Genomic DNA, 57,671 nt, shown 5'->3' on the forward strand with positions numbered 1-57,671 from the left:
GACCGAGTCATTTTGCACGAATAAAAAATAACGAACCTTGTTGGACTTCGATAGTCGGAGCCTCGGGCAAATTTGGCGGAAGTTTGGATCAGGCCCGAATGAAGACAACCCAATCCCTATCCGTTAGAATCCCTGATCCTTCCCCGAACCTCGCGTGAAGCTGGCTTCATGCCGCCTGCAATTTTGTGCTGCGCCCGGCAACCTTTACGTATGCTCGGTCAAGACAATGTTGGTGCTGCAATCGACTTCCATATATACAAGTTTGTCGAAATCATGTACACTAAAGACAAGCAATGGTTAAAACATGGAAAACGGGAGGCAATCATAATGGGATTGAATGTTGCCAATTGCCCGCGTTGCGGCAGAATTTTTGCCAGGGGTCTGCATGACGTGTGCCCGGCTTGCGTCAAGGAGATCGAGAACGAATACGAAGTGTGCGCCGAATATCTGCGAGAGAATAAGGGTGCGAACATGCACGAGTTGAGCGAGGCAACCCAAGTGTCGATTCGTCAGATTACGAAGTTTATTCGGGAAGGACGCATCTCGCTGATGGGCTTGCCGAATATGGGTTTCCCTTGCGAGTCTTGCGGCATTATGATTCGCAGCGGCACGCTGTGCGACGGCTGCCGCAGCAACCTGCAGAAGGGCATCAGCGCCATCAAGGCGGATCAAGAGGTTCGTGAACGTCCGAAGATGCCGACGAACAAGTGGAACTTCGAGATCAAAAAGCGAGACTAAAAAAACCTTCCTCATGTATAAACTAATAACAAACGCGAACCGATAATAGGATTATACGATTATCGGTTTTTTTATTATTGCCTGATAAAGAGGTGTACACGATGAAGATCAACGATGCCGGAAGGATCGGAGCCATCCAGCAATACCGCAAGTCGCAAGGCAGTGGATTGGATAAGGCCGGCAAGCCCCAAGCGAAGGACGAAGTGCAGATATCCCCGCAGGCGAAAGAACTGCACGGCACACAATATGCGGAGCGAAGCGACAGAATCGAGAGCTTGAAGAAAGCGGTCAGCACGGGAACCTACCATGTGGAGGCCAACAAGATCGCCGAGAAGCTCTTGCCATACATTTATTAAGAAGCAGGTGATAGCGTGTCCGTAACCCCACTCATCAACAGTCTGGAGAGCATCATCGCCTGTTATTTGCGTCTGATCGAGCTTGGCGAATCGAAGAAACAAGTCTTGATTCAGAACAAGGTTGATCAACTGAATGCGATTGTCAATCAAGAGAACAAAGTCATCAAGGAATTGGAAGCGGCTGAGAAGGAGCGCGAGGTGACAGTGCGGCGCTACTTCCGGGAGAAGGGGCTGCGAATCCGGATTCCGACGACGATAGACGATTTGGTCAAGGCTACGGTATCCATGCAGGACAAGCAACGCCTGTCAAGCTGCGGCGAAAGATTGCGCGAAGCGGCGGCGAAGCTGCAAGAGACGAATCATGCCAACCAGGAATTGCTGCAGCAGATGATGGACTACGTGCAATATTCACTGGATCTCCTGGTGCCGGATGACGACGTGACGTACCAGAATCCGGTGCGATCTTCCGGCGGCACCAAGAATGCTCGGATGTTTGATACAAAAGCCTGAATAGGCTGAGGAGGAATGGCAGTGTTTTCTACATTTCATGGACTAGAAACGAGTAAACGCGCCCTGTTTACGCAGCGTGTAGCGCTGAATACGATGGGTCACAATATTGCGAATGCGGCAACTGAAGGGTATTCGCGGCAGCGGGTGAATATGACGGCTACCCGCCCGATGGACGCTCCTGCCTTTGCCAGAAGCAATGCCCCGGGACAAATTGGAACAGGCGTAGAGTACAGCAGTGTTGTCAGGCTGCGCGACAATTACCTGGACATGCAGTTCCGGCGGGAGAATCAATCTATGGGCGAGTGGGGTGTGCGTGATGCCACAATGCGCTCCCTGGAGAAGATTATCAACGAGCCATCCGAAAGCGGGCTGCGCGCAGTGATGGACGAGTTCTGGAATTCTTGGGAAGTGCTTAATCGCGATCCTCAGCTGTTGAGCGCTCGCGTGGATGTTGTCGGGACAGCGGTCAACCTGGTGGATACGTTGAAGCATATCGATACGTCTCTTAACACATTGGCGGCCGACTTGGACAACAACATCGGAAGAAAAGTAACCGAAGCGAACAACATCATTGAAAATATCGCGATCTTGAACGGGCTTATCCGCAAGACGGAAGGATTGGGCAACAACGCGAACGATTACCGGGACAAGCGCGATTTGCTCATCGATCAGCTTTCCACCTTGGTGGATGTGGAAGTGACGGAGACGCCTGACGGCATCCTGTCCATTACATCGGCGGGTGTGCAGGTGGTTAACCATGAAGCGGTAGTGCCGCTTGCCGCAGCGAATGCTGCAGGCGCGACTGCAGGGGAATTAGCAGGCTATGAAGCGTCCAAAGCGGAAGTGGAGACACTGCGGCAGCAGCTTAACGCTATGGTCAATACGCTGATGACCGGAACGGTCGAGGTTCAAGTGCAAAACGGCTACGTCGCATCCAAGGACATGGTTGCCCTTGTGGATGTAAGGCTGGAGAATGGCACTGTCATACCGGCTGGCGAAACGATTCCAGAGGGATCGCGCATAGAAGCGGCCGACCCGGCACAGTCTTTCATTCGGTTGGAAGTAAACGGATTTAACGGCTTGCATCAACTGGGCTACGGCTTGTCCAACCCGCCTTCGGGGAACCGATCATTTTTCACCACTACGGATGGTTCCGCAACCTTTACAATAGCGAATATCCAAGTAAACCCCGACATACAAAAAAATACGGATTTGATCGCGGCTTCGGGCAAGTACGATATTGTGGGGACCGATGCTCAGGTCATTCGCGGCAACAGTGACATAGCCCATGCCATTGCGGGGCTGCGGGATAAGGTCTTTACATATCCGCAGAATGTGACATCCTTGTCCCAAGGAACGACGGACGACTACTTCCGTGCATTGACGGGGGATCTGGGAATTAGGGCAGCTAATACAACGCGTAATTACAACAATCAGAGGGATCTGGTAGATGCGATTAATATGAGGCGGCAGGAAGTGAGCGGCGTGTCTCTGGATGAAGAGATGTCGGATATGATCAGGTTTCAGCATGCATACAATGCGGCGGCTCGCAATATGACGGCCGTGGACGAGATGCTGGATCGGATCATCAACGGAATGGGAATTGTGGGCAGATAGGAGGCGGACTAAATGCGGGTAACGAATAGCATGCAGAGTATTCAATTGCTGTCTAACGTGCGCAATACGCATGCCAACATCCTGAAATGGCAGGACAAGCTGTCTACAGGACAGCGCATCCAACGCCCTGGAGACGATCCGGTCGGAATAGGGTATATGATGCGGTATAACACCGAACTGAATCGGTACGATGAGTTTTTGGAGAATGCCCGTACAGGAAACGGTTGGTTGCGAACGATGGACGACCTGATGCAGCAATCCAACGATGTATTAAAGAGAGCGAAGGATCTGGTGCAGCGAGCGGCTACAGGTACAACTCCGGATGATGCACGAGCGCAGATAGCCGCCGAGATCAAACAGTTGAAGGAACAACTGGTTGCGATCGGCAACAGCACGTATGCGGGTCGATATATGTTCAATGGACAAAAGACTGATCTGCCACCGTACACGATTAACAATGCTGCGAATGATGTAACCGACAAGGGAGTTTACTACTTGAATGTAAGTCCGTCTGTCACCGTACCAGTTAGCATAACTGGCGAGATGATCTACGGTGAAGCAGGCGCACCAGACAATGTGTTCAAAGTGCTTGATGATATCATAACGCACTTGGAAACCCCTGGTAGTCAGTCGGATCTGTTGAATGACATGAATCTGATCGATCAGGCTTCGGACCGCATATCTGTCAGCTGGGCGGAAATTGGAGCAAGAATGAACCGCTTCGAATTGGTGGAAAACCGCATCCTTGATGAAGTAGCCAGTCTGAAGCAGCTTCGCTCGGAAATGGGCGATGTCGATATGGCTGAAGCGATTATGGAGATCAAGCTGCAGGAGAATGTGCTGCAGGCAGCCTTGGCGACAGGGGCACGCATTATGCAGGTATCCTTGGTCGACTTTATCCGATAATGGCGGTGCATGAATGAATACACAGCTGCAAATCCGATCCAGTCTGGCGCAGTTGGGCCTACGGATTACTCCATTGGAGATGAATATCAAGCAAGAATTGCCAAAGGTTGAAATCGAGTCGAAACCGGCCGATATGAAGATTCAGCGGCATGAGCCTGTCTTGCAAGCCGATTGGACACAGGTGTGGGAAGATCTGGGTTTGAAGCGTCCTTCGACGCTTGCGGCTGAACGCAAGACTGAAAGTGAGCAGCAAGCCCTTGAGTTCATTCAACGCACTGCGCAAAATGGGGATCGAGTGGCCAATCTGAAGGCACGGGAAGAAAACGTGTTTGGCAATATTGCGCGAGACGAATTTTTCCGAAGAAGGGGCGAGGTTCAGGTTGTGCTGGATGCGCTCCCCAATCAGGGACCCAAATGGCAGGTTGATGTCCGCCCGCCGGAGATTGAAATCACACCGAATCAGCCTGTGGTTCGTGTCCATGACACAAGGCCGCAAATTGATGTTCGTCTGGGCGATGTTGAAGTCTACTTGGAAAAAGAGCCGATCGTGGATATATACGTATAACCGGAGGCGAAAGCATGGCCATCAAAAGCAATGAGGAAGTTATCGTAATTGAAAGCAGGCTTTATGGACGAATGGAAGTGCCCAAGCGGCAAATATATCGATTTGACCGCGGCATTGTGGGTATTGCAGAGCATCGGCAGTATGCCATCATTGGGGTGGAGGATTCAGCCTTTTTTACGATGCATGCCATCGATGGCAGCCTGTGCTTTCACCTGATCTCAGCCTCCGTTGTGGCGCAAGATTATCAATTTGTCATAGACGAAGAAACGGTGAAGCTGCTGCAGGCGGAGTCAGCCGAGAGCATCGCTGTTTTCCTCATTGTAAATGCGATCGATGATCGGCTATACGTCAATCTGAAGGCTCCTATTCTTATTGCGCCAGAGAATTTGACAGGCTGTCAATATATTATATCGGATAAGGATTACCCGATCCGCTTTCCGTTGGAAAGCGAGGAGACTTGAACCATGCTTGTGCTGAAGCGAAAAGTCGGAGAAACGATTGTGATTGGCGAGGGTATTGAAGTGCAGGTGCTTGGCATTGAAGGGGAAAGCGTCAAGATCGGAATCGACGCTCCGAAAGATGTGCAGATTCTGCGGAAGGAACTGTACGACAGCATTCGGGAAGAAAATGTTCGGGCAGCCGTTCAGCATCTGCCCCAGGAACAGCTTCAAAAATTATTGCGTCAGCAATTCAATCATACAAAAACAGAATAATATGTCGAGGAGGATGGCCAGGATGAGCGTGATTCAAAATCTGGACTCGCATTCCCAATGGTCACAAGCGCGTATCTCCCCTACATCTCAGAACACAACCGCAAAATTGTCAGGAGAGGCGAAAGAAGAAGGATTAGGGAAGCCAAAGTTTGACCTGAGCAAACTCAACGAGGAGCAGAAGGAAAGCTTCAAGCAAGAGCTGGATAAGCTGAATGAGTCCATTCATTCATCGGGCAAGGTATTGCGCTTCAAGTATAATGACGAAATCAACCAGTACTACGTGGAAGTGCTAAATGCCAAAACACAGGAAGTCGTGGCGAGTTTGCCTCCTGAATTTCTGATTGACTTGTCCATTAAAATGAAGGAACTTATTGGATTGTTTATCGACGAGCGAAGATAATATGGAAATCTTGAATTTTGGGAGGGATCGACATGAGCTTTAGTTTAAGCGGACTTGCCTCCGGCCTTGATACAGCTACACTGATTAAACAGTTGGTCGAGCTGGAGAAACAACCGATTTATCGCGAAGAAGCGAGGGTAAAGACCTTTACCAGTCAACAGAGTGTATTCCGCAACATCAACACAAAGCTGATGACCTTGCGTACCGCGGCGGCCGATTTGAAGCTGGGCGCCAACTTCAAGCTTACTTCTGCGACGAATTCGAATGACAATGTTGCGAAAGTGACAGCTTCCGAATCTGCCTTAAAGGGCGATTACGCGATTGAAGTGGATTCACTTGCGAAAGCACATGTGATGCGATTGGAAGGGAGTTCCGGAACGATTGGTACTGCTCTTCAAGGTACAATAACCATTTATAACGAGAATTTGAAGACAGAAGACAAATCGTTAAGCATTAACATTGATACGTCTGATAATCCAGAAGCTACATATGAAGATGTGATGAAGCAAATCGCCAATGCCATCAATAGTAAAGATGCAGGGGTTACAGCTTCAGTCATTGAAACAGAGGCCGGAAAGACCAGCCTTGTGCTGACATCTGCAGAAACTGGCGAAGCCCACAGTATCCAGTTTGACAATAGTGTAACCGGACCAGATGGCTCAAAGGTGACCATTAAAGATGAGAGCGGTATTTTCAATGCTATTAGTGCGAAAAATGCAGATAACCAGCCAATCGGTTTCGTCCAAGCGCAACAAGCTGAGAATGCTGTATTCACAGTGAACGGCGTTTCGGTTACAAGAAGCACGAACACGGTATCCGACGTTATTCAAGGCGTCACGATTAGCTTGGTAGCCAGGGGAGAAACCACTGTTAATGTAGCAAGGGATGCGGATAAAGTTGCGGATAAAGTGAAAGCTTTTGTCGACGCCTACAACGACGTCATGAAGACGATTCGTGACAATACGAGGAAGCTGGACAGCAACGCCACAACGAAGAACTTGCAAGGCGATTCGACACTCCGTTCTCTGCAATCTGCACTATCGGATTGGAGTGTTCGTAGAGTGGATGGAACAATAGATGGATACCACCTATTGTCGGATATAGGCATTGAAGCGGATAAGGGCGTAACAGTTGGCAGCAGCATGACGGGCCAATTAAGCTTCAACCGGGAACTTTTTATCGAGAAGTTCAATGAAAACCCCGAAGCAGTCTTTCATATGTTCGGTCATGATGACACTTCGGATGCCAACAGAGACGGTTTTGCCAGAATCTTTGACGAAGCCTTGCCTAGTTGGACAAGCTCAGTCGATGGAATTATTCAAGGCCGGATCAAGGGCTACGATTCGCAAATTAGTGATACCAAGGAAAGAATAGAGAGGCTGGAAAATTCGTTGCTTCGCAAGGAAGAACAGTTGAAGCGGCAATTTACAGCGATGGAGGTCGCGCTTTCACAACTACAAAGCCAACAAGCTTGGATGACCAGCCAGTTGGCATCACTTTCGACTTCATATTATTAGAACTAGGAAGGGATGAAGACCGTGATGAATCCGCAGCATGCCGGATATCAGGCATATAAGAAAAATAAATACGAAACGGCATCCCCGCACAAATTGATTTCATTGCTGTATACCGCATGTTTGCAGAACGGAAATCGAGCCAAACAAGCGCTGGTCGAAGGGAAAAAAGAGGAAGCGCACACGGCCATTTTGAAAATGCAGGACATTGTCTACGAACTGATTGCTTGTCTGAATGAGGAACAAGGTGGAGAGCTTTCTCAAAATTTAAAGCGAATTTATCTGTATGTCATTGATCGTCTTGTCGAGGCAAACCTGCAAAAAACGGTTGAACCTATTGAAGAGGTCATAGAGTTGATTGAATCGATTCGCAGTGCTTGGGAGCAAATCGGCAAAGACATTCATATGGGGCTGGCATCCAATGGCACAAGCGTCTGAGCATTTGGATCTCTACGAGAGGCTGCTGCTGGTCAGCGGTCAGTTGCTGGAGTGGGCAGAAGCCACGGAATGGGATGACCAGGTCTTGGCTAAGGGAAGCGCATTGCAGAGGGAATGGAACGAACTTCAGGAGATGATTCGCGCCAAAGAAGAGAAGCTGGGGATACAATTATCTCAGCTGCCTTATGCTGACGAGCTCCGCCCTATCGCCGAACGAATTGCTAAGATGCAAGAGGTGACGGCCTCTGTCCTCCAGGAACGCATGAGCATGCTGGGCAAATCGATGAAGGGCCTGCAGCAAACCAAGACAGTCCTGAATGCATACGCTGAACCGGAGGAAGCGGTTCATACGGCTTACTTTTTCGATGAAAAAAAATAATTTTTTTTACTAGAAATTTATCGGAAAAAGCTAAAACTTCACAAGGCTGCTTCCGATAAATATATTAGAACCGCAAGGACGCGGTTACTACTCAAATCCATCAAGGAGGATGAAACACTATGTCGATGTACATCAACACAAACGTAAGCGCGATCAACTCGCATCGCAACCTGTCGTTCAACAACACACAAATGGGTAAAACCATGGAAAAACTTTCTTCCGGTTACCGGATCAACCGTGCTGCTGATGACGCAGCTGGCTTGGCTATCTCCGAGAAGATGCGTTTCCAAATCAACGGCTACAACCAAGCAATGCGGAATGCGCAAGACGGTATTTCCTTGCTGCAGACAGCTGAAGGTGCGCTGACTGAAGTTCATTCCATGCTGCAGCGTATGAACACGCTGGCAAACCAAGCGTCTACAGGTACTTATCAGGATGAAGATCGTTCGAATCTTCAACTTGAAGTTACGCAGCTTCTTGCTGAGATTAATAACATTGCCGGATCCACTACATTCAATGGTGTTCAGCTTCTGAACACAGCAAGCGGAACTGTAACATTCCAAATTGGCGCGTTGGATTCCAACACTCTTCAAGCTAACCTAGCCGATATGAGAACGGATGCATTGGGACTGAGTGGCATTAACATTTCTACTCAATCCGGTGCTAGCGCTGCACTGTCTATCATTCAAAGTGCCATTAATACCGTGTCGACGACTCGTGCTGAGTTTGGTGCGGTGCAGAACCGACTGGAACACACAATCAACAACCTGGGTGTAACAGCTGAGAACCTGGCTGCATCCGAATCCCGTATCCGTAATGCCGACATGGCGAAGGAAATGACGGAATTCACTCGCAACCAAATCTTGGTTCAAGCGGGAACAGCTATGCTGGCTCAAGCAAATGCTGTACCACAAGGTGTGCTGAGACTTCTCGGCTAATTTCAATCACTGAAACATAGTAACAACCTCCTGTCTGTGCTGTGTCACAACGGGAGGTTGTTTTCCCTATGCAACAAAAACATTTACTTGATCGATCTGCAGTCATGGCAGGTCGATTCTTTTTTTGCATAAAAAACCAAGGTTATTATTGCATTTTAAAATGCTTTTGCAATAGCCGATAAATAAAGAAAGAGTAGAAAAGGTGTTGAAAGATATGGAGATTGCAGTAGATTCGAAGGTAGTATCGCAACAAAAAATGAGTTTAGGGCAATTTAATGACTGGTGGAAACAGGCGACTGGAGACATATTACGCAACGGCAAGTTTCTCTACATGGTCATTGTGGACGATATGGAATTTTATGCGGATTACGAATCGTATATCGTACAGCATTTTGACAAGATCCATAAGGTGAACTTGATTACAAAGGGCGAGTTGGAATCCGCAGAAGAAACAATTGCTGAAATATGTAATTACAATTTGAAATTACTGCAGTCGTGCTCCTTGGTTTCGAGCGGCTTTTATGGTGAACCAGACACAGATCATTGGAATTTGTTTTCAAAGTTTATTGAAGGTGTTCAGTGGTTATCGCAATCGATATTGTTCGTGGAGACAATATTAGAAAAGCATAATCACAGCTTAACGAATGCCCAATCGATGAAACCTGTGATTCAAATGATGCAAGAGAAAATTGCGATGTTAGATGAGGCTGTAACTACATCCGATTACACACTAATGGGTGATATTGTTCAGTATGAGTTCACTGAGCTGTTTCAGCAGATTGATCAGCTGTTTAGGGAAGAAGGCTAGGAATGTGATCTTGTGTCCCGGCAAACCTTATCATGGTGCTAACTTCCAGTGATTTTATGATTGCATGCCATTATATTTAGGGATAAGATTATCTATATTATGGAATTTGGGTGAATCATTCATGAAAGACTACACCGTTACCAATCTAATAATATTCCGGGAGTACTATCCCAATTTATATCGTATATTAAGGAACAAAACCAGAGACAGCTTGAAGTATGAATTGATGGATAGTAGATCAGGGCTAAGAACATTGCAGTACACTAACAAGGACAAGCAAATCTTGACACCCATTCACAGCAAATATGATCCAATGAATGAAGCTGAGAAGTGGATAGGTCAGCAATACGACAAGTTGGCCCGATCCAGACATATTATCATTTACGGATTTGGATTAGGCTACCATATTGAGAAACTGATATATGAATTTCCTGATGTTAACCTTTATATATATGAGCCCGACATCGAGATCATGCTGGCGAGTATGGAAGCAAGAGATTTGTCATCAATCTTGAAACACAGTCGAATTATTTCATTTGCTGTCGGTAATGAAGAGCAAGTGCGCAGAAGCTTTTTGCAAGGCGTGCTGAACCACATCAAGGATTCAGTTGAAGTGTTGCAACTACCTTCATACTCGAAGCTGTTTGCTGAACAAATCAACCAAATGAATGAAGATATGCAGAAGTCTATTATGGATGTAAGAGGATCCATGCATACTGCGATGAAGTATCAGAACGAATGGACCGAAAATATCTTGAAGAACATGCCCAAGGTGCTGACAAGCAATTCAATGGGAAGCCTTAAAAATGTGTTTAAGGACACACCCGCAATTATAGTAGGGTCAGGGCCTTCTTTAGCGGCTGACATAGAGTATATAAGAAAATTAAAAGAAAAGTGCGTTGTCATTGCGGCTGGATCAAGTATTCAAGCATTTCTTCACCATGAGCTGAGTCCGCATTTTGTCGTTTCAATGGATGGTTCTGAAATGAATTATAAAGTGTTTAAGGATTTGGACATGGGGAGCATTTCCCTCGTCTTTAGTCCAATGATCAAGTACAAGATACTTGAAAACATGGAATCCGAAAACCTATACCATTTATTTTTTAATAACGATAATCCTTCAACATATTTATATAATCTCAATGAACAAGATCTCACCGTGTTCACAACTGCTTCTGTTACCGGAACAGCTATCCAAATGGCTGTTCACTTGGGCTGTACGGATATCATATTGATGGGGCAGGACTTTTCATTCCCAGAGGATCAGTTTTATGCGGAAGGAGTAAAAGCAGATAAAGCTCGCGTAGAGAGAGTGTTAGCCAAAGCAACATTGCAGGTTCCTAACGTGAATGGCGGCTACAACAAAACTACACCTGTTCTATTAAACACACTCCATGATACCGAATTGCTGATTAGCAAGTACGACAAACAAGTGGGATTCGTGAATACCTCGAAAGTAGGGGCACGCATCAGGGGAACGGAATCGAAACCGATAGAGAAAGTCTATCACGAAATCATGGACAGATACGCAGATAATATTTCTGTAGAAGAGATCACGCGCTTTAATCGTGCAAAGCTTCCTGCCAGTAAAGTGAAGAGGACGAGATATCGCGTTCAGAAGTCTTTGGATGAATTGAGTGAATTGGGGGATCACTTACTTGTGCTGAATACAATGCTGCACAAGATACCAAGTTTGATTGGGAAGATGGACCTAGGCAAACTAACAAGCTTATTGGACCAAATTGATTCCGAATGGCAGTTGATCAACAAATATGCGGTAACCAAACATATGCTATCCTTTACCCTGCAAGTACAAATTTCAATTTTCCTAAGGTTTGTACCTGATATTAATGAAGCTGGTTCAGTTATGGAGAAAGCCGAATTATTACATAAACACTTGAGGAAGTTGATTCAAAATATAATGGACGTTACTCCATTTCTGGAGCAGGAATTATCAAAAGCAATTGAACGGATCGATAAGAGCTTGACCCAAGGAGTTGAAGTAGAGTGAATACAGGTACAAAAACTGTTTTAGTGACAGGTGCTGATGGTTTTATCGGATCGCATCTTGTGGAAGCTTTAATTCGTCATAATTATAATGTCAAGGCATTCGTCTACTATAATTCTTTTAGCTCATGGGGGTGGCTAGACCACATTCCAGAACACTTGAAGAAAGAGTTGGAGGTATTTGCTGGAGATATACGTGATCCATATGGAGTTAAGGAAGCGATGAAAGGTTGCGATATTGTACTCCATCTTGCTGCATTAATCGCGATCCCGTATTCCTATCATTCACCAGAGACTTATATTGATACCAATATAAAAGGCACATTAAATATAGTACAAGCTGCAAGAGAACTGGAAGTTGAGAAAGTCATTCACACTTCAACGAGCGAGGTTTACGGCACGGCATTAACGGTACCTATTTCGGAAGAACATCCATTGCAGGGTCAGTCCCCATATTCTGCTTCTAAAATTGGGGCTGATCAAATCGCAATGTCATTCTATCGATCTTTTGGAACACCCGTTTCAATTGTACGTCCATTTAATACCTATGGACCACGACAATCGGCTCGGGCGATTATCCCCACTGTCATTACTCAGATAGCCAATGGAGTGAGGGAGTTGAAACTGGGTTCATTGCATCCAACTAGAGACTTTAGTTATATCGATGATACGGTGGAAGGGTTTATTCACGCAATGCTTGAAGAGAAATCTGTAGGTGAAGTAGTGAACTTAGGGACAGGCTATGAAATTTCGATTAAAGAGACTGTAGAATTAATAGCGCGGATTATGGACAAGCAGGTTGCTATTACTACGGATACTCAGCGATTAAGGCCAGAGAAGAGTGAAGTGGAACGATTATGCTCGGATAATAGGAAGGCGAGAAATTTGTTGGGATGGAGTCCTAATTATGGGGATAGAGATGGTTTGATAAGGGGATTGACTCGAACGATAGAATGGTTCACTGCTAGTGAAAATCTAAGCCTATACAAGCATGAAAGGTACAATATATAGGTGGAGTGGCTTGGAGTAAAAAAATAGGAGCGTCGATTACAAATGACTATGGACACTCATCAGGTTATTTTAAGTACAGAGAGAAGAATCGAACAAATGGCGGGGGATAGCCGATCAAACAAAGCAATATATCTATTCGGCGGCAGCTCCGGCGCACGGATATTTTTGGAGGATTACCCTGCCATAAATGTAAAGCGGATCGTTGACAATGATCCCAAGAAATGGGGCACTACCTTGGAAGGGATTGAAATCTGCGAACCGGAAATTTTGAATCACGAAGTGCCCGATGATGTGCTTATATTCATTACTTCGATGTATGTGGAACAAATTTCACAGCAACTGGAACAGATGGGGTTTGTCCGAAATCAACATTTTACGTACGCATTGTCCATTCCAATGACCAGTCTAACTTGTTATATCGACCCTGAGGTAGGACCTGAAAGGTTTTTTCAGCACATGGCAGAAGCCGAAATTGATTATGTTATATTGCGATGGTACGAGCAGCTGCCTGATTGGAATTCTAAAGACATCGATATCCTAGTACGTGATAGCGATTATATGAAATTATACGGCATTCATGGATTCACGCTAACTCCAGGTGGGATTCCATGTGAAGTATATTGTGTCAACGGATTCAAAGAATCCAACCTGTGTCCATACTATCCCCCTTATCTAGCACAGTCGATTCTGGAACGAAAAATGCTCTGGAGAGGGAAATATTATGTGCCCGACGACCATGCGTATTTTTTTAGCTTAGCCTATCATGTAGTCTATCATAAAGCGGAAAAGTCAGGGTTGCCTATATACGCAGATTGTGAGAATCCTAAACTGCAACATGATAATAAATATGCGAGAAAATTATTGGAGTTAGCTACTTCATTGAAATATGAGGTTCCACTTAACTTGGAGTCATTGCACCAGTTTCTACAAAAGCACAACTGGGCGCCATCTATTGATACTGTTAGAAGATTGGCAATCGACAAAAGGAGCCCATGGTTGGAAAGCTTGCACCCTTCAACGAATAAACAAGCCGGTGAAGGGGAGTTTATGGTTTTTATCGTTCGGGAATGGGCTGTGGCGAACAACTTGTTGCAGGAAATCGAAGGTTGGTTAAGCCGCAACGGGTTAGAGATCATGCATACACAAGTGTTGGATCAAGTAGAGAAAGTCAATGCCGCACAGAGGATTAGAAGCGGGAATTGGGGAACGGATGCATGGGGGGAAAGTGGCGGAGAACCAGCGGCCGTAATTGCAGTATTTGATCGCGATCCAACGCCCGTGACGGACGAATTGCTCCAGGTCAATCCATATGTGAGGAATATGAAGTATTACATGAAGAGAATTCTGCGCGAGGACATTTGCAAGAAATACTTGGGAAGCAAAAAAGTGAATTTTATTCACAGTAGCGATGACGAAGCGGAAGCCTGGGAGTATGTGAGAGCGATATCACCTCAATTGGTTGAGCGTATCGAGAAGTGGTTGCGGGAAAAAGTTTGAACTAAAGAGGATGACTGACATTGGCTTATGTGATAAGTGTAGGAGCCGGAAAAAACCAACTTCCCTTTATACATGCACTTGAACAGAAAGGGTATAAGGTAATTTCGTTTGATCGCGATCAAGACGCGCCTGGCAAAGACAGGAGTGTTTTTTTTCAATCTATTAGCACTCACAACATAGAGGCTGCTATTCCATGGCTGGAGAGTCTGGGACTGGATTTTTTTACGATCGGGTGTTTTTCATGCGGTAAGGCATTGTTGACCCAGTATGGAATTGCAAAGCGATTTGCTCTTCCGGGCTCACTGGATGCAATGAAGGTGCTGATGAGCAGCGATAAGCGGATGATGCGTCGTATGCTTGAAGGCAAGGGGCTAAGTACCCTTGAGGAAATAGAAGTTGCGGACATGGCTGATGATCATGTGCTTGATCGGTACTTATTGAAGTCCCCCAACGGAATTGCGAGCAATGGCGTCCGAAGACTCACGAGCGAGGACCATCCTGCTGCTTTGAAAAAACAATGTCCAGACTGGTTCCTGCAAGAATATATCGATGGAGTCGAATATCGGGTATGCGTGATTGTTCAGGGTTCAGAGGTGAAGTATTGCTCTATTCTGGAAAGAACCAATCTCCATAATTCATTTATTATAGGAAGGCTAACGCCGGTTTTTTCAGATCAGGAGTTAGAGCAGTTCGTCCTGACAGCAGTAAGTCGGTTAGAAGTACAATCAGCGGTCTTAAAACTGGATATCGTGAAGCAAGGAAGCAGGATAGAAATCATTGAGCTCGACTTTGGTATTCCGGGGGACTACTTCGAAACGCATATAGCGCCTTATTGTCTTCAGTATCACTTTATTGACGCATATATCGATCTTATAACAATGAAGCCTATCATGAAACAAGCCCCAAGACCGGGCTTATACAATGTAGTTGATTTTATCTACAGCAACGATGCTCTAAACTATCCTGTGAACCATTCCAGAATAGAGAAGCTTGTGAGGACATTTGATGCGGACTGTTTATGGATTGAAACTCAAGCAGAACACACCGTTTTAGGTCCTCCACGGCATAATCAGGATTGTTTGTTTGGCCTGATACATAACCGGGCTGATTATTCTCATGATGAAGTGAATGCGTGGTTCAATATGCAGTTGAACTGCTGAAAGGAGGCAACGAACATGTACAATATCTTATTGGAGGCATCTGGCAGCTTGACTTCCGGCTATCTGATCAAGGCGATACAGCAGGCCGGACATCGTGCCATAGCCTCTGATATTAATCAAGACATTGCTGCTCGCTATTTGGCAGATGAGTTCCTGTTGATGCCTTCCAAGCATGATAGTCAGCTTTGGGAAAAAATAACCAAAATGATAATAGACAATAAAATTCATATTGTGCTCCCTTCCTTAGATGAGACATTACTTGAGTGGAGTATACGAACGGAATTCTATTCTCGCATGGGTGTGCATGTGATTACCTCTGCACCTGCAACGATAGAAGTTTGCCAGGATAAATGGAAAACCTACGAATTTTTTATACGTCACGGCATCCCTACGCCCCCAACGAGCTTAAGTCAAGATTACAATCTGCTTAAGCCAAGATATGGAAGAGGTGGACAAGGAGTTCGTTTCCTTGCACCTGGCGAATCAGTAACCATGGATCAGATGATCACACAGCAAGCAGTAGAAGGGGAAGAGTTCACTGTTGATGTGTTCGTTGATCGACATGGAGACCCTGTATATATTGTTCCCAGACAACGGTGGATGGTCCGTGAGGGCAAGTCCACAGGGGGAATAGTGGTGCACGATCCGGAAATCATACAGTGGATCCATGTGATATGTCAAAAACTGCGGTTTCAAGGTCCAATTAATGTGCAATGTTTTCGCTGTACGGATGGGACGCTGAAGTTTCTGGAAATCAATCCGCGAGTAGCTGGAGGAATGGCATTAGGTTTCGCAGCTACAGAAAATTGGTTCAAATTAATAACGGATCATTTCGTAAATCATAATAATGTGCATCCCAAACCTGTTCAATATGGTATGAAAATGTTGAGGTATTATGATGAAGTCTTTGTTTCCTGATATAGACTGGTGTCAAGTAAGCACAGTAGGCTTTGACATGGATGGCACCTTGTACGACGAACTGGAGTTCATAAAGCAGGTGTATCAACCGATATCCATGGAATTGGCCAAGTATTGCCTGGATTGCCGCTACCAAATATATGACTGGATACTGCAACGTTGGATGGAAAAGGGCAGCTCGTATAACAAAATATTTGATGAGTTATTGGACCAATATGCCATTCCCCCATCTATAAAGTCGATCATTATCGACCGATGTTTGGATATATATCGGCATTTTGACCCGAAGCTAACGCTTCCTGTCGATGTGGAACAATTGTTGGATAAGATAGCATCAACCTATAACGTATTTCTTGTATCAGACGGACCTGCGTATTTGCAGATGAATAAGTTCACCTCCCTGCAGTTGCACAGATGGTTTGACGAGAAACAAGCAGTGATTACAGGGAAGTATGGTCGGGAGTATTATAAGCCGTCCATATTATCTGTTGATAAGATCCCCATCTTGCGAGGAGTGTGCGGCAACAAGGTTGTTTACTTTGGTGATCGTGAAGTAGACCGGCAATTCGCAATGCGAGCAGGATTCCAGTTTGTTGCAGTAAGTTGCATGCAAAGGAAGGTACAATAATGGCAATTAGGAGAGTACTGGGAGTTACGGGAATTAGATCGGAATATGATATCATGTCCTCCGTATTCCGGGCAATAGAAGCGCATTCGGAATTGTCCTTGTCGCTTGTTGTAACGGGGGCGCATCTTTCACCAGGCTATGGCATGACAATTGAAGAAATACGGAAAGACGGTTTTGTGATTGAGGATCAAATTGAAAGCTTGATATACGGTGATAAGGATTCGTCGAGAGTAAAGGGATTGGCTATTCAACTTCAGGGATTAGTCCAGACTATAGCAAGAACTCGTCCTGATATTCTACTCGTATTGGGAGATAGAGAAGAATCGATCAGCACTGCGTTGGCAGGTGCATATATGAACATTCCTGTCGCACATATAGCAGGTGGGGACAGGGTGGTCGGAAATGTAGATGATCAAGTCAGGCATGCGGTTACCAAGTTGGCTCACTTGCACTTTGTGACCAACCAGGAAAGCTATGATCGAGTTTTAAAGATGGGAGAACAGCCGTTTCGTGTTTTTAACTTTGGGAATCCAGGCCTTGACCGCTTGCTTCAAATGCCATGGCTTACGGTTTCTGAATTATCCCAAAGGATCGGCTTCGAATTGAATGACGGTGAGCCGTTTATTATTTTAATTCAACACGTCATATCAACTGAAATTGATCAAGCATACCATCAAATGAAAGTGACGCTTGAAGCAATCGAGCATCTCAAGATCAAGACGGTACTTAGCTATCCCAATTCCGATGCAGGCAGTCAGAGTATGAGAAGAGCCATAAAAGAATATGAACATCTTCCACACCTGTATACTGCGCATAACATCCCGAGGCTTGAATTTGTTAATTTGATGAGACATGCTGGCTGCATGCTGGGGAATTCAAGTGCAGGAATCATGGAAGCCCCTTTGCTCAAGTTGCCTGTAGTCAATATTGGAAACCGACAAAAGGGGAGGCTGCATGCTGAAAATGTTCAGTTTGTACAACACAATGTGGATGAAATAACCTCGGCTGTTCATAAAGCCTTGTTTGACGAAGACTACAAGAAGCTGGTTGCCAATTGTACCAATCCATATGGGAACGGCAAGACATCTGAAGCCATAGCGAATGTACTGGCATCGATTCCGTTGGATGAAAAAATCTGTATAAAGGATTTGACATATTAATGGGAAGAGAAGTAGTAGTTGTAGCGCCACATCCAGATGATGAAACGCTCGGTTGCGGAGGAACTTTACTGCGTCATGCAGCCAGCGGAGATCGTATCCACTGGATTATCGTCACACAAATGGATAAAGCGAACAGCACGGAAATTGACCGCGAGCGAAGAAAGCAGGAGATAGAAGCCGTTTCCCGTATGTATGGATTTACCAGCGTTCATAGATTAGGATATACTGCAGCCCGATTGGAAAGCTATCCTCTGGGTGACATTGTAGCTAGTATGGGAGAGGTATTTCGAAAAGTTCTACCTGAAATCGTATATTTGCCTTATCCAGGGGATATCCACTCGGACCATCAAACTGTTTTTCAGGCGGCTTCAGCATGTACGAAGTGGTTCCGGTACCCTACTGTAAAAAAGATTATGTGTTATGAGACTTTGTCGGAGACAGACTTCGATATTCATCCAGACGGAAATCTATTTAGGCCTAATGTATTTGTGGATATTACCGATTACTTGGATGAAAAGATTAAAATCATGACTCATTACAGTAGTGAAATGGGGGATTTTCCATTTCCGCGCAGCATAGAAGCCATTCAATCGCTGTCTGCTGTCCGAGGGGCTGCAGCTGGCGCTAAAGCAGCGGAAGGTTTTATGCTTTTGAAGGAGATGATCTAAATGAAGCGGACTTATATCATTGCCGAAGCCGGCGTGAATCATAACGGCTCTCTTGCTTTAGCCAAAGAATTGATAGAGGCAGCGTCAGATGCCGGAGCAGACGCAATTAAATTTCAGACCTTTCGTGCCGATAAAATAGTTACGTTGAATGCTGCGAAAGCAGCCTATCAATTAACGAATACGAGTGCGGATGAATCACAATATGATATGCTCAAAAAACTGGAGCTTTCATATGAACAACACTTTGAGCTGGTTCATTACGCGAAAGAGAGGGGCATTCAATTTCTCTCCACTCCTTTTGATCTGGAAAGCGCTGATTTTTTGATTGGCAAGCTTAAATTGCCTGTCATGAAAATATCATCAGGTGATTTGACGAACGCTCTCTTGCTGTTGCGAATTTCCCAAGGTAACATTCCTGTAATCTTGTCAACAGGAATGGCGACATTAGGTGAAATAGAGGAAGCTCTTGGAGTCCTGGCATTTGGGTATGCGGTATCGAATCGAATGGAGCCATCCATTGAACGTTTTCGGCAAGCTTACAGGTCGGAAAAGGGGCAGGCAAGCTTGAAGCAACATGTAACTTTGCTTCATTGTACCAGCGAATATCCTGCACCTGTTAACGATGTTAACTTGAAAGCCATGCTGACCTTGTCTCATGCGTTTGATCTGCCTGTGGGCTACTCAGATCATACGAAGGGCATCGCCATTCCAATTGCTGCGGCCGCGCTAGGGGCACAAATAATAGAAAAACATTTTACGCTTGACAAGGAGCTGCCCGGACCAGATCATAAAGCATCTCTTGATCCGGCGCAATTGCAAGAAATGATAGCAGCAATTAGAGATGTAGATCAATCATTAGGAGGGCCGCTTAAGCTACCCGCAGAGTCCGAGCTTAAGAACCTGGAAGTTTCTCGCAAAAGCTTGGTGACTTCCAAACCTGTACGTGAAGGCGAGTGCTTTACTTCCGAGAACTTGACGGTGAAGCGACCAGGTGGTGGAACACAGCCCATGCAGTATTGGCGCATTCTCGGGCAGAAAGCCACGCGTCATTATGATGCCGACGAGCTAGTGGAACTATGAAAGTGCCGATAATCGTAATAGGTGGGGGTGGCCACGCTAGAGTGCTCATGGACATCCTCCTTATGACAAATTGTGAAATATTAGGCGTTACCTTGCCTCATTCAGAGACAGAGACTGTACTCGATGCACCGGTGTTGGGGCAGGATCAGCAAATACTGCATCATTCTCCGAATGAGGTGATGCTGGTGAATGCGATTGGGTATGTCGGAAGATCAAGAAAAAGGATCAATATTTACCATTTCTTCAAGGAACGAGGATATCGATTTCACACAGTTATTCATCCGTCAGCAATTATCTCTTCCTATACGCAGTTAGGAGAAGGTGTCCAGATCATGGCGGGTGCCATATTGCAAGCAGGGACCTCCGTAGGGTGCAATGCGGTTGTGAATACTAAAGCTTCTGTTGATCACGATTGTTGGGTTGGTGCTCACACGCATATAGCCCCTGGCTCAACCTTATGCGGTCATGTCAGGCTGGGGGAGGAATCCTTTGTCGGTGCTGGAGCCGTTCTTCTCCCTCATAAGGAAGTGGGGAACCGCTGCACGATTGGAGCTGGCTCCGTTGTTGTTAAAGATGTGCCAGATGATACAGTGGTGATGGGTGTGCCTGCCGAGGAGGGGAAACATGAATAGTTGGACTAATATATTAATTAACCCTAATACCTCAATCCTTCAAGTAATGAAAACGATTGATGATGGAGCTATGCAAATAGCGTTGGTAGTTGATGAACACACTCGGCTATTGGGAACGGTCACAGATGGGGATATTAGAAGAGGCATTCTGAATGGGCAGGAACTACATTCTCCTGTCTCCTCTATTATGAACAGACGACCTCTTACGGTTAACATCGGGAAGAGTAAACAAGCAGTGTTTGCAATGATGAAGAAAAAACACTGTCGCCAAATCCCGGTGTTGGATGACGAAGGGCGAGTAGTTGGGATAGAACTGCTGGATCAGTTTATACGAAGCAGACAAAGCAACAACTTCGTAGTAATCATGGCTGGCGGCTTGGGAACGCGACTAAAGCCATTAACGGACGAATGTCCAAAGCCCTTGCTTCATGTTGGGAATCGCCCACTGCTGGAGACAATCATTGAAAACTTTATTGACCAAGGCTTTTATCGATTCTATGTAAGCGTAAACTACAAGGCGGATATGATAAAGGACTACTTTGGAGATGGTGCTAAGTGGGGAGTAGAGATTCAATACTTACATGAGACCGAGCGGCTAGGGACTGCAGGTGCTCTCAGTTTGCTGCCAGAAAAACCAAAGGAACCGATACTTGTCATGAATGGAGATTTACTGACAAAAATTAATTTCCAGCACCTATTGGACTTTCATCAAGAGCAAACTGCCACAGCGACGATGTGTGTCAGAGAATATAATTATCAAATTCCGTATGGTGTAATCAAGATGGATCAGGATCGATTGATCGGCATTGAAGAAAAACCAGTCCAAAAATACTTCGTTAATGGTGGCATTTATGTTTTGAGTCCAGAAGCGCTGGGATATGTACCCGTCAATCAATATTATGATATGCCAACATTATTTGATTTGCTCATTTCCCAAGGGAATAAAACGACAGTCTTTCCAATACGCGAATACTGGATGGACATTGGCAGGATGGATGATTTTAACCGAGCTAACGGTGAGTACAGCGAAATTTTTGGATGAAGGGAAGGATTTCTCTTGATAAATAACAAAAGGATTGTTGCAGTAATTCCGGCTAGAGGGGGAAGTAAATCCATCCCATATAAAAATATAAAGGAATTGGGAGGAAAGCCGTTAATTGCGTGGTCTATCGAGATGGCGAAGGCGTGTGAAGAAATTGACCGCGTCATCGTATCAACGGAGGATGAGAAGATTGCTTCCGTAGCCAGGCAGTATGGTGCTGAAGTCATTCATCGTCCCGAACATTTAGCCCAAGATGACTCTCTTGTTATGGATGCAATCAAGGATCTGATCGCAAAAATTAGAGTGGAAGGGGAAACGGCTGAATATATGGTTTTGCTTGAACCTACATCCCCTATGCGATCACTGGATGATATACAACAATGTTTGTATCTGTTGGCGGATAGTGATACAGACTTTGATTCTGTTGCTACTTTCATGGACGCTGAGTTGAATCCTCATAGAGCCTGGAAGATTGACGACGGAATGGCCCAGACTTTCATTGATGGTGCGATCCCGTGGCTTCCCAGGCAAAAGCTCCCCAGAGCCTATCAGCTTAATGGCGCTGTCTATGCTTTTGTGATAGATCGTTTGAAGTCAGAGCATATCAGTGCTTTTTTTGGGAAAAGTGGCGTTGTTTTGATGCCTAAGGAACGTTCCGTTGACATTGATGATGAGATACACTTTGAATTTGCAGACTATTTGTTACGGAGGAAAAATGCCTGATGCGTACACTTAAGCAATTATTCTCCCTGCATGGAAAAGTAGCGCTTGTAACAGGTGGGGCGGGACATCTTGGTACGGAGATATGCCACGCATTGTTGGAATTAGGAGCCAAAGTAGTCATAGCAAGCAGAAATTTGGACAATTCCCAGAAGAAATGCAAGGAGATCCAAGAAATCTTTCAGGGGACAGTCGATATAGAGGCTATCGAGTTAGAACTGACAAACAAGCGTCAAATTCAAGAAACTGCCAGAAGAATGGAGGAACAGTACGGGGGCTTGGACATACTTGTGAATAATGCATGGTCAGGCAAAAAAAACTCGTTCGAGTCTATTACCGATGAAGATTGGGACTATGATATTGAAATGAGTTTGAATTCTGTGTTCCGCATGGTCAAGGCCACTCTACCAGGCTTAAAAGAGAAAAAGGGAGTGGTCTTAAATATTACTTCCATGTATGGGCACGTAGCTCCGGACTATAGGATATATGATGGCATACAATTTGCCAACCCGCCGAGTTACGGCGCAGCAAAAGCAGGTGTCATTCAGTTTACAAAGTATCTTGCGAGCTTCCTTTCTCCTTATGGCATTCGAGTAAATTGTTTGAGTCCTGGACCTTTTCCAACAAGTGAAACACAAAAAAATCAAGATTTTATTTCAAATTTAAGTGCAAAGAACCCGTTGAATCGAATTGGACAACCACATGAGATCAAAGGTGCTGTCGCGCTGTTATGTTCGGATGCATCCAGTTATATGACGGGTCAGAATATTTGTGTAGATGGCGGTTGGACGTCGTGGTAAGGGTTGGAATAATTGGGATGAGCGAGGGCAATGGCCATCCTATTTCGTTTTCTGCGATCATAAACGGATTTAACGAGATCGAATTGCGTAAGATGGGCTGGAATGTCATTCATGATTATATGAGCGAGAGAGATCCTGCCGATGTTGGTCTGAACGGAATTAGCGTTACACATGCATGGACACAGGATGAGGAACTTACCAAGCAAATGAGCAAGGCTTGTTACATTGAAAACATTGTCAAACAGCCGGAAGACATGATTGGGCATGTAGATGCCGTTATTATTGCACGGGATGATTACAATACGCATGTGGAGCTTTCCAAACCGTTTCTCCATGCAGGTCTTCCTGTTTTTATAGATAAACCGCTAAGTCTCTGTCCGGAAGAAATAAACTTCTTCAAGCCTTATTTGGCCTCAGGTCAACTTATGAGCTGCTCGGCAATGCGTTATGCCAGAGAATTGGACACTGTGAAAAGAAACATCTCTCAGTATGGCGATATCAAATTGATACGCGGTACAGTAGTAAATGGTTGGGATAAGTATGGGATTCATATTCTGGATGCGATATATCCGCTTCTACGTTCGAAATGTATTGCGGTTACCCGTATTCCTGCCAATCATACATCTATCGCGATCGAGATGGAGAATGGTTCTGCTGTGCAGATTGATGCCTTAGGGGAAATCCCGAAAACTTTTTCAATTGAAATATTTGGATCGAAGCTAAGAAGCTCTCATGAGATTTCCGATAACTTTACTATGTTTAGACGTATGTTATGGCACTTTTTTAATTCTATAGACAAAAAACGAAATGCCATCCCCGATGTGGATACTTTAACAATCATGAGAATTTTGTATGCAGGCCACATTGCACAACAAGGAAGCGGGAGGATAGTGCTTGATGAACTTGGATTCTAATAAGCATTTTTTTGATCTGAGAGGAAAGACTGCAATAGTAACTGGCGGGGCCGGTATATTAGGAAAAAAGATTTGTCAGGGTTTGGCTGAGTATGGTGCAAATGTTGCTGTTGTAGATATTAACGAGGATGAGGCGGTACGAATAGCGAATGAATTGCATAGCCAATTCTCTATTCGGGCAGTTGGAATCAAGTGCGATGTTTCTTCTCCAGACAGTGTGGAGAGCATGCTCGAAAAAGTGCTGCATGAATTCCGTGAAGTCCACATCCTTCATAATAATGCGGCCAGCAAATCTGAGAATCTAGATGAGTTTTTCGCCCCATTCGAGGAATATTCCTTGGATCAATGGAGAAAAGTGATGTCTGTCAATATTGATGGGATGTTTCTAGTGGCACAAGCAGTAGGTAGGCAGATGGTGAAGCAGGGCAAAGGAGGTTCTATTATCCAAACCTCTTCCATTTACGGTATTAGGGGTCCTGATCAAAGGATATATGAGGGCTCGCACTATTTGAACAGACAGATTAATACTCCGGCAGTTTACTCAGCGTCCAAGTCAGCTGTTGTTGGGTTGACCAAATACTTGGCGACTTATTGGGCAGACAAGGGGATTCGTGTGAATACACTAACCCCCGGTGGCATAGAAAGTGGTCAGAATGACACTTTCGTGAAAAAGTATTCTGAACGTATTCCGCTTGGGCGAATGGGCAAGCCTCATGAGATAGTTGGAGTCCTGTTGTTTTTAGCCTCCGATGCTTCCAGTTACGTAACCGGTCAAAACATTATTGTAGATGGCGGGTTATCTGCATGGTGAATATGGACTAAATGGAGATAGCATTATCATAAACACTGCTTGGAATGTTAATGATTCGTCCGTTTAATTCTTCCGCAACAGACAAGTCCATCTTTGGAGCCTGGGCATACATAGGTAGAGTATGAAGAGGATTCCAAGATGGACGTGTCATCACGCCACGTGCATTCGACAGATTCAGAAGCTCATCGCGTTGATCCGCATATTCAGGATGCAATAAAACAACATTGAGCCAATAATTTGAGCGAGCATATGGGGCTTCTTCGAAAAATTCCACACCTTGTATATCCTTGAACACAAGCTTATATTGATCGGCTAGACTCCTTTTTGCTTGAATAAAACGCGGCAGCTGCTCTAATTGGGCACAACCTAGAGCAGCGTTTATATTTGGCATTCGATAATTGTAGCCAATCTCATCGTGGTAATATTCCCACTTGTGGGGAACTTTCGCTGTCGTCGTCAAGTGCCGGGCATATTCGGCTAATTTGGCATTGTGGGTCAGGATAGCACCCCCGCCTCCAGTAGTTATGATTTTGTTGCCGTTGAAACTAAATGCGGACATGAGGCCTTGATGTCCCGTATGAACCCCCTTGTAATAGGAGCCTAGGGATTCGGCAGCGTCCTCAATCATAGTTAAATGGTAATGATCGCATACTTCCTTTAAGGCATCGAGATCGACTGGATGACCGAACGTATGCATCGGTATGACCGCTTTGATTCTCCGGCCGGTACGTTTGTTGAAGATCATAGACCCACGTACATCGCTTATTTCCTTCAAATAATCCATTAGCTTAACAGCATCAATGCCTAATGTTCTCCTATCGCTATCCACAAAATGTGGAATAGCTCCAACATAGGAGACGGCATTTGCCGTAGCAACGAAGCTTAAAGTAGGCATGAGCACTTCATCATTTGTGCTTACACCAGAAAGTTTTAGACATATATGCAATGCCGCTGTGCCATTCACGACAGCGACGGCATGGGGAATCCCCGTAAATTCAGCTAGCATCTGTTCAAATCGGTTGACATAGCTGCCAGTTGATGAAACCCAGTTGGTATCGATACATTCCTTTACATAAGCCCATTCATTGCCATGAAATCTAGGTTCGTGAAGTGCTATATGTTGAAGTTCCTCAGCAGGAATGACGGATCGGACAGCTAATGTAAGCTTCTCAGCAATGGACAAGTGAGCATTCAAGTATAGTTTCCCCCTAATTTAGCTTGTACTAAGTTATATCGGAATTAGTTGTTTTCATATTAAGTAGTAGTATCCCAATGAACAACTGTGAATATCTTTTTCGCAAATCTGTGGATAATGTGGACAACTTTGTGCATAACTAATGAAAACAAGCTTTCATCATGTTAAGAACTTGTAAATAACTCAGGGATAACTTTAGTTTGCCGGAAGACGGGAAGTTGCGCTCTGTAAGACAGGCCCCGCGCTCAATGATTTGTCCACTTCCAAAGGATCGTCTATTCCGCATTACGACAGGCTTTTCGTATGCGTTTTCGATTGACAACCGAGATAGCGAGTGTTATATTCAGGATGTGAGTGTAACCTCACAGCTACTTGAATACGAAGGGAATGTTTTTGCATGCAAGGTAAAGTTAAATGGTTTAACGCAGAGAAAGGCTATGGCTTTATTGAGACAGAAGAAGGCGGCGACGTTTTCGTTCATTTCTCCGCCATCCAATCCGAAGGCTTCAAAACCCTTGACGAAGGTCAAGCTGTAGAATTCGACATCGTCGAAGGCGCACGCGGACCTCAAGCAGCTAACGTAGTTAAATTATAATCTCTCCGCGGGTGTGATGCCCGCCTCCTATAGAGGATTATAGATCGATTAGCAGCCGACCCGCCCCGGGGGAATTTCCCCTGGGGCGGGTCATTTGCATGCATTGGAAGGTCTTGTAGAACAGATAGGTGAACATTCCTCGAATCTTTGTAAATGTTTTTTGAAGGCGCCTGCTGGGTATGGTACAATAGAGACAAGCAAAAGGAGGAGGAGTTCTCATGAGAATGAATATTCGCGGTCAGAATCTTGAAGTCACCCAAGCGCTGAAAGATTACGTGGAAAAGAAACTCAGCAAGCTCGAACGCTACTTTGATACTCCCCCTACTTCTGAAGCCCAAGTCACCTTAAGCGTCAACAAGGACATTCACAATGTGGAGGTAACGATTCCAATGCCGTCCCTGCTGCTTCGCGCAGAGGAGCGCAATTCGGATATGTACTCGTCCATTGACTTGGTGCTCGATAAGCTGGAGCGGCAAATTCGCAAGCACAAGACGAAGGTGAACCGCAAGTTCCGCCAGGAAGGCAGCCTGCGCTCGCTCTTTAAGGACAACTTTGAAACGTCCGCGCCAAGCATCCCTGTTCATGATGAGGAAGATGATATCGAGGTGGTTCGCACCAAGCGCTTTACTCTGAAGCCGATGGACGTAGAGGAAGCGATCCTTCAAATGAACATGATCGGCCACAACTTTTTTGTTTTCGCCAATATGGATTCCGATGAGGTGAATGTCGTCTATAAGCGAAGCGATGGTCGGTATGGGTTGATTGAACCAGCCAAGTAAGGAAGCAGAGCGATCTGCTCTCACATAGGATAAGCTATTCAACAGAACCGTTCCTGTTCGGTGGTGCAAGCCTGCCCGCACCGTGCAGGACGGTTTTCTTTATGAGTGGAAGCAGTTTCCGCCGGAGACTCGTCTTGCTACCACCCGATGAAAACTGATACAATGAATACCATCGACTGATGTTTCGGAAAGGGGACACCCACATGTTAGGTTTGGTAAAGAAAATCTTTGGCGATCCGAACGATCGGGAGCTGAAGCGACTGCAGCGCAAGGTCGTGGAAATCAATGCATTGGAGCCGCAAATAGAGGCTTTGTCGGACGAGCAGCTGCAGGGGAAGACAGCGGAGTTCCGCGAACGGCTAGCGAACGGCCAAACCCTGGATGATCTGCTTCCAGAGGCCTTTGCAGTAGTGCGCGAAGCTGCGCGCCGAACGCTCGGCATGCGCCATTTCGACGTTCAGTTGATTGGCGGGATGGTGCTGCATGAGGGACGCATTGCCGAGATGAAGACGGGGGAAGGGAAGACACTGGTCGCTACGCTGCCAGTGTATTTGAACGCGCTGGAAGGCAAGGGTGTGCACGTCATTACGGTCAACGACTATTTGGCGACTGTGCAAAGCCAGCAGATGGCCAACATCTACAACTTCCTTGGCATGACAGTAGGCGTGAACCAGAACAGCCTGTCGCATGACCAGAAGCAGGAAGCCTACAACTGTGACATCACATATGGCACGAACAATGAGTTCGGCTTTGATTATTTGCGCGACAACATGGTGCTGTACAAGGAGCAGATGGTACAGCGTCCGCTTCACTATGCCATTATCGATGAGGTCGATTCCATCCTGATCGACGAGGCGCGGACACCGCTGATTATTTCTGGACAAGCTGCCAAGTCCACGGATCTGTACTATGCGGCTGATCGGTTTGTCAAAACCTTGAATCCGGAAGAAGACTACACCGTGGATATCAAGGTCAAGAGTGTGCAGCTTAGCGAGCCAGCGGTGGAAAAAGCGGAGAGAGCGTTCGGCATCGAGAACTTGTTCGATCATGCTCACGTTACCTTGAACCACCACATTACGCAAGCGCTGAAGGCGCATGTCATCATGAAGCGGGACGTAGATTATGTGGTTCAGGACGGCGAAGTGGTCATCGTTGACGAATTCACCGGCCGCTTGATGACCGGGCGTCGCTACAGCGACGGTCTGCACCAGGCGATTGAAGCGAAGGAAGGCCTTAAGGTACAGAACGAGAGCATGACGCTGGCGACAATCACCTTCCAGAACTACTTCCGGATGTATAAGAAGCTGTCGGGCATGACAGGAACAGCGAAGACGGAAGAAGAGGAATTCGGAAAGATTTACGGGTTGGACGTAGTGGTCATTCCGACGAACAAGCCGATGATCCGCAACGACATGCCGGATGTTGTCTACAAGACCGAGCAGAGCAAATACAAGATGGTGGCCGAGGAGATTGAACGCCGCCACCGGAACAATCAGCCGGTGCTGGTCGGCACGGTATCGATTGAAAATTCGGAGCGGCTATCCAATCTGCTGAAGAAAAAAGGCGTCCCGCATAAGGTGCTGAATGCCAAGTATCATGCAGAGGAAGCGGAAATTGTAGCCAAGGCCGGGCAAGCCGGCGCGGTGACGATTGCCACCAACATGGCTGGACGCGGTACAGATATTGTTCTTGGTTCAGGCGTGGCGGATCTTGGCGGGCTTCACATTATCGGGACGGAGCGCCATGAGAGCCGCCGGATTGACAATCAGCTGCGCGGCCGCGCCGGCCGTCAGGGAGATCCCGGCTCCTCCCAGTTCTATCTGTCGCTGGAGGACGAGCTGATGCGCCGCTTTGGCGCCGAGAACATTATGAGCATGATGAACCGACTCGGTTTTGAGGAAGACCAGCCGATCGAGAGCAAGCTGATCACCAAGGCGGTGGAATCCGCACAGAAACGGGTGGAAGGCAGCAACTTCGATGTGCGGAAGGTCGTTCTGCAGTACGATGATGTCATGAATCAGCAGCGGAACATCATTTACAAGCAGCGTCAGGAAGTGCTGGATGCCGACGCCGCTGAGATGAAACAGATCACTTGGAATATGATTGAGCCGGTAATTGGGCGTATTGTAGAAGCTCATTGTCCCGACGATCAGGTGCCTGAGGAATGGGACATCGCTGCAGTCGTTGACTATGCCAATGCAACCTTCCTGCAGGAAGGCATGCTGGCGGAGAACGATTTGAAGGGCAAGGAAAAGGAAGAAATCATCGAGAAGCTCCGCGGCATGGTCAAAGAACTGTTCGATCAGCGTGAGCAAGAGCTCGGCGAAGAGACGATGCGCGAATTCGGGAAGGTCGTCATTCTCCGCGCGGTGGATTCCAAGTGGATGGATCACATCGATGCGATGGACCAGCTTCGTCAGGGGATTCACTTGCGGGCTTACGGCGGCACGGATCCGCTGAGGGAATATCAGTTTGAAGGATTTGAGATGTTCCAGCAAATGATCGAGAGCATTCAGGAAGATGTCGCCAAGTATACGATGAAGGCGCACGTAGAGACGAACCTGAAGCGTGAGGCGGTTGCCGAAGGACAAGCGGTCGATCCGAACGCAGAAGTGACGAAGAAGCCTGTCCGCCGCGCGGAAAAGGTTGGGCGCAATGATCCATGTCCATGCGGCAGCGGCAAGAAATACAAGCAATGCCACGGGCAACAGGCATAGAGTAATAAAGCGGCTGAACGAAGGAGAGGCGGGCGTGTGAACGGTTGGTTGCATACTGGCCTGTTTCCCGCTTCGTTCCAGCTGTTCAGCCATTGATTATTTCGAGAGGTGAAGCAATCATGATCGACGCAGAGATTCGCCACGCGGCCAAAGAAGCGGCTGCACGTATTCTTACCCTTAGGGGGTCTCTTTGACTTAGAATACAAGCTGGAGCAGATTGAGAACTATGAAGTGAAGATGAGCGAGCCGGATTTCTGGGATGACAACGAACGCGCACAGAAGCTGATCGCCGAAAGCAATGCGCTCAAATCGGTCGTAGACCAGTATGAGAAGCTGGCGCAGCAGCAGGAGGATCTCGCTGCCATGATCGAGCTCGTCGAGGAAGAGAATGACGAATCGCTGGAGGCGGAAATTCGTGAAGCTGCGGATGAGCTTATGGCCGGACTCAAGGCATTTGAGCTGCAGCTGATGCTCAACGGTCCGTACGACAAGAACAATGCGATTTTGGAGCTGCACCCGGGAGCGGGCGGCACCGAGTCGCAGGACTGGGCGGAAATGCTTCTGCGCATGTACCGCCGCTGGGCCGAGCAGCATGAGTACAAGGTCGAGGTCCTGGACTATCTGCCCGGCGACGAAGCCGGCGTGAAGAGCGTGACGCTGCTCATACGCGGGCACAACGCATACGGCTACCTGAAGGCGGAGAAGGGCGTCCACCGCTTGGTGAGAATTTCCCCATTCGATGCTTCCGGCAGGCGCCATACCTCTTTTGTCTCCTGCGATGTCATGCCGGAAATCGACGATGACAACTCAGAGATAGAAGTGCGCCCCGAGGACTTGCGGATCGATACGTACCGATCGAGCGGGGCAGGCGGCCAGCACGTCAACAAGACGGAGTCGGCTGTCCGGATCACACACATTCCAACAGGCATCGTTACCGCCTGCCAAACCGAGCGCTCACAGATTCAGAACCGCGAGCGCGCGATGCGCATGCTGAAATCAAAGCTCTTGGAAAGACGCCTCGAGGAGCAGCAAAAGGAGATTGCGGAAATCAAGGGGGAACAGCTGGAGATCGGCTGGGGCAGCCAAATCCGTTCCTATGTCTTTCATCCGTACAGCATGGTCAAGGATCATCGGACGAACGTGGAGACGGGGAATGTGCAGGCTGTGATGGACGGCGAACTAGATCCCTTCATCGATGCTTATTTGCGCAAAGAAATTTAATGCATGCCTCATCCTGTTGGGCTGCCTCTAGGCGAAGCCCAGCGGGATGTTCTTTTATTTTCTGGCGCTGTCATGCAGGAAGACGGACGGGCAGGTATGCACGGGCAACGGGGCTGCGGAAAGAGAGCCAGCGGCGTCATGCCTGCAAGACACATACAGTTGATGAGGACAGGAAGGGTCAGAAGATGATGCGAAAAGCAAGACGGGGACAATCCAGAATCCAATCGAACAGCAGCTTGTACCGGCTGTATGAATATGGACTGCTGCTGGCCGGTGCGTTTGTCGTCGCGGCCAGCTTCAATCTGTTTCTGAATCCGAATCAGATCGTGTCCGGCGGGGTAGCAGGCATATCGACGATTGCGGAGCATGTATTCGGATTTGAACCGGCGATTGTGCAATGGGCGCTGAACATTCCGATATTTCTTGCGGGATGGTGGCTCTTGGGCGGCGGTTTTGGCTTGAAGACGGTGCTCGGTTCCATCATATTGCCATTCTTCGTGCTGCTGACAAGCAGTTGGTCACCGCCGACACCGAATTTGCTGTTGGCTGCGATTTATGGCGGCATCGGGGTTGGCGCCGGGATAGGTCTGGTCTTCCGCGGCAGGGGCTCCACAGGCGGCTTGGATACAGCAGCGCAAATCCTGCACAAGTATACGGGGCTTAGCCTGGGCATGGCGCTGGCGATCTTCGATGGAGCGGTGATCGTAAGCGCCGGGATCATCTTTACGCCAGAGAAGGCGCTGTATGCGCTGATCGGACTGTTTGTCACCGCGAAGACAATCGATGTGATGCAGGTGGGATTTTCTACGTCGAAGGTTGCGTACATCATTTCGGACAAGGCAGAACAATTGCAGCCCGTGATTTTGCAGGATCTCGACAGGGGCCTGACTCGCTTGCACGGATATGGCGGCTATACGGGGGAGCAGAAGAACGTTCTGATGGTCGTAGTCGCGCAGCGGGAAATTGCCAAGCTGAAAGGACTTGTCCGCTCAGTCGATCCGCATGCATTTATGATTTTGAGCGATGCGTCCGAGGTATTAGGTGAGGGCTTCAAAATCGGAAATCCTTAATGTTTTTGATTGTGCATCACTGATTTGATTGTCCTCCTCTTGCTCATTTTTACGTTCTATACTATTCTATACCTGCTGACGTAAATCCAGAAAACACACATTGAATTTTAATGCATCAAATTGTATAATCATACATAACTTATTTTGTACGGGAAAAGGGGACGGTTACGATGTCAAATCCATTGCGCGCGGCTATAGTTGGATCGACCGGATACGGCGGTGTGGAGCTGATTCGGTTGCTGCAGCATCATCCGCAAGTCGAGATCACGTCTGTCATTTCGTCTTCCTCAGCTGGCACACCAATTACGGAAGGCTTTCCTCATTTGCACAGCATCATGACAGACAATCTGGACGCTGTGGACATTCCGCTTATTCAAAGCAAGGCTGACGTGGTGTTTTTGGCGACGCCGTCCGGGGTAAGTGTAAAGCTGGCGCCTCAATTTCTGGACGCCGGTTTGAAAGTGATTGATCTCTCAGGCGATTATCGATTGAAATCGGGTGAAGCGTACAAAACCTGGTATAAGCACGATCCTGCGGAAGAGCGCTATTTGCAGCAGGCTGTTTATGGTCTTGCCGAGATTTACGGTACACAGGTGAAGGGGCAGCCGTTTATCTCCAATCCGGGCTGCTACCCGACTGCGACCCTCTTGGCCTTGTGGCCGGCTGTGGAGCGGGGATGGATTGACCCGGCTTCGATCATCATTGACGCCAAGTCTGGCGTATCCGGTGCCGGGCGCGGTCAGAGCCTGACCGTGCACTATTCGGAAATCAATGAGAACTTCCGCGCCTACAAGGTCAACAAGCATCAGCACATTCCGGAGATTGAACAGGTTCTGAGCGACGCTGCGGGCAAGCCGGTCAACGTCACCTTCACGACTCATCTCGTTCCGATGACGAGGGGGATCATGACGACGATTTACGGCGTGCAGTCGGAAGCGCGCACGGATCAGGATTGGGTTCGGGCGTATGAGGAGTATTATGCAGGGAAGAAGTTCGTCCGCATTCGGCCAGCCGGACAGTGGCCGGCAACGAAGGAAGTAACGGGATCGAACTATTGCGACATCGGATTTGCCGCGGATGCGCGCACTGGAAGAATCACGATCATTTCTGTCATTGATAATGTAGTGAAGGGCGCAGCCGGCCAGGCCATTCAAAACTTGAACTTAATGATGGGATGGGACGAGGCGCTTGGCCTTCATATGGCGCCAGTGTATCCTTAAGAGTTTTATAGTTTCATACACAGGTCATGCAGGGCTAAGCGGCCTGGGCGAATGTATAGAGAAAGCAGGGGCGACGAGGATGGAAATGGAAGAACACAAACAGGTTCATATCGTGGAAGGCGGCTCCGTCACGACACCGAAGGGATTTCGCGCAGGAGGCTTGCATTGCGGCATCAAGAAGACCGCGCGCAACGATCTGGGTGCGATCCTGTGCGAGGTTCCGGCGGAAGCCGCCGCGGTATTTACGACGAATATTTTTCAGGCTGCACCGCTGAAGATCACGCGTGAAAGCTTGACTGCGGGTAACAGGCTGCAAGCGATGATCGTGAACTCCGGCAATGCGAATGCCTGCACCGGCCAGCAGGGAGAGGATGATGCGCGCAGCATGCGGGCAGCGGCAGCTCAAGCATGGGGAATGCCGGAGCATTATGTAGGCGTGACCTCCACGGGCGTAATCGGCGAGCTGTTGCCGATGGATAAGGTGCTGGCCGGCATAGCCGGACTGCCTGAAGCCGTTACTGCGGTCGGGGGACCTGCCTTCAACGAGGCGATCCTGACGACGGATTTGGTGGAAAAGACGATCTGTGTGCGCGTGGACATTGATGGCGTGCCTGTCCATATTGCCGGTGCCGCCAAAGGCTCCGGCATGATCCATCCGAATATGGCTACCATGCTCGGCTTTATTACGACCGATGCAAACATTCGCGCGGCAGAGCTGCAGAAGTTGCTCAGCGAGGCAACGGATACCTCGTTCAATATGATCACCGTTGACGGAGATACCAGTACGAACGATATGGTTGTAGCCATGGCGAGCGGCTTGGCAGAGCATGAGCCTCTGAGCGAGCAGCATCCGCAATGGGCGGCGTACGCCGCGGCATTTCAGCACGTGGCGCAGCACTTGGCCAAGGCGATTGCCCGGGACGGCGAAGGCGCCACCAAACTCATAGAAGTTACCGTCAACGGTGCGGTCTCGCATGAAGCGGCCCGTGCCATCGTGAAGACGATTATAGGGTCCAGTCTGGTCAAGACGGCTGTCTTTGGCGCGGATGCGAACTGGGGACGCATCATCGCTTGTGTCGGACGCGCGGGTCAGCCTGTGAATCCGGACACGGTAGATATTCAAATCGGGGATATCCGAACTTTGGAGAAGTCGCGGCCGGTCCGTTTCGACGAAGAGAAGGCCGAGGCGTACTTGAAGTCGGATACGATTCAGATCCGGGTAGATTTGAACATGGGTGAAGGCACAGCGACCGGCTGGGGCTGCGACCTGACGTATGAGTATGTGCGAATTAATGCGGCTTATCGGACGTAACGGGGAGGGTAACCGATGAACGACTGTTTTGTCATGAAGTGCGGCGGAAGCACATTGGCGGAGCTTCCAGACGCCTTCTTCGAGGAATTGGGGAGCTTGCAGGCCGAAGGGATGATTCCGGTCATCGTGCATGGCGGCGGACCGGCTATTTCGGAAACGCTGGCCAAGCTGGACATTCCGAGCGAATTTGTTGGCGGACTGCGGAAAACAAGCGAGGCCGTGCTTGACGTTGTGGAGATGGTATTGGCTGGCAGGATCAACAAAGAGATTGTCCGGCGCATCCAGAGCTCGGGAGCAACCGCTCTAGGGGTGAGCGGTGTGGATGGCATGCTGATTGTGGCGGAGCCTGTCCCGAATGCAGATGAGATCGGCTTCGTAGGCGATGTCGTGGACGTCCAGGCATCCCTAGTGCGAGGCATTGTGGATATGGGCTATATGCCGGTTATTGCACCGATTGGCATTGACCGTGCCGGACAGCGCTACAACATTAATGCAGATACAGCGGCAGGGGCAGTTGCTTCCCATATTGGAGCGGAACGGATGATCGTGGTGACAGATGTGCCGGGCATTCTGCGAACAGCTGACAACGGCGAGAAGCAAGTCATGCCTGCTGTAACCCGGGAAGAAATTGAAGCGATGATCGATTCTGGCGATATCTACGGAGGCATGATCCCGAAGGTGCGGGCTGCGATGAAGTGTCTGCACGGACAGGTTCAGGAGGTCGTCATCGTGGACGGCAAAGTTCCCGGTATCTTGAGGCAAGTGCTTGATGGCGCGGCGGTTGGCACGCGGATTGTGAAGGAATAAGGGGTTATCAGGAAGGGGAGTATCAGGATGCAGGACAAGAAGGCGGCGCTGTTTCCCACGTACGCGCGGTTTCCATTGACACTCGTCAAGGGCGAGGGCAGCAAGCTCTGGGATGATCAGGGCAATGAATATTTAGACTTTTTCAGCGGCTTGGCCGTAACCAATTTGGGTCATGCGCACCCGGCTGTGAAGGCAGCCGTTCTCGAACAGGCCGATATACTGTGGCATGTATCGAACCTGTACCACATCCCGGGCCAGGAGAAGCTGGCAGAGGAACTGACAGCCGCAAGCTGCGCGGATCGGGCGTTTTTCTGCAACAGCGGAGCTGAAGCGAACGAGGCAGCCATCAAGCTGGCACGCCGCTATCACCAACTGGTACGACGCGAGCAGCGTTATGAAATTGTTACCTTCCATCAGTCGTTCCATGGCCGCACGCTAGCCACCTTGACCGCAACCGGCCAGGATAAAGTGAAGGAAGGGTTCGCGCCTCTTCCTGAAGGATTTGTCTATGCGAACTTTAACGATATGGAATCCGTGAAGAAAGCGATCCATAACCGTACGGCGGCAGTCATGCTGGAAACCGTTCAAGCAGAGGGCGGTGTGCATGTGGCAGACCAGGCCTTCCTGAAGGAGTTGGCTGCCCTGTGCCGGGAGCAAGGGATTCTGCTCATTCTTGATGAGGTGCAGACCGGTATGGGACGGACCGGCAAGCTGTTCTCCTATGAGCATTTCGGCATTGAGCCGGACATCTTCACCCTGGCGAAGGGACTGGGCAACGGTTATCCGATTGGGGCGGTACTCGCCAAGGAGAAGCTGGCCGAGGCCTTCTCTCCGGGCAGCCATGGCTCTACCTTCGGCGGCAACCCAATGGCATCGGCCGTAGCACGGGCAGTGCTGCGCACGATGCAAGAGGAAAAGCTGCCGGAGCGCGCGCATAAGCTGGGTGCCAATATGGTGCGCCGCCTGCAGGAAGCCCTGCAGGATAACCCGTTCGTTCGGGAAGTGAGGGGCCTTGGTCTGCTGATTGGCATCGCCTGTACAGAACCGGTGGCTGATCTCGTCGCGCAAGCTCGCGAACAAGGGCTGCTCGTCGTGACTGCAGGCCCGAATGTTATCCGTCTTCTCCCGAATTTGCTCCTAACGGAAGAAGAAATGGAGCGCGGGCTGGACGTGCTGACTTCGCTATTGGCCAAACAGACGGTAGGAGAGGGGATTTGAGATGAATCATACGGTAAAAGAAGAGCTGGCAACGGGCTTGAAGGGCCGCGATTTTCTGGCGCTGGTTGATTATACGCCGGATGAAGTGCGCTACTTGCTGGACCTGGGCATCGAGCTGAAGCGCAAGCAGAAAGCAGGGGAGCTCTATCAGCCGCTTAAGGGCAAGACGCTTGGCATGATCTTTGAGAAAAATTCCACTCGTACCCGCGTTTCTTTTGAAGTGGGCATGTACCAGCTGGGCGGCCATGCGCTGTTCCTGAGCCGCAACGACCTGCAGCTGGGACGGGGCGAAACCGTGTGGGATACGGGACAGGTCATGTCCCGTTATCTGGACGGCATCATGATTCGAACCTTCGCCCACAAAAACGTGGTTGAATTGGCGCGCGGGGCGACGGTTCCGGTGATTAACGGATTGACGGATCTGTCTCATCCGTGCCAGGCCATGGCCGACTACCAGACCATTCTGGAGGTTAAGGGAAGTCTGGAGGGTGTAAAACTCGCTTACGTTGGGGACGGCAACAACATGGTGCATTCGCTCATGATGGGGGCGGCCAAGCTTGGCTTGCACATTGCGGTCGCGACGCCGGAAGGCTACGAGCCGGATAGCGAAGTGCTGGAGATGTCTCAGGAGAATGCGGAACAGACTGGAGCGAAGATTGAAGTGCTTCGCGATCCGAAAGAAGCTGTAAACGGAGCGGACTTTATTTATACAGATGTATGGGCCAGCATGGGCATGGAGGCGGAGCAGGAGCAGCGGCTCCAGGTGTTCAAGAACTATCAGGTGAACGAAGAGCTGGTGAAATACGCAAAGCCGGATTACCGGTTCCTGCATTGTCTGCCGGCGCATCGCGGGGAAGAGGTGTCCCAGGAAATTATGGACGGCAGCCATTCGATCGTATTCGATCAGGCTGAGAACCGGCTGCATGCGCAGAAGGCGATCATGGCAGCAATTATGTAATAGACTTCGGCAAGGATCGAGGATATAGACAAGAACGAGCTTGGGAGGGAATGTCAGTGGCAAAGGAAAAAATTGTGCTCGCCTATTCAGGCGGCCTGGACACGTCTGTCATTTTGGCGTGGCTGAAGGAAACCTACGATGCGGAAATTATCGCCTTTACAGCAGACATCGGTCAGAAGGAAGAGCTGGACGGCCTGGAGGAGAAAGCGATTCAGACAGGTGCGTCCAAAGTATACATCGATGATCTGCGCGAGGAATTTGCCCGCGATTTTATCTTCCCGATGTTTCAGTCGGGGGCTCTGTACGAAGGGCAGTATTTGCTTGGCACAAGCATTGCCCGTCCGCTGATTGCCAAGCGCATGGTAGAGATTGCCCGCGCGGAAGGCGCGACCGCCATTGCGCATGGCGCGACAGGCAAAGGCAACGACCAGGTGCGCTTCGAGTTGAATGCAGCGGCCTTGGCGCCGGAGATCAAGTGCATCGCTCCATGGCGATTGGACGAGTTCCGCGAGCAGTTCCCCGGCCGCGCAGAAATGATCGCCTATGCGGAGAAGCACGGGATTCCGGTAACCGCTTCAGCGGCAAAGCCATACTCCACGGACCGCAATCTGTTGCACATCAGCTTTGAAAGCGGCATGCTGGAGGACCCTTGGTTCGACGCCAGCGCGGAATCGAACGAAGATATGTATGTGCTCAGCGTATCGCCGGAACGGGCTCCGGATGAGCCGGAATACATCGAGATGGAATTCGAGCAGGGCAACTGCGTGGCGATTAACGGCAAAGCCATGGGCCCGCTTGAAGTGATGGAAACCTTGAACGAGCTTGGCGGCAAGCATGGCATCGGAAGGATCGATATGGTCGAGAACCGCTTCGTCGGCATGAAGAGCCGCGGCGTATATGAGACGCCAGGCGGGACGATTTTGTTCGTTGCGCATCGCAAGATGGAATCGCTGACGATGGACCGCGAAGTCATGAGCCTGCGCGATTCGCTTATTTCCCGCTATAGCGGTCTGGTGTATAACGGATTCTGGTTTGCGCCGGAGCGCCTTGCGCTCCAGGCTCTCATTGCGGAAAGCCAGAAAAATGTCACCGGCACCGTTCGTATGAAGCTGTACAAGGGCAATGTGATCAGCGCCGGGATCAAGAGTCCGGTCAGCTTGTACAACCCGGATATCGCCACAATGGAGGCAGATCCGACGCAGGCGTACAACCAGAATGACGCGACCGGCTTTATTAACTTGAACGCCTTGCGGTTGCGTGTACAGGCCGGGGTCGAACAGTCGAAACACAACAATTGACAGAAGTAACAGCACCTTTGCTGAACGAATAACGCCGGAAGCAACGGCGGCGAGCGAGTCGCGTCCCCGCGCAGCTGGGGAGCTTGACCCGCAGGCTGCGCTGCTCCGGCGATCTGTGTGAGTAAGGAAGGAGAACACGATGAGCAAATTATGGGGTGGCCGGTTTACGAAGAAGACCGACCAACTGGTAGAAGAATATACAGCCTCCATCGGCTTTGACAAAGAGCTGGCGGAGGAGGATATTCAGGGCAGTTTGGCGCATGTGGCCATGCTCGGCAAGTGCGGCATCCTGTCACCCGAAGACGTGGAGAAGATCACTGAGGGCCTGCACCAGGTGCAGATGAAAATCCGCCGCGGTGAAGTCGACTATGCAGTTTCCGATGAGGATATCCACATGAACATCGAAAAGCTGCTGATCGAGGAAATCGGTCCGGCAGGCGGCAGACTGCATACCGGACGGAGCCGCAACGACCAGGTAGCGACCGATATGCACCTGTATTTGCGCCGCAGGGTTGTGGAATTCGTACAGCTGCTGACCAATTTGCAGGAGGCGCTGCTCGGACAAGCGCGCGACAATTTGGATACGATTCTGCCTGGTTACACCCATTTGCAGCGGGCGCAGCCGATCTTGTTCGCCCATCATCTCATGGCATATGTAGCCATGTTTCAGCGCGATGTGGAACGGCTGCAGGACAGCTTCAAGCGGATCAATGTGCTGCCGCTAGGCGCAGGCGCGCTCGCGGGAACTACTTTCCCGATTGACCGTCACTTTGTAGCCGAAAAGCTGGGCTTCGATCGTGTATATGAAAACAGCCTGGATGCAGTGAGCGACCGTGACTTCATAGTGGAGTTTTTGGCCGCGGCTTCCATGATTATGATGCATCTTTCGCGATTCAGCGAGGAGCTGGTCCTGTGGTCCAGCACTGAATTCAATTTCGTCGAGCTGGACGATGCCTTCTGCACCGGCAGCAGCATCATGCCGCAGAAGAAAAATCCGGATGTGCCCGAGCTCATTCGCGGCAAGACCGGGCGCGTCTACGGCAACCTGATCGGGCTGTTGACGACGCTGAAGGCACTTCCGCTGGCTTACAACAAGGACATGCAGGAGGACAAGGAAGGCATGTTCGATACGGTCAAGACCTTGCAGGGAGCGCTGCAGCTGTTCGCCCCGATGGTCGCCACCATGCAGGTCAATCGCGATCGGATGCGGGATGCGGTCAACAAGGACTTCTCCAACGCAACAGATATTGCCGATTATCTGGTCAATAAAGGCCTGCCTTTCCGTCAGGCGCATGAAGTGATTGGCAAGACCGTGCTCTATTGCATTCAGAACAACAAGTACTTGCTGGATTTGGAGCTGGAGGAGTTCAATAAGTTCTCCAAGCTGTTTGAGGAAGACATTTACGATGTGTTGAAGCCGGAAAGCGTGGTCGATGCACGCGACGTGTATGGCGGCACTGCCCGCCGACAGGTAGAGCAGGCGGTAGAGCGGGCGGAGGCTGAGCTTGTGCAAACCCGCGAATGGGTGGAAGCACGTACAGAGAAGGAATAGCTGGAAGCATATAAGCATGCGGTTCTCAAACGGGGAAGCGCATGCTTTTTTTATGTTGCCAGCCCGGAAATAAAGAGGGGAAAGGAGAACCCGGGACAAGCTCCTTTCTTCTCATGAGCAGAATAATCAGCAGCAGGACAGGAAGGTTCGCTTCCCCTTACTCCCGATATCGACGATTTCGACAAAGACGGGTTTGGATTTGACCGTATACTCTTTCAAGCTGCGGCTTACCGGATCGATCATGTAGAATTCTGCGCACCCGGCAATCGTGTAGTACCCCGGCGCATCAATGGAAATCTCCCGTTCACCCTATCATGGTATGCAGGCAGATGCAGGGTATTCGGGCGCTTGCCCAGACCGATTCATTCCCGGTTGGTACAGGCGCTGCGCATGGCAGGGGATTATTCAAAGATCGGACCGAATACGCCATCCTCGATAATTTGCTTTTTCGGACCTGTTGGAGCCGTCTGCTCATTTTCGGCAGCTCCGGTATGCCGTGCGACAAGCCGGGGCTTGGGCTGATAACGATCTGTCGAGATCGTTTCGGTCTCTACCGCTTTGCCGTCAACGAGCTTGATCCGTTCTGTAATCACCTCATATCCAACTTTGCCTTCCTGGAGCAGGCGTTCTTCCCCTGGCTGCAAATGGTTGTTGCGCACGACCTTGACAGGGGGCTCGATCGTGCGGGTAACTTTCGAGCGAATCTGGTATTGCACGTTGCGCGGCAGCGTGCCGAACAGCTTGATTGTGATCGTCTTGCCCTTCACGGCTGTGCGAATTTGCAGATGCTTGCCGGTATTGTTCCGAAAGCGGAAGTTAATATAACCGGATGAGAAGGTGGCATCCTGCCCAAGCGGCACATATTGTATAGGCAGCGAGTGATTGCGCCGTTCGACAATTTCAAGTCCGCTGCGCAGCGCTGCGTTGTACAATGTGGTGGACACCTGGCAGATGCCGCCGCCGATCCCGGGGACGAACTTGCCGTTCAGAATAATCGGAGCTTCTTTGTAGCCGCTGTTTTGTCTGGTCTTTTCGACAACAGCACCATAGTCAAAAATATCGCCCGGCTTCAATATCATGTCCTGGATGGTATCCGCCGTAGCCTGAATGTTATGGACGCGTCCTGCGCCGCTGCGAGCGAAAGAAGTCGTGAACTCTGCAATTTTTCGCTCGATCCCCTCGTTTTTCAAAGTATCCACAGTGATAGAGGGGGGGATTACCCGCATCGGCAGCTTCAGCATAATCGGCTTCTGGGACTTGGCTGCGCCATGCTGCGCCATCTCGACCAGCGCTTCTTCGAGCAGCTGCTGGCTGATGCCGGAAAACTGCCGCTCAAGTGCATCAACATCCACATGCTCTACAGATCGGCCTTCTTTGTATTGCACCGTATCATGGCTGGTGATGGTCCGCTGGGCGTTGATCGGCTGCCTCGCCTGAATATCCGCCCACTCCCGCTGTACTACCGCATCAATGTCGCTTCGTTGTACAGTTGCGTGCAATGGGAAGGCCTGATCGCGCATTTGCCAGCGCGCGTGCGCCCGGCTGTAGGGGTTCCCGTTCAACACGCGTTCTAAATCGTCGCGAAGCTGCTCCGAATGGAGCCCCATACCGGCCATGTCAATCGTTATGGACACTGGCGGGCCAACGCTTGACTCGATTACAACCTGCCGCCGGCGCAGCGCTTCGGCGAGATGACCCAGCTCCCGATCCAGTTGCTGCATCGTCATCCCGCCAATTGTCCATGGGCCAATGTGAACTCCGCGCGGTACAGTTTGCTGAAGGCCGTACACGCCGACGGCCGCTGCCGCAAGCAGGGATGTCAGCATGCATGCCCCCAATAGAAGCCAGAGACTCCTGCCGCTTCCTCGATATTTCCAACGCTCCACGGGCCGCATCCTCCTTTATGCTACATTCTATGCTTGGCCTGCCCACAAATTTCCTAGCAAAGATAGACGAAATTTGCGCTGATAGATGGTATAATGTGAGATAATGGAGATTTTCCGAACTTCCTAAAGGAAATCCTCGTCTAGTGTCGAAATAGACTAATGCCAGATACACACAGGAGATGTGATACCGTGATCGAAATGCAGGATGTATGGAAGGATTATCCTGATGGGACACATGCTTTGCGAGAAGTGAACATCAAGATAGACCGCAATGAATTTGTCTACTTAGTAGGGCCCTCCGGGGCGGGAAAATCGACGTTTATGAAGCTGATTTATAGAGAAGAGAAGCCGACCAAAGGCCAAATTTTCGTGAACGGTTTTCATTTGGGGAAGCTGAAGCAGCGCAAGATTCCATTCGTACGCCGCAATATCGGCGTGATCTTTCAGGATTTTCGCCTGTTGCCCAAGCTGACCGTATACGAAAACGTGGCGTTTGCGATGGATGTGATTGAGGCGCCGAAGAAGCAGATCAAGAGAAGGACGATGGAAGTGCTCGATCTCGTCAAATTGAAGCATAAGGCAGACAGTCTGCCGTCACAGCTTTCTGGCGGTGAGCAGCAGCGCACAGCCATCGCCCGCGCGATTGTGAATAATCCATCGGTCATCATCGCGGACGAGCCAACAGGCAATCTGGATCCCGAGACATCGAACGGCATTATGCACTTGCTGGAGGAAATCAACTTCCGCGGCACGACGATTGTCATGGCCACACACAACAAAGAAATCGTCAATAACCTGCGCAAACGGGTTGTTGCCATAGAAGGCGGCACCATTGTCAGGGACGAGCAGCGGGGAGAGTACGGCTATGAAGTTTAGAACGCTGGTGCGTCACTTGCGGGAAGGCCATCTGAATGTGATCCGGAATGGCTGGATGTCCTTCGCTTCCGCATCGGCCATCGCGATATCGTTATTTGTTCTGGGTGTGTTTTTGCTGTTGGTGATGAATGTCGACAATTTGGCGCAGGAACTGGAGAACACTGTCGAGATCCGGGTACATCTGGATGTAGTCGTCCCGGAGGAGCAGATTGCCGGCATTCAGAATGAAATTGGCAAGATCCCGGAAGTCAGCAGAATCACCTTTGTTTCCAAGGACGAGGGACTGGAGATGCTGAAGGAGCGGCTGGGGGAGGAGAATAGGGAAATTATCGAAGGGTACGAAGGCGACCAGAACCCTTTGAACGATTCCTTCACCGTGAAGGTGGACGAGCCCCGCAATGTCGCTGCTGTCGCTGCCCAAATTGAAGCGATCAACAGCGGACAGTCCCCTCCGCCGATTGTCAAGGTACAGTATGGCAAAGGGTACGTGGAGCGGATGTTTGCGGTGACGCATGCGATTCGCATCGTCGGCATCGCCTTGGTCATTGGATTGGCATTCACCGCCATGTTCCTGATCTCCAATACGATCAAGCTGACCATTATCAGCCGCCGCCGCGAAATCTCGATTATGAAGCTGGTCGGAGCGACGAATAACTTTATTCGCTGGCCGTTTTTCGTAGAAGGCGCTTTGCTAGGGATAATAGGCGCGGCAATTCCCGTTCTCATTCTCTACTTCGGGTATGGCGCTATTGTGGAGCAAAGCCGGGTAGAGCTGGGGCTGATGATGCTGCAGCTGCTGCCGGTGGAGGAAGTTAGATCAACTGTGTTCGGCTCTCTAATGGGCATTGGCATTTTGATAGGCATATGGGGCAGCACCATTTCTGTCCGCAAGTTCTTGAAAGTGTGAGCGAGGGGGAATACGGTTTTGAAAAAGTGGATCGTACCGCTGATTCTGGTATTGACTGTTGCCGTTACGTATGCGCTGCCTGATCGGGGACAAGCCCGTTCAGAGCTTCAACAAATTAACGCCGAGATCGAAGCCGTTCGGGCGAAGCAAGCCCAGGCCAAGAAACGCGCGGAGGAAGCGAAAAACACCATTGTCCAGTTGGAAAATCAGAGGCAGCTTGTTCAGGCCGAGCTTGCCCAGCTTCAGGTGGAGATAGAGGAGGCCGGTGCAGAGAAGGCTCGGATTCAGAAAGAAATCATGGAATCGGAAATTGAGCTGGATATTGCGCAGCAGGAGAAGGAGATGGCGGAAGAACGCATACGACTGCGGGATGAGAAGCTGCAGTCTCGCCTGCGCCTCATGTATACGAACGGCAGTGTTTCTTATTTGGAAGTGCTGTTCAGCGCAACGAGCTTCACCGATTTCCTCGACCGCTATCAGTCGCTGCAGTCGCTGGTCGATCAGGACAAGCAAATGCTGGATGCAAACCGGTATGATTTGGCGCTGATTATGGAGAAGGAGCAGCAGATCAAGGCGCTGCTGACCCAGCAAACTGCGGATTACGAAAGAGTGGCGGAACTGGAAATGATCTTGGTCGCCAAGGAGAAGGAACGGGAGGTTCAGATCGCGTCGCTGAATGCGAATATTGAACACGAAGAAGGCGTCTCCGAGCAAATGAGCCAGGAAGCGGCCGAGCTGGCCAACCGTCAGGCGGAATTGCTGGCCAAGCAGAAGCAGTTGATTAATTTCAATAGCGGCGGCAATCTTGCCTACCCGTTGGAGAAATGGTACCCCATTACAAGCGGATATGGCACGCGTGTCGATCCAATTACCGGGAAGAAGGGCGCATCGCATTACGGCATTGACTTCGGAGCTCCGTCCGGCACCAACATTGTTGCAGCGCACAAGGGAACGGTAACGATAGCAGGCTGGGTGAACGGGTACGGCTATACCGTCGTCATTGACGACGGGGGCGGCATTCGTACGTGGTATTGTCATATGACAACGGGTTCGATTAAAGTAGAAGTTGGACAAGTAGTGGATACAGGCGAGGTATTAGGGAAGGTTGGTTCTACCGGTCGATCCACCGGGCCTCACTTGCACTTCGGGGTGCAGAAGAACGGCAGCTGGGTTAATCCGGCCGATTATTTGTCCTTATAAAATACGGAATTCTGATTTGGCGAGTCGGGGCATCCTTACGCAGTACGGAGGGGTGCCCCTTTTCTATACAGCTTTGTGACAAAGTTGATAAATGGGGCATGCCTGTCATATACTAGACAGACAGGAAGACAGCACTTAAGGTGGTGAGCGCGTGACAATGAAGGGCCGGAATTTGGCCGCGATTCTAATATTGGGGGCTTTGTTAGGCAGCCTGCTGACGATGTTTGCGCTGGAATGGATGGATCGATCGATCTTCGCCAACCAGCCGAATGGCAGCCAGCCCAGCCAGGAAGCATCGGTGGGCAAGGAGGGCGGACGCGTTCCAGCCCAAGCTCCGGGCGGCTCGGAAGAAGCGGGGCCTGGCGAATTGACAGCGGAACAAAGGCAGAAGCTCGAAACTGTATATAGACTGATCCAGACGAAGTTTTATGAAGAGGTGGATGGCGACAAGCTGGTTGACGGCGCCATATCAGGCATGCTGAGCTCGCTTGAGGATCCATATTCCGTTTATATGGATGCGCAGGAAGCCGAGCAGTTCAACGACTCGATGATCGAATCGACTTTCAGCGGTATCGGCGCGGAGGTTACGATGCAGGACGACCGTGTAACGGTTGTGGCGCCTATCAAGGGCTCGCCTGCGGAAAAAGCCGGCATCCGGGCGAAGGATGTCATCCTCTCCGTAAATGGAGAATCCTTGGATGGCTTGACGCTTAATGAGGCCGTTATGAAAATTCGGGGCCCCAAAGGCACGCAAGCGAAGCTGGAAGTGCTGCGGGCCGGCAGTTCCCAGCCGATCGAAATTATTGTCGTGCGAGCGGACATTGATGTCGAGACCGTCTTCGCGGAGCTGATGGAAGATGGAATCGGCAAGATAGAAGTGCGTCAGATAGCGACTAACACCGCGCAGCGCTTCCAGGAGGAGCTTGCAGCTCTGGAGGAGCGGGGAATGAAGGCGCTCATTATCGATATGCGCAACAACCCCGGCGGCATCCTGCAGGTGATCACACAGATGGCGGAGCCCTTTGTGCCTAAAGGAAAAACGATCGTGCAGGTGCAGGACCGGGAAGGGAAGCGTTCCAAGCAAGTTTCCGAAGGAACAGGCAAGCCATATCCGGTTACTGTGCTGGTGAACGGCGGCAGCGCGAGTGCAGCGGAAATATTCGCGGCGGCGTTGCAGCAGTCCGCAGGCGTCAAGGTTATCGGCGAGAAAACCTTCGGCAAGGGACTGGTCCAATCCACATATGACAGCGGGACAGGCGATGGCAGCACCATCAAGCTGACGATAGCCGGGTGGCTGACGCCGAATGGCACGAGCATCAACGAATCAGGCGTGCAGCCCGATATCACAGTGGAAATGCCCGACTATTACCATGCTGTGCCGCTTCCGAAGGATCGGGCGCTGAAGCTGGATGATCTCGGTCCGGAGGTTGCCAATCTGCAATTGATTCTGAAAGGGGTCGGCTACTCGCCGGCACGTGAAGACGGATATTTCAGCAGAGAAACCGCCGAAGCCCTGAAAGCTTTCCAGACCGACTTCAACTTGACGGCGACCGGCAAGCTGGACGAAGAAACGGCGATCAAGCTGGAGCAGGAGCTGATTGAGCGCATGCTAGAACCGGAAAGCGATGTGCAGCTTCAGGCAGCGATCCAATATTTACTGGAAACGCTCCGCTAACATTTTCGCCGACTCGGCAGGATATCCCGACCGAAAAAGCGAATTAGAAAAAGAAGGTTGACGGGGTCAGCCTTCTTTTTCGCTTTGCAGGCAGGGAATAATTGTGAGGAGACACCATCCTGATGGAAATGCTAACTGATGGACTTATCAATCTGGCTCAAGCAGTAGGCATGTTGTTTTTGACGCCATTCTATTATATTGCGCTTCTCTTTTTGTGGCTGCTTTACCGCAGGCAGATGTACCTGGAACGACGCTGCTATCATACTCGCTTGCATTCACTCGCAGGGCCTATGCTCGCTGCTGTTGGCGCAGGCTGGGCTGTCGGACTTGCGATGAGCTTGATTTTTCCATTTATCGGGATGCAGGTGAATGGACAAACGCTGATCCTGCTATGGGGAACAGCCCTTCTGTTGGTTTGGCTCCGAATTCGGTACTTTTGTCTGGCGTATGCGGCCGGCATGCTGGGCATCATTCGGGGAGTCTATGAGCTTCTTCCCGCAAGCTGGCAGGATGGACATCAAGTCCATGCGGCAGCGGGTTGGCTGACGGATGCGGTCGCAGGCGTGCACGTACCGTCGCTTTTGATATTAGCGGCGCTCACTCACATGGCGGAGGCCGCGCTGATTCGGCTGCAAGGGAGCCGCTGGGCTACGCCATTGTTCGTTGAGGGCAAGCGAGGCAAAATCGTTGGCGCCTATGGCATCCAGGGATTTTGGCCGGTTCCGCTATTTTTGATGGTGCCTGCCGGCGATGCAGGCGGGATTGCACTTCCCTGGCATACGCTGTTCCCTGCGGGAGCCGAATCCGGATGGACGTTTGCGGCATTTCCCGTGTTGATCGGATTCAGCGAATTGACAAAGACCAGGCTGGCGGAAGTGAAAACGCGCATGACGGCAGCACGGCTTGCGGCGTACAGTGTGTTCCTTCTGGCTTTGGCGCTGCTGACGCTGTGGCAGCAGTGGTCGCTGATTCCAGCGGGGATATTGGCTATTCTGCTTCATGAAGCGATAGCGCTGCTCAGCCACCGCGAAGAGGAACGCGATCCGCCGCTTTTCATTCACGACAGCAGAGGGCTGCGTGTACTGGGCATACTGCCGGGCAGTCCGGCCGACAAGATGGGCATTCGCGCCGGCGAGATCATTACGGCTGCGAACGGGCGCAAGGTTCGCTCGAAGGATGACCTGCACAGAGCCATTCAGACGAACTCGGCGTTCTGCAAGCTGGAGCTGCTGGACCGCCGCAGCGAGCCGCGCTTCGTGCAGCGGGCGCTTTATGCCGGCCAGCATCATCAATTGGGCATCATTCTCTCGCCGGACAACAGGACGGATGTATATGTTGAGTTTTTGAGCAAGCCGCTGTGGTCTTACTTCAAAATGAAGATGGCCGGCCTGCGCAGGAGAGGGAGCGATCCGCCGCCTGCCGACGGTGTAGGCATGTAGCCGTCGCAAGGCATGCGTGCTGCGGCGATAGAAGAGAAGACTCGCACAATGTTGTCATGCAGAGCATTGTGCGGGTCTTGTTTGTCTTGGCCAGGAAATTTCCGACTATCCTTCGCTTATATCGCAGAAGTCATTTGCACATCAATAGGAAAACAGCTATAATGAGGGAATGGGAACACACATTCTGATTATTCGAGCATTTTCGACCCTGTCTCAAGGATCGATTGACAGCATATACTCGCAGGGCGACACATAGGATGAATAGCTTTAGAGTCCTTTGGACTGGAAAGGGGAGATGACGATGAGCCAGATCGTCGTAAACAACAGGCCCTTTCAGCTGGTATCGGATTACGAGCCGCAGGGGGATCAACCCCGTGCGATCGAGCAGCTGGCGGAAGGGGTGCGCGCCGGGAAGAAGCATCAGACGTTGCTTGGCGCAACGGGAACGGGGAAGACATTTACGATTGCGCACACGATCGCAAAGCTGAATCGGCCGACTTTGGTGATCGCGCATAACAAGACGCTTGCGGCGCAGCTTTGCAGCGAATTCAAGGAGTTTTTCCCAAACAATGCGGTAGAGTATTTTGTCAGCTACTACGACTATTATCAGCCGGAAGCTTATATCCCTTCCTCGGACACATTTATCGAGAAAGACTCCAGCATTAACGACGAGATAGACAAGCTGAGACATGCGGCTACGAGCGCGCTGTTTGAACGGCGTGATGTCATCATCGTGGCAAGCGTATCTTGCATTTACGGTCTCGGTTCTCCTTCGGAGTATCGCGATTTGGTCGTATCTTTGCGTGTCGGCATGGAAAAGCCGCGCAATGAGATTTTGCATCAGTTGATCGATATCCAATACCAGCGCAATGACATCAACTTCGTGCGCGGCACATTCCGGGTGCGCGGGGATGTCGTAGAGATATTTCCGGCTTCGCGTGACGAGCACGCGTTCCGTGTGGAATTGTTCGGCGACGAAATTGAGCGCATAACGGAAATAGACGTACTCACAGGCGAAGTCCTCGGGGAGCGGGAGCATGTCGCCGTTTTTCCCGCTTCTCACTTCGTTACGCATGAAGAGACGATGAAACGGGCGCTTGTGAATATTGAGCGGGAGCTCGAGGAACGGCTTGCCGAGCTGAGAGATCAAGGCAAGCTGCTGGAGGCGCAGCGCCTGGAGCAGCGGACTCGCTACGACCTCGAAATGATGGCGGAGATGGGCTTCTGTTCCGGCATCGAGAACTACTCGGGACCGCTGACATTCCGCGAGCGGGGAGCGACTCCTTATACGTTGTTCGACTATTTTCCGGATGATTTTCTAATCGTTGTGGACGAGTCGCACGTTACTCTGCCGCAAATCAGGGGCATGTACAACGGCGACCGGGCCCGCAAGGAAGTGCTGGTGGAGCACGGCTTCCGCCTGCCTTCCGCACTGGACAATCGGCCGCTGCGCTTTGAGGAATTCGAGGAGAAGATCGGGCAGATCGTATATGTATCCGCAACGCCAGGCCCTTATGAGCTTGAGAAATGTCCGACAATGGTCGAGCAGATCATTCGTCCTACCGGGCTGATCGATCCGGAAATCGAGGTGCGCAAGACGGAAGGGCAAATAGACGATCTGCTCCACGAGGTCAATCTGCGCATAGAGCGGGACGAGCGCGTCCTGGTGACCACGTTGACCAAGAAGATGGCGGAGGATCTTACCGCGTACTTGAAGGATCTGGGCATTAAGGTGCGCTATTTGCATTCGGAGATCAAAACACTGGAGCGCATGCAGATTTTGCGCGATCTCCGGCTTGGCGTCTTTCATGTGCTGGTGGGGATTAATCTGCTGAGGGAGGGGCTGGACTTGCCGGAAGTATCCCTTGTGGCCATTCTGGATGCCGACAAGGAAGGATTCTTGCGGGCTGAGCGCTCTCTCATTCAGACCATTGGCCGAGCAGCGAGGAATGCTGAGGGACGGGTTATCATGTATGCGGACAAGATGACCGATTCGATGCGGAAGGCGATTGATGAAACAGAGCGCCGCCGTACCATTCAGCTTGCATACAATGAGAAGCACAAGATTACACCGCAGACCATCCGCAAGAAAGTGCGCGATGTAATCGAAGCAACGAAGGCTGCGGAGGAGCAAGCCGATTACAAGACTGTCTACAGCGAAGCGAAGATGTCGAAATCCGACAAGCTGGCGCTCGTCGAAAGATTGGAGCACGAAATGAAGGAAGCAGCCAAGGCGCTGCAGTTTGAACGGGCCGCGGAGCTTCGCGATGCGGTAATGGAACTGAAAGCCAGCATGTAAAGGAGTGGCACGGTGTGGCCAAGGATCAAATCATTATCAAAGGGGCGAGAGCCCATAATCTGAAAAATATAGACGTAACGATACCGCGGGACAAGTTTGTCGTGCTGACCGGATTGAGCGGCTCGGGGAAATCCTCGCTTGCCTTCGATACCATTTATGCGGAAGGGCAGCGCCGATATGTGGAATCGCTGTCGGCGTACGCCCGGCAATTTTTGGGTCAGATGGACAAGCCGGATGTCGATTCCATCGAAGGCTTGTCTCCGGCCATCTCCATAGATCAGAAGACAACCAGCCGAAATCCGCGCTCGACTGTCGGAACCGTTACAGAAATTTATGATTACTTGCGGCTGCTGTTCGCGCGAATCGGCAGGCCGCATTGTCCGACGCACGGCATCGAAATCACCTCCCAGACTGTGGAGCAAATGGTCGACCGCATCATGGAATATCCGGAGCGCACACGCCTTCAAATAATGGCGCCGCTTGTGTCCGGCCGAAAAGGAGAGCACGCCAAGCTGCTCGCCGATATTCAAAAGCAAGGGTATGTGCGTGTTAGAGTTAACGGGGAGATCCGCGACCTCAGTGAGAAGATTGAGCTGGAGAAAAACAAGAAGCATACCATCGAAGTTGTGGTGGATCGTATCGTGGTGAAAGCGGACGTCGAGACTCGACTTGCCGACTCTCTGGAGACTGCCTTGCAGCTTGGGGAAGGGCGTGTGCTTGTTGATGTGATGGAAAAGGAAGAACTGCTTTTCAGCTCCAGCCTTGCTTGTCCGGAATGCGGCTTCAGTATGGATGAGCTGTCGCCGCGCATGTTTTCCTTCAACAGTCCGTTCGGGGCATGTGCGGAATGTGACGGCCTCGGCAGCAAGATGAACGTGGACCCGGACATGCTTGTGCCGGACAAGAGCAAGTCCATCGAGGATGGCGCATTCGAGGCATGGGCAGGCAGCACCTCCAACTACTATCCGCAGTTTCTTGCCGCGGTGTGCAAGCATTACGGCATTTCGACAGACAAGCCGATATCCGAGCTCTCTGAGGACCAGATGAAGAAGATTTTATATGGGACAGGCGGGGAGAAGATCCGATTCCGTTACGAGAATGATTTCGGCATCAGTCGCGATGCGATGGTTCCATTTGAAGGGATTGTCCGGAATTTGGAGCGCCGTTACAGGGAAACAGCCTCGGAAGGCATTCGGGAATTTATCGAAGGCTATATGAGCGCCAAGCCATGCACAGCGTGCAAGGGTGCCAGACTTAAGCCGGAGATACTTGCAGTAACGGTAGGCGATGCAAATATCTCGACTCTGACCGAGTTGTCGATCCGGGATGCGCAGCAATTTTTCGCCTCCTTGAAGCTGAATGACAAGGAGCAGATGATTGCGAATCTCATCCTGAAGGAAATTAATGAACGTCTGGGCTTCCTCGTCAACGTGGGCCTCGACTATTTGACGCTGAGCCGTGCTGCGGGTACGTTATCCGGCGGGGAGGCTCAGCGCATCCGCCTGGCAACCCAGATCGGCTCCAGCTTGATGGGGGTACTCTATATTCTGGACGAGCCGAGCATTGGCTTGCATCAACGCGATAACGACCGCTTGATCCGCACGCTGGAGCATATGCGGAATTTGGGCAATACGCTTATTGTGGTGGAGCATGACGAGGATACGATGCTTGCGGCCGATTATATTATCGATATTGGTCCCGGAGCGGGCATTCACGGCGGCCGTGTTATTGCGCAGGGCACGCCGCAGGAAGTAATGGCGAACCCGGACTCGCTTACAGGCCAATACCTCAGCGGCGCACAGTTTATCGCAGTGCCCGATGAGCGGCGCAAGCCGAATGGCAAGTGGCTGGAGATCAAGGGAGCGAAGGAAAACAACCTGAAAAACGTGAGTGTCAAGTTCCCGCTTGGCGTCTTTACTTGCGTCACCGGGGTTTCCGGTTCGGGCAAGAGCACGCTGATTAATGAAATCCTGTACAAGGCCTTGGCTCGTGACCTTAACCGGGCAAAGGTGCGTCCGGGTGAGCATAAGTCTATTTCCGGATTAGAGCACATTGAGAAAGTGGTGGACATCGACCAGTCGCCGATCGGGCGCACGCCGCGCTCCAATCCGGCAACTTACACCGGGGTATTCGATGATATCCGCGATGTATTCTCCGCCGTGCCGGAAGCAAAAGTACGAGGCTACAAGAAGGGGCGTTTCAGCTTCAACGTGAAGGGCGGACGCTGCGAAGCTTGCCGCGGCGACGGCATTATCAAGATTGAGATGCACTTTTTGCCGGATGTGTACGTGCCTTGCGAGATATGCAAGGGCAAACGCTACAACCGGGAGACGCTGGAAGTCAAGTATAAGGGGAAGAGCATCTCCGACATTCTTGACATGACCATTGAAGATGCATGCGAGTTCTTCAAGAACATTCCGCGCATTCACCGCAAGCTGCAGACATTGCTGGATGTAGGCTTAAGCTATATGCGCCTGGGCCAGCCGGCTACGACACTCTCAGGCGGGGAAGCGCAGCGGGTGAAGCTGGCGTCTGAACTGTATCGCCGCAGCACGGGCAAAACGCTTTATATTTTGGATGAGCCGACTACAGGCTTGCATATCCATGACATTCGACGCTTGCTGGAAGTGCTGCATCGCCTGGTCGATTCCGGAGAGACCGTTTTGGTTATCGAACATAATCTCGACGTGATTAAGACGGCAGACTATTTAATCGATTTGGGTCCGGAAGGAGGCAGCGGCGGAGGAACAATCGTTGCCCAGGGGACACCGGAGAAAATCATGGACACAGCACAATCCTATACAGGCAAGTATCTGAAGCCTGTGCTCGAGCGCGATCGAGCGCGGAGCATGCAAGCGAGAGCAGTTGGCGCCAAGTAAGTTCCGCTGACTCTGCTTGGCCAAGGACCATGCGGAAATAAGAAGAGCTGTTCCCAGCGTTATGCTGAAGGAACAGCTCTTTCATTAGCTATCCGCATTCATTATGAGGTTCTTTCAAGGATAGTTTCAGTAGGTGTTGTGCCCTTGGAGATGACCTGCGCGATTGCGCTGCTGACCATTTCCGGGCGAAATGGTTTAATGATGTAGTCCTTAGCGCCGCTCATGATCGCTTCCAGCACAACCTTCTGCTGACCGATAGCGGAACACATGATAATCTTGGCATTCGCATCAAACTGCAATATGTGCTTCAGCGCGGTAACGCCATCCATCTCCGGCATCGTTACATCCATCGTGACCAAATCGGGTCGGCAAGAACGATATAGCTCCAATGCTTCCATTCCGTTAGAGGCTTCACCGGCAATCGTATGTCCGCAATCGAGCACGATGTCTTTCAACATATCGCGCATCATTGGAACATCGTCGACGACCATAACGGTAGCCATGACTCTCATCCCCTCTATCCGCCTGCTCTCTCTTTCTTCTATTATCGGTTATTTTGCGTAAAAACGAAAGAACTTTTTGTAAGAATATTGAATTTCCTTTCAGGTTGCACACGGTTTGCTAGAAGATTGCGATGGCGCTTTCTGGTCGCTCTTGTCATAAAAAGTGGCACAATTGGTTATCGTATAAAGACAGGCCTCATATGCGCAAGCATCTGATCATTCATAAGCCGGGCCAGCACATTGACCAAGGGGAATGAAATGATTTACAGTAGCAGCGGATTATTATAAAATAAGTGAGGACGAAAGCGGCAATTCAGGGCAACCCTGACGGGGGCAAAGGAAATCGTGACAAACTTGTTACAATTGACGACTACCCGTTGCCTCGCCGTCCCAAAACCGCTACACTATATATCAGTGCTATTGCCTGAGCGGAAAAGGAGGAAAACCTATGTTTTTAGCGGAGACCACGAACTTTTTTGGATTTGACATTTTTGTCATCCTGTTTTCCATAATCATTGCAATCGGATTTATCCGCTTAATCACAGCCAAGAAGAAGAATCTGTTCGCGATCGGATTCGCATTTGTAGCGTTGGCTACCTTCCTGCTGCTGGACGGGCTTGTTGTGGCCAACTGGATGGGCAAGTTGTCCTAATCCGGACACACATGTAGGCACGGGGGCCATTTAATCGGCAACATTGCTGCAACAGCGTCTTTGGACGGAGTGACCGTTCGGGGGTGCTGTTTTTTATTTGTGCAGAGAAAAAAGCCGCTCCATCGCTGGAACGGCTTTTTTTTTTTACAGGTGCTGCAGGACATCCGATGAAGTTAAACCCACCACATTTCCCCGAGCGGTTCGCGAATAAGCACTTGCTGCAGGTTTGCCACGGCTTTGCTAAAGCCTTCCTCCACGGACATAAGGCCGTCTTCGTGCTCAATGCTGACGACATAGTCATAGCCGACAAGGCGCAATGCGCTGATGATGTCCGCCCATACTTTGAGATCGTGGCCAAAGCCGACTGAACGGAACTGCCATGCCCGATCCAGCATGTTCGTATACGGCTGCATGTCTGTGACGCCGTGCATGTTGACATTGACGGGATCAATGGTCGTATCCTTGGCATGGAAGTGATGGATGGCGCCTGCGCGACCAAGAATCTGAACGGCTTGAACAGGATCGATGCCCTGCCACCACATATGGCTCGGGTCCAAGTTGGCGCCGATTGCTTCGCCGGCAGCTTCACGCAATTTTAACAGAGTGGCAGGTGTATGTACGGAGAACCCGCCATGCAGCTCAAGACCGATCTTTACATTCCGATCGGAAGCATATTTTGCCATCTCGGTCCAATAAGGAATGACTTTCTTTTCCCACTGCCAGTCGAGTATTTCTTGGTAATCGTTCGGCCAAGGAGCAACGGGCCAGTTCGGGTATTTCGCATCTTCATGGTCGCCGGGGCACCCGGAGAAAGTGTTGACTACAGGGACTCCGAGCTTGGAAGCCAGATCGACCGTTTTTACAAATGTGTCATGAAAAGGCTCGGCAATCGCTTTTTGCGGGTGGAGCGGGTTGCCGTGGCAGCTGAGGGCAGAAATCATCAGTCCGCGAGACTCGACTGCATCCTTGAACGCTTTTAGCTTGCTTTCATCGGCAAGCAGTTCCGCCGGATCGCAATGGGCAGTGCCCGGGTAGCCTCCTGTGCCGATCTCCACTGCGTCAAGCCCTTTGGCTTTGACGTAATCGAGCATCTCCTCAAAGGATTTTTGTGCGAACAATACTGTGAAAACACCAAGTTTCATCTGTTCCACCTCCGTATAAGATAAGAACGGTATAATAGACATATACACATCCCATTATAGCATTGCCCGAAATAGGATCAAAATGCGGAAAGTTGCCGGGATTGTATGCGATTTTGAGGTTGAAGAGCTATTGTTGTGCGGATTCGTCAAGGTTGGTATGATGAAGCATATGCGCATTGGCGGTTAACAGTTAGGCGGCAGGTTTGAAATGGTTGATTGGTGAACCGTTATGAATAGAAAAATCCATATGAACGGAGGTACCGGTATGCCAGAAGTGCTGACAACAGCGGGGCAATTTAGAACCGGCACTAAAAAAGACGTGGAGCTGTTGGCTCCGGTAGGCGATTGGGATGGCATGCGTGCGGCGGTAGCGAACGGAGCGGACGCCGTATTCTTCGGCGTGGAGAAATTTCATGCCCGTGCGCGGAATAAAAATTTTACGATGGACGAGCTTCCGGAAATTATGCGCTTTTTGCGCGGCTACGGCGTTCGCGGCTTTCTGACCTTTAACATTTTGATCTTTGAAGAGGAGCTGCTGTCTGCGCAGGAGCTTGTAGAAGCGTGCATCGACGCCGGCGTGGATGCGGTCATTGTGCAGGACTTGGGCCTAGTCAAGATGATTCGGGAAATCTCGCCGGATTTCCCCATTCACGGCTCCACCCAGATGACCATTACGTCGCCGGAGGCCGTGGAATTTATCAAGCCTTGGGATTTGGAGCTCGTCGTGCTCGGCCGTGAGAACAACCTGAAGCAAATTCGCCAGATCGGCGAGCAGGCCAAGCTGCCGATGGAAGTGTTCGTGCACGGCGCGCTTTGCGTGTCCTACTCCGGTCAATGTCTGACCTCGGAAATGTGGGGCGGTCGTTCGGCGAATCGCGGAGAGTGCGCGCAGGCGTGCCGTCTCCCATATGACATGGTTGTCGACGGAGACGTCAAGCCCATGGGGGACGTGGCGTATCTGCTCAGCCCCAAGGATTTGGCGGCGGTTGATCTGATACCGGAGCTGATTGAAGCGGGCGTTCGCTCTTTCAAGATTGAGGGGCGATATAAAAGTGCCGAATATGTAGCCAATGTGGTGAGCAAGTACCGCAAGGCGATTGACGACTATTATGCGGGCAAGCAAGGGGGACCCAGCCGGGAGGAGATGCGGGAGCTGCAGCAAAGCTTCTCGCGCGGCTTCACTCATGGCTTTCTGAAAGGGACGAACAACAAGCAGCTGGTTGACGGAACCTTTCCGAAGAGTCGGGGCGTTTATTTGGGCACGGTCCTTACCGTCCATCGTGACAGTGTTGTGTGCAAGCTGGAAGCCCCGCTGAAGCGCGGAGACGGCATTGTATTCGA

Annotated in this window: 54 protein-coding genes (1 of these 54 running past the window's edge); 50 read left to right on the forward strand and 4 right to left on the reverse strand. The window is 50.1% G+C overall.

Annotated elements, in window-relative coordinates; translation table 11 throughout:
- Nucleotides 1–327: 327 nt before the first annotated feature.
- From XYCOK13_RS13795 to XYCOK13_RS13940, 29 genes are all read left to right on the forward strand, one after another.
- The gene (locus XYCOK13_RS13795) at nucleotides 328–738 is read left to right on the forward strand and encodes a TIGR03826 family flagellar region protein (protein WP_213412752.1); all 411 of its coding nucleotides are present in this window, start codon (nucleotides 328–330) and stop codon (nucleotides 736–738) included.
- A 101-nt stretch (nucleotides 739–839) separates the two neighbouring features.
- Nucleotides 840–1,094: a flagellar biosynthesis anti-sigma factor FlgM gene (flgM, locus tag XYCOK13_RS13800; protein WP_213412753.1), complete on the forward strand. Its 255-nt coding sequence runs from the start codon at nucleotides 840–842 to the stop codon at nucleotides 1,092–1,094.
- A gap of 15 nt (nucleotides 1,095–1,109) precedes the next feature.
- Nucleotides 1,110–1,604: a flagellar protein FlgN gene (locus XYCOK13_RS13805; protein WP_213412754.1), complete on the forward strand. Its 495-nt coding sequence runs from the start codon at nucleotides 1,110–1,112 to the stop codon at nucleotides 1,602–1,604.
- Nucleotides 1,605–1,619: 15 nt separating this feature from the next.
- On the forward strand, nucleotides 1,620–3,221 hold the full coding sequence (flgK, locus tag XYCOK13_RS13810) for a flagellar hook-associated protein FlgK (RefSeq protein WP_244865158.1): 1,602 nt from the start codon (nucleotides 1,620–1,622) through the stop codon (nucleotides 3,219–3,221).
- A 12-nt stretch (nucleotides 3,222–3,233) separates the two neighbouring features.
- Nucleotides 3,234–4,127, forward strand: coding sequence for a flagellar hook-associated protein FlgL (gene flgL, locus XYCOK13_RS13815; RefSeq protein ID WP_213412756.1), 894 nt, complete (start codon nucleotides 3,234–3,236; stop codon nucleotides 4,125–4,127).
- A 13-nt stretch (nucleotides 4,128–4,140) separates the two neighbouring features.
- A complete protein-coding gene (locus tag XYCOK13_RS13820) occupies nucleotides 4,141–4,692 on the forward strand; it encodes a DUF6470 family protein (RefSeq protein WP_213412757.1) in 552 nt (183 codons plus the stop codon).
- Nucleotides 4,693–4,706: 14 nt separating this feature from the next.
- Nucleotides 4,707–5,153, forward strand: a complete 447-nt coding sequence (gene fliW / locus XYCOK13_RS13825) for a flagellar assembly protein FliW (protein WP_213412758.1) — start codon at nucleotides 4,707–4,709, stop codon at nucleotides 5,151–5,153.
- Between the two features lie 3 nt (nucleotides 5,154–5,156).
- Nucleotides 5,157–5,405 carry a carbon storage regulator CsrA gene (gene csrA, locus XYCOK13_RS13830; RefSeq protein ID WP_213412759.1) on the forward strand — a complete coding sequence of 83 codons (249 nt, stop codon included), beginning with the start codon at nucleotides 5,157–5,159 and terminating at the stop codon, nucleotides 5,403–5,405.
- Nucleotides 5,406–5,427: 22 nt separating this feature from the next.
- Entirely contained in the window at nucleotides 5,428–5,805 is a 378-nt protein-coding gene (locus XYCOK13_RS13835) for a flagellar protein FlaG (protein WP_213412760.1), read from the forward strand.
- A gap of 32 nt (nucleotides 5,806–5,837) precedes the next feature.
- Nucleotides 5,838–7,322 (forward strand): flagellar filament capping protein FliD, encoded by a 1,485-nt coding sequence (gene fliD / locus XYCOK13_RS13840; protein ID WP_213412761.1) that lies wholly within the window; start codon nucleotides 5,838–5,840, stop codon nucleotides 7,320–7,322.
- Between the two features lie 24 nt (nucleotides 7,323–7,346).
- Nucleotides 7,347–7,757: a flagellar export chaperone FliS gene (gene fliS / locus XYCOK13_RS13845; RefSeq protein WP_213412762.1), complete on the forward strand. Its 411-nt coding sequence runs from the start codon at nucleotides 7,347–7,349 to the stop codon at nucleotides 7,755–7,757.
- A complete protein-coding gene (locus XYCOK13_RS13850; protein WP_213412763.1) occupies nucleotides 7,741–8,136 on the forward strand; it encodes a hypothetical protein in 396 nt (131 codons plus the stop codon). The genes fliS and XYCOK13_RS13850 overlap by 17 nt, the downstream gene beginning before the upstream one ends.
- A 119-nt stretch (nucleotides 8,137–8,255) precedes the next feature.
- Entirely contained in the window at nucleotides 8,256–9,074 is an 819-nt protein-coding gene (locus XYCOK13_RS13855; protein ID WP_280520901.1) for a flagellin N-terminal helical domain-containing protein, read from the forward strand.
- A 214-nt stretch (nucleotides 9,075–9,288) separates the two neighbouring features.
- Entirely contained in the window at nucleotides 9,289–9,882 is a 594-nt protein-coding gene (locus XYCOK13_RS13865; protein ID WP_213412765.1) for a DUF8042 domain-containing protein, read from the forward strand.
- 121 nt (nucleotides 9,883–10,003) lie between these two features.
- The gene (locus XYCOK13_RS13870) at nucleotides 10,004–11,893 is read left to right on the forward strand and encodes a motility associated factor glycosyltransferase family protein (protein WP_213412766.1); all 1,890 of its coding nucleotides are present in this window, start codon (nucleotides 10,004–10,006) and stop codon (nucleotides 11,891–11,893) included.
- Complete coding sequence (locus XYCOK13_RS13875) at nucleotides 11,890–12,900, forward strand: NAD-dependent 4,6-dehydratase LegB (protein WP_213412767.1); 1,011 nt, start codon at nucleotides 11,890–11,892, stop codon at nucleotides 12,898–12,900. The genes XYCOK13_RS13870 and XYCOK13_RS13875 overlap by 4 nt, the downstream gene beginning before the upstream one ends.
- A gap of 42 nt (nucleotides 12,901–12,942) precedes the next feature.
- Nucleotides 12,943–14,397: a hypothetical protein gene (locus XYCOK13_RS13880; RefSeq protein WP_213412768.1), complete on the forward strand. Its 1,455-nt coding sequence runs from the start codon at nucleotides 12,943–12,945 to the stop codon at nucleotides 14,395–14,397.
- A 29-nt stretch (nucleotides 14,398–14,426) separates the two neighbouring features.
- Complete coding sequence (locus XYCOK13_RS13885; RefSeq protein ID WP_244865161.1) at nucleotides 14,427–15,557, forward strand: ATP-grasp domain-containing protein; 1,131 nt, start codon at nucleotides 14,427–14,429, stop codon at nucleotides 15,555–15,557.
- Between the two features lie 15 nt (nucleotides 15,558–15,572).
- Complete coding sequence (locus tag XYCOK13_RS13890) at nucleotides 15,573–16,475, forward strand: ATP-grasp domain-containing protein (protein WP_213412770.1); 903 nt, start codon at nucleotides 15,573–15,575, stop codon at nucleotides 16,473–16,475.
- 37 nt (nucleotides 16,476–16,512) lie between these two features.
- On the forward strand, nucleotides 16,513–17,103 hold the full coding sequence (locus tag XYCOK13_RS13895) for an HAD family hydrolase (RefSeq protein WP_213412771.1): 591 nt from the start codon (nucleotides 16,513–16,515) through the stop codon (nucleotides 17,101–17,103).
- Nucleotides 17,103–18,263 carry a UDP-N-acetylglucosamine 2-epimerase gene (gene neuC / locus XYCOK13_RS13900; protein ID WP_213412772.1) on the forward strand — a complete coding sequence of 387 codons (1,161 nt, stop codon included), beginning with the start codon at nucleotides 17,103–17,105 and terminating at the stop codon, nucleotides 18,261–18,263. The genes XYCOK13_RS13895 and neuC overlap by 1 nt, the downstream gene beginning before the upstream one ends.
- Nucleotides 18,263–18,931, forward strand: coding sequence for a PIG-L deacetylase family protein (locus tag XYCOK13_RS13905; RefSeq protein WP_213412773.1), 669 nt, complete (start codon nucleotides 18,263–18,265; stop codon nucleotides 18,929–18,931). The genes neuC and XYCOK13_RS13905 overlap by 1 nt, the downstream gene beginning before the upstream one ends.
- Nucleotides 18,932–20,011, forward strand: a complete 1,080-nt coding sequence (neuB, locus tag XYCOK13_RS13910; RefSeq protein ID WP_213412774.1) for an N-acetylneuraminate synthase — start codon at nucleotides 18,932–18,934, stop codon at nucleotides 20,009–20,011.
- Complete coding sequence (locus XYCOK13_RS13915; RefSeq protein WP_280520902.1) at nucleotides 20,008–20,643, forward strand: acetyltransferase; 636 nt, start codon at nucleotides 20,008–20,010, stop codon at nucleotides 20,641–20,643. The genes neuB and XYCOK13_RS13915 overlap by 4 nt, the downstream gene beginning before the upstream one ends.
- The gene (locus XYCOK13_RS13920; protein ID WP_213412776.1) at nucleotides 20,636–21,685 is read left to right on the forward strand and encodes a nucleotidyltransferase family protein; all 1,050 of its coding nucleotides are present in this window, start codon (nucleotides 20,636–20,638) and stop codon (nucleotides 21,683–21,685) included. Before XYCOK13_RS13915 ends, XYCOK13_RS13920 begins: the two co-directional genes overlap by 8 nt.
- A 15-nt stretch (nucleotides 21,686–21,700) precedes the next feature.
- Nucleotides 21,701–22,408, forward strand: coding sequence for an acylneuraminate cytidylyltransferase family protein (locus tag XYCOK13_RS13925; RefSeq protein WP_213412777.1), 708 nt, complete (start codon nucleotides 21,701–21,703; stop codon nucleotides 22,406–22,408).
- Nucleotides 22,408–23,205 carry an SDR family oxidoreductase gene (locus tag XYCOK13_RS13930; RefSeq protein WP_213412778.1) on the forward strand — a complete coding sequence of 266 codons (798 nt, stop codon included), beginning with the start codon at nucleotides 22,408–22,410 and terminating at the stop codon, nucleotides 23,203–23,205. The genes XYCOK13_RS13925 and XYCOK13_RS13930 overlap by 1 nt, the downstream gene beginning before the upstream one ends.
- 17 nt (nucleotides 23,206–23,222) lie before the next feature.
- On the forward strand, nucleotides 23,223–24,119 hold the full coding sequence (locus XYCOK13_RS13935) for a Gfo/Idh/MocA family oxidoreductase (protein ID WP_213412779.1): 897 nt from the start codon (nucleotides 23,223–23,225) through the stop codon (nucleotides 24,117–24,119).
- Nucleotides 24,103–24,930, forward strand: coding sequence for an SDR family oxidoreductase (locus XYCOK13_RS13940; protein ID WP_213412811.1), 828 nt, complete (start codon nucleotides 24,103–24,105; stop codon nucleotides 24,928–24,930). The genes XYCOK13_RS13935 and XYCOK13_RS13940 overlap by 17 nt, the downstream gene beginning before the upstream one ends.
- Before the next feature lie 7 nt (nucleotides 24,931–24,937).
- Here XYCOK13_RS13940 and XYCOK13_RS13945 read toward each other — a convergent pair whose 3' ends face one another.
- The gene (locus XYCOK13_RS13945) at nucleotides 24,938–26,125 is read right to left on the reverse strand and encodes a LegC family aminotransferase (protein WP_213412780.1); all 1,188 of its coding nucleotides are present in this window, start codon (nucleotides 26,123–26,125) and stop codon (nucleotides 24,938–24,940) included.
- Nucleotides 26,126–26,522: 397 nt separating this feature from the next.
- On the opposite strand from XYCOK13_RS13945, the gene XYCOK13_RS13950 reads away from it, so the two are divergent.
- From XYCOK13_RS13950 to argH, 12 genes are all read left to right on the forward strand, one after another.
- Nucleotides 26,523–26,720, forward strand: coding sequence for a cold shock domain-containing protein (locus tag XYCOK13_RS13950; protein ID WP_213412781.1), 198 nt, complete (start codon nucleotides 26,523–26,525; stop codon nucleotides 26,718–26,720).
- A 218-nt stretch (nucleotides 26,721–26,938) separates the two neighbouring features.
- Complete coding sequence (gene hpf / locus XYCOK13_RS13955; protein ID WP_213412782.1) at nucleotides 26,939–27,499, forward strand: ribosome hibernation-promoting factor, HPF/YfiA family; 561 nt, start codon at nucleotides 26,939–26,941, stop codon at nucleotides 27,497–27,499.
- A 203-nt stretch (nucleotides 27,500–27,702) separates the two neighbouring features.
- A complete protein-coding gene (gene secA, locus XYCOK13_RS13960) occupies nucleotides 27,703–30,216 on the forward strand; it encodes a preprotein translocase subunit SecA (RefSeq protein ID WP_213412783.1) in 2,514 nt (837 codons plus the stop codon).
- 119 nt (nucleotides 30,217–30,335) lie between these two features.
- Nucleotides 30,336–31,437 (forward strand): peptide chain release factor 2 gene (gene prfB / locus XYCOK13_RS13965; RefSeq protein WP_373314407.1). Its coding sequence is split into 2 segments (ribosomal slippage): nucleotides 30,336–30,407 and nucleotides 30,409–31,437, totalling 1,101 coding nucleotides; the frame shifts between segments, so codons are not numbered across the junction.
- 185 nt (nucleotides 31,438–31,622) lie between these two features.
- Complete coding sequence (locus XYCOK13_RS13970; RefSeq protein ID WP_213412784.1) at nucleotides 31,623–32,507, forward strand: YitT family protein; 885 nt, start codon at nucleotides 31,623–31,625, stop codon at nucleotides 32,505–32,507.
- Between the two features lie 170 nt (nucleotides 32,508–32,677).
- Complete coding sequence (gene argC / locus XYCOK13_RS13975; protein ID WP_213412785.1) at nucleotides 32,678–33,727, forward strand: N-acetyl-gamma-glutamyl-phosphate reductase; 1,050 nt, start codon at nucleotides 32,678–32,680, stop codon at nucleotides 33,725–33,727.
- Nucleotides 33,728–33,806: 79 nt separating this feature from the next.
- Nucleotides 33,807–35,039: a bifunctional glutamate N-acetyltransferase/amino-acid acetyltransferase ArgJ gene (argJ, locus tag XYCOK13_RS13980; RefSeq protein WP_373314408.1), complete on the forward strand. Its 1,233-nt coding sequence runs from the start codon at nucleotides 33,807–33,809 to the stop codon at nucleotides 35,037–35,039.
- Between the two features lie 15 nt (nucleotides 35,040–35,054).
- Nucleotides 35,055–35,846: an acetylglutamate kinase gene (gene argB, locus XYCOK13_RS13985; protein ID WP_213412787.1), complete on the forward strand. Its 792-nt coding sequence runs from the start codon at nucleotides 35,055–35,057 to the stop codon at nucleotides 35,844–35,846.
- Nucleotides 35,847–35,873: 27 nt separating this feature from the next.
- Nucleotides 35,874–37,064 carry an acetylornithine transaminase gene (argD, locus tag XYCOK13_RS13990; RefSeq protein WP_213412788.1) on the forward strand — a complete coding sequence of 397 codons (1,191 nt, stop codon included), beginning with the start codon at nucleotides 35,874–35,876 and terminating at the stop codon, nucleotides 37,062–37,064.
- A 1-nt stretch (nucleotide 37,065) separates the two neighbouring features.
- Nucleotides 37,066–38,022 carry an ornithine carbamoyltransferase gene (gene argF / locus XYCOK13_RS13995; RefSeq protein ID WP_213412789.1) on the forward strand — a complete coding sequence of 319 codons (957 nt, stop codon included), beginning with the start codon at nucleotides 37,066–37,068 and terminating at the stop codon, nucleotides 38,020–38,022.
- Between the two features lie 56 nt (nucleotides 38,023–38,078).
- Nucleotides 38,079–39,320: an argininosuccinate synthase gene (locus tag XYCOK13_RS14000; RefSeq protein ID WP_213412790.1), complete on the forward strand. Its 1,242-nt coding sequence runs from the start codon at nucleotides 38,079–38,081 to the stop codon at nucleotides 39,318–39,320.
- Nucleotides 39,321–39,459: 139 nt separating this feature from the next.
- The gene (gene argH, locus XYCOK13_RS14005; protein WP_213412791.1) at nucleotides 39,460–40,872 is read left to right on the forward strand and encodes an argininosuccinate lyase; all 1,413 of its coding nucleotides are present in this window, start codon (nucleotides 39,460–39,462) and stop codon (nucleotides 40,870–40,872) included.
- Nucleotides 40,873–41,273: 401 nt separating this feature from the next.
- On the opposite strand, the gene XYCOK13_RS14010 is transcribed toward argH, so the two are convergent.
- Nucleotides 41,274–42,758, reverse strand: coding sequence for a VanW family protein (locus XYCOK13_RS14010; protein WP_213412792.1), 1,485 nt, complete (start codon nucleotides 42,756–42,758; stop codon nucleotides 41,274–41,276).
- A 189-nt stretch (nucleotides 42,759–42,947) separates the two neighbouring features.
- Between XYCOK13_RS14010 and ftsE the strand changes: the two genes are divergently transcribed.
- The 7 genes from ftsE to uvrA all read left to right on the forward strand — a co-directional run bounded on the left by ftsE (nucleotide 42,948) and on the right by uvrA (nucleotide 54,033).
- Nucleotides 42,948–43,634, forward strand: a complete 687-nt coding sequence (gene ftsE, locus XYCOK13_RS14015) for a cell division ATP-binding protein FtsE (protein WP_213412793.1) — start codon at nucleotides 42,948–42,950, stop codon at nucleotides 43,632–43,634.
- Entirely contained in the window at nucleotides 43,624–44,541 is a 918-nt protein-coding gene (gene ftsX, locus XYCOK13_RS14020; RefSeq protein WP_213412794.1) for a permease-like cell division protein FtsX, read from the forward strand. Before ftsE ends, ftsX begins: the two co-directional genes overlap by 11 nt.
- An 18-nt stretch (nucleotides 44,542–44,559) precedes the next feature.
- The gene (locus XYCOK13_RS14025; protein ID WP_213412795.1) at nucleotides 44,560–45,741 is read left to right on the forward strand and encodes a murein hydrolase activator EnvC family protein; all 1,182 of its coding nucleotides are present in this window, start codon (nucleotides 44,560–44,562) and stop codon (nucleotides 45,739–45,741) included.
- A gap of 157 nt (nucleotides 45,742–45,898) precedes the next feature.
- The gene (locus XYCOK13_RS14030; protein ID WP_244865165.1) at nucleotides 45,899–47,416 is read left to right on the forward strand and encodes a S41 family peptidase; all 1,518 of its coding nucleotides are present in this window, start codon (nucleotides 45,899–45,901) and stop codon (nucleotides 47,414–47,416) included.
- Nucleotides 47,417–47,538: 122 nt separating this feature from the next.
- Nucleotides 47,539–48,855 (forward strand): PDZ domain-containing protein, encoded by a 1,317-nt coding sequence (locus XYCOK13_RS14035; protein ID WP_213412797.1) that lies wholly within the window; start codon nucleotides 47,539–47,541, stop codon nucleotides 48,853–48,855.
- A 301-nt stretch (nucleotides 48,856–49,156) separates the two neighbouring features.
- The gene (gene uvrB / locus XYCOK13_RS14040; RefSeq protein ID WP_213412798.1) at nucleotides 49,157–51,154 is read left to right on the forward strand and encodes an excinuclease ABC subunit UvrB; all 1,998 of its coding nucleotides are present in this window, start codon (nucleotides 49,157–49,159) and stop codon (nucleotides 51,152–51,154) included.
- Between the two features lie 14 nt (nucleotides 51,155–51,168).
- On the forward strand, nucleotides 51,169–54,033 hold the full coding sequence (gene uvrA, locus XYCOK13_RS14045; RefSeq protein WP_213412799.1) for an excinuclease ABC subunit UvrA: 2,865 nt from the start codon (nucleotides 51,169–51,171) through the stop codon (nucleotides 54,031–54,033).
- Nucleotides 54,034–54,134: 101 nt separating this feature from the next.
- Here uvrA and XYCOK13_RS14050 read toward each other — a convergent pair whose 3' ends face one another.
- The gene (locus XYCOK13_RS14050) at nucleotides 54,135–54,536 is read right to left on the reverse strand and encodes a response regulator (RefSeq protein ID WP_213412800.1); all 402 of its coding nucleotides are present in this window, start codon (nucleotides 54,534–54,536) and stop codon (nucleotides 54,135–54,137) included.
- A gap of 448 nt (nucleotides 54,537–54,984) precedes the next feature.
- Between XYCOK13_RS14050 and XYCOK13_RS14055 the strand changes: the two genes are divergently transcribed.
- Nucleotides 54,985–55,188, forward strand: coding sequence for a hypothetical protein (locus XYCOK13_RS14055; protein ID WP_213412801.1), 204 nt, complete (start codon nucleotides 54,985–54,987; stop codon nucleotides 55,186–55,188).
- A 173-nt stretch (nucleotides 55,189–55,361) separates the two neighbouring features.
- Here XYCOK13_RS14055 and XYCOK13_RS14060 read toward each other — a convergent pair whose 3' ends face one another.
- Nucleotides 55,362–56,330: a sugar phosphate isomerase/epimerase family protein gene (locus tag XYCOK13_RS14060; protein WP_213412802.1), complete on the reverse strand. Its 969-nt coding sequence runs from the start codon at nucleotides 56,328–56,330 to the stop codon at nucleotides 55,362–55,364.
- Nucleotides 56,331–56,595: 265 nt separating this feature from the next.
- On the opposite strand from XYCOK13_RS14060, the gene XYCOK13_RS14065 reads away from it, so the two are divergent.
- Nucleotides 56,596–57,671: the 5' portion of a U32 family peptidase gene (locus tag XYCOK13_RS14065; protein WP_213412803.1), read on the forward strand. Its footprint extends 1,471 nt past the window's final position; 1,076 of the gene's 2,547 nt are visible here — the first part of the coding sequence; its start codon is at nucleotides 56,596–56,598; the stop codon falls past the right edge of the window.

Origin of the sequence: Xylanibacillus composti, from assembly GCF_018403685.1 — a bacterium.
Classification (GTDB): Bacteria; Bacillota; Bacilli; order Paenibacillales; family K13; genus Xylanibacillus; species Xylanibacillus composti.

What these genes read in the sequence shown, in the direction of transcription:
- XYCOK13_RS13795 (WP_213412752.1), top strand. Translation starts at nt 328, where the DNA reads ATGGGATTGAATGTTGCCAATTGCCCGCGTTGCGGCAGAATTTTTGCC.
- flgM (WP_213412753.1), top strand. Translation starts at nt 840, where the DNA reads ATGAAGATCAACGATGCCGGAAGGATCGGAGCCATCCAGCAATACCGC.
- flgK (WP_244865158.1), top strand. Translation starts at nt 1,620, where the DNA reads ATGGCAGTGTTTTCTACATTTCATGGACTAGAAACGAGTAAACGCGCC.
- flgL (WP_213412756.1), top strand. Translation starts at nt 3,234, where the DNA reads ATGCGGGTAACGAATAGCATGCAGAGTATTCAATTGCTGTCTAACGTG.
- XYCOK13_RS13820 (WP_213412757.1), top strand. Translation starts at nt 4,141, where the DNA reads ATGAATACACAGCTGCAAATCCGATCCAGTCTGGCGCAGTTGGGCCTA.
- fliW (WP_213412758.1), top strand. Translation starts at nt 4,707, where the DNA reads ATGGCCATCAAAAGCAATGAGGAAGTTATCGTAATTGAAAGCAGGCTT.
- csrA (WP_213412759.1), top strand. Translation starts at nt 5,157, where the DNA reads ATGCTTGTGCTGAAGCGAAAAGTCGGAGAAACGATTGTGATTGGCGAG.
- XYCOK13_RS13835 (WP_213412760.1), top strand. Translation starts at nt 5,428, where the DNA reads ATGAGCGTGATTCAAAATCTGGACTCGCATTCCCAATGGTCACAAGCG.
- fliD (WP_213412761.1), top strand. Translation starts at nt 5,838, where the DNA reads ATGAGCTTTAGTTTAAGCGGACTTGCCTCCGGCCTTGATACAGCTACA.
- fliS (WP_213412762.1), top strand. Translation starts at nt 7,347, where the DNA reads ATGAATCCGCAGCATGCCGGATATCAGGCATATAAGAAAAATAAATAC.
- XYCOK13_RS13850 (WP_213412763.1), top strand. Translation starts at nt 7,741, where the DNA reads ATGGCACAAGCGTCTGAGCATTTGGATCTCTACGAGAGGCTGCTGCTG.
- XYCOK13_RS13855 (WP_280520901.1), top strand. Translation starts at nt 8,256, where the DNA reads ATGTCGATGTACATCAACACAAACGTAAGCGCGATCAACTCGCATCGC.
- XYCOK13_RS13865 (WP_213412765.1), top strand. Translation starts at nt 9,289, where the DNA reads ATGGAGATTGCAGTAGATTCGAAGGTAGTATCGCAACAAAAAATGAGT.
- XYCOK13_RS13870 (WP_213412766.1), top strand. Translation starts at nt 10,004, where the DNA reads ATGAAAGACTACACCGTTACCAATCTAATAATATTCCGGGAGTACTAT.
- XYCOK13_RS13880 (WP_213412768.1), top strand. Translation starts at nt 12,943, where the DNA reads ATGACTATGGACACTCATCAGGTTATTTTAAGTACAGAGAGAAGAATC.
- XYCOK13_RS13890 (WP_213412770.1), top strand. Translation starts at nt 15,573, where the DNA reads ATGTACAATATCTTATTGGAGGCATCTGGCAGCTTGACTTCCGGCTAT.
- XYCOK13_RS13895 (WP_213412771.1), top strand. Translation starts at nt 16,513, where the DNA reads ATGGATGGCACCTTGTACGACGAACTGGAGTTCATAAAGCAGGTGTAT.
- neuC (WP_213412772.1), top strand. Translation starts at nt 17,103, where the DNA reads ATGGCAATTAGGAGAGTACTGGGAGTTACGGGAATTAGATCGGAATAT.
- XYCOK13_RS13905 (WP_213412773.1), top strand. Translation starts at nt 18,263, where the DNA reads ATGGGAAGAGAAGTAGTAGTTGTAGCGCCACATCCAGATGATGAAACG.
- neuB (WP_213412774.1), top strand. Translation starts at nt 18,932, where the DNA reads ATGAAGCGGACTTATATCATTGCCGAAGCCGGCGTGAATCATAACGGC.
- XYCOK13_RS13915 (WP_280520902.1), top strand. Translation starts at nt 20,008, where the DNA reads ATGAAAGTGCCGATAATCGTAATAGGTGGGGGTGGCCACGCTAGAGTG.
- XYCOK13_RS13920 (WP_213412776.1), top strand. Translation starts at nt 20,636, where the DNA reads ATGAATAGTTGGACTAATATATTAATTAACCCTAATACCTCAATCCTT.
- XYCOK13_RS13930 (WP_213412778.1), top strand. Translation starts at nt 22,408, where the DNA reads ATGCGTACACTTAAGCAATTATTCTCCCTGCATGGAAAAGTAGCGCTT.
- XYCOK13_RS13935 (WP_213412779.1), top strand. Translation starts at nt 23,223, where the DNA reads ATGAGCGAGGGCAATGGCCATCCTATTTCGTTTTCTGCGATCATAAAC.
- XYCOK13_RS13940 (WP_213412811.1), top strand. Translation starts at nt 24,103, where the DNA reads ATGAACTTGGATTCTAATAAGCATTTTTTTGATCTGAGAGGAAAGACT.
- XYCOK13_RS13950 (WP_213412781.1), top strand. Translation starts at nt 26,523, where the DNA reads ATGCAAGGTAAAGTTAAATGGTTTAACGCAGAGAAAGGCTATGGCTTT.
- hpf (WP_213412782.1), top strand. Translation starts at nt 26,939, where the DNA reads ATGAGAATGAATATTCGCGGTCAGAATCTTGAAGTCACCCAAGCGCTG.
- secA (WP_213412783.1), top strand. Translation starts at nt 27,703, where the DNA reads ATGTTAGGTTTGGTAAAGAAAATCTTTGGCGATCCGAACGATCGGGAG.
- XYCOK13_RS13970 (WP_213412784.1), top strand. Translation starts at nt 31,623, where the DNA reads ATGATGCGAAAAGCAAGACGGGGACAATCCAGAATCCAATCGAACAGC.
- argC (WP_213412785.1), top strand. Translation starts at nt 32,678, where the DNA reads ATGTCAAATCCATTGCGCGCGGCTATAGTTGGATCGACCGGATACGGC.
- argJ (WP_373314408.1), top strand. Translation starts at nt 33,807, where the DNA reads ATGGAAATGGAAGAACACAAACAGGTTCATATCGTGGAAGGCGGCTCC.
- argB (WP_213412787.1), top strand. Translation starts at nt 35,055, where the DNA reads ATGAACGACTGTTTTGTCATGAAGTGCGGCGGAAGCACATTGGCGGAG.
- argD (WP_213412788.1), top strand. Translation starts at nt 35,874, where the DNA reads ATGCAGGACAAGAAGGCGGCGCTGTTTCCCACGTACGCGCGGTTTCCA.
- argF (WP_213412789.1), top strand. Translation starts at nt 37,066, where the DNA reads ATGAATCATACGGTAAAAGAAGAGCTGGCAACGGGCTTGAAGGGCCGC.
- argH (WP_213412791.1), top strand. Translation starts at nt 39,460, where the DNA reads ATGAGCAAATTATGGGGTGGCCGGTTTACGAAGAAGACCGACCAACTG.
- ftsX (WP_213412794.1), top strand. Translation starts at nt 43,624, where the DNA reads ATGAAGTTTAGAACGCTGGTGCGTCACTTGCGGGAAGGCCATCTGAAT.
- XYCOK13_RS14030 (WP_244865165.1), top strand. Translation starts at nt 45,899, where the DNA reads ATGAAGGGCCGGAATTTGGCCGCGATTCTAATATTGGGGGCTTTGTTA.
- XYCOK13_RS14035 (WP_213412797.1), top strand. Translation starts at nt 47,539, where the DNA reads ATGGAAATGCTAACTGATGGACTTATCAATCTGGCTCAAGCAGTAGGC.
- uvrB (WP_213412798.1), top strand. Translation starts at nt 49,157, where the DNA reads ATGAGCCAGATCGTCGTAAACAACAGGCCCTTTCAGCTGGTATCGGAT.
- XYCOK13_RS14050 (WP_213412800.1), bottom strand. Translation starts at nt 54,536, where the DNA reads ATGGCTACCGTTATGGTCGTCGACGATGTTCCAATGATGCGCGATATG.
- XYCOK13_RS14055 (WP_213412801.1), top strand. Translation starts at nt 54,985, where the DNA reads ATGTTTTTAGCGGAGACCACGAACTTTTTTGGATTTGACATTTTTGTC.
- XYCOK13_RS14060 (WP_213412802.1), bottom strand. Translation starts at nt 56,330, where the DNA reads ATGAAACTTGGTGTTTTCACAGTATTGTTCGCACAAAAATCCTTTGAG.